This window comes from Actinomadura napierensis, assembly GCF_039529375.1.
GTDB classification, from domain to species: domain Bacteria; phylum Actinomycetota; class Actinomycetes; order Streptosporangiales; family Streptosporangiaceae; genus Spirillospora; species Spirillospora napierensis.
The window spans coordinates 1-48,057 of record NZ_BAAAMR010000069.1; the positions used below are offsets into that span (position 1 = coordinate 1).

The following is a 48,057-nucleotide window of genomic DNA, read 5'->3' on the forward strand; positions in this document are numbered from 1 at the left end:
GGCGCCCTTGACTTTGGAGGGGCGGCCCCGTACGCCAGCGCCACCCCACCACACGAACACCCTTCCTACTAACAGCCCCCTACTATCAGATGAAAACCCCTCTCGCCCCTCGCCGAACCCATCCTCCTCCCACAGGCCCATGCCAACTCAAATTTCCATACGCCAGGCACCCCAAAATCAAAGACGGCCAAACCAGATATCATTCCCCGATGGACGATGCGCTTGAAGTCGTATGCCTTCGGCATGCCGAGGCCGAGAATGTCGTGGCCGGGGCGTCGGGGGCACTTCCCGGGGCGGCGCTGACCGAGCGCGGGCGCGTGCAGGCGAACGCGGTTGCGCATGCGCTGCCGGCGATCGATCACGTCTACGCCAGCACGGCCGAGCGGGCGTGGCGGACGGCGGAGACGATCGGGCGGGTCCGTGGGGTGGGGGTCACGAAGATGGAGGGGCTCGTCGAAATGGGGATCGGCGGCCTGGAAGGTGCGGTGGATCCGGTGACGCGGGCCAGGACCGCTGAGGTGCTGCGGTCCTGGGTGGTGGACGGGAAATTGGACGAGCGGGTGGCCGACGGAGAGACCGGGCACGCGGTGGTCGAGCGGGTGGTGAATGCGTTCCGAGCGATCGCGGCCGAGCACCGTCACAGCGCCAGCGCCAGCGTCGGAGCGGTCGCTGTGGTGGGGCATGTCGCGAGCCTTACCGTGGGGCTCAGTGTTCTGTGCGGGCTCGGCTCGACGGTGTGGGGCGCGCCGCTGCCGCACGCCGTTCCGTTCCGGGTGCTGGTGGACGGCCGGGGCTGGCGTTGCGCGGCTTGGCCGGGGCTCTGGCCGGTGTAGGCCGGTACGTGGACTGGGCCAGGACCGGACGGGTATGCAGCGGAGACCGGACTTGACCTGGAGCGCGGTCCAGGTCGCAGAGTTGACGCGAGACACGACGACACGAGGGATCACCCATGCGCATCGGACTCCAGGTTCCGAGTTTCACCTTCCCCGGCGGGCCGGACCAGATCGGCCCGACGTTCGCCCGGATCGCCCGGGAGGCCGACCAGGGCGGGCTCCATTCGCTGTGGGTGATGGACCACTTCTTCCAGATCAACATGGTGGGCCCGGCGGAGGAGCCGATGCTGGAGGGCTACTCCGCGCTGGCGTACGCGGCGGCGCTGACGGAGCGGATCACGCTGGGCACGCTGGTCACCGGCGTGACGTACCGGCATCCCGGCATCCTGGTGAAGACGGTGACGACGCTGGACGTCCTGTCGGGCGGCCGGGCGTGGCTGGGCATCGGCGCGGCGTGGAACGACGAGGAGTCGCGCGGCCTCGGCGTGCGGTTCCCGCCGACGGCGGAGCGGTTCGAGCGGCTGGAGGAGACGCTCCGGATCGCGCACCAGATGTGGAAGGGCGACGAGTCGGCGTTCGAGGGCGAGCACTACACGCTGGAACGCCCGCTGAACTCGCCGCCGGCGCTGCGCCGTCCGCATCCGCCGATCCTGATCGGCGGCACGGGCGAGAAGAAGACGCTGCGGTTCGTCGCGAAGTACGCCGACGCCTGCAACATCTTCGACAGCGACGAACTGCCCCGCAAGCTGGACGTGCTCCGCGAGCACTGCGAGCGGGAGGGCCGCGACTACGCCGAGATCGAGAAGACCTCGCTGACCTTCTTCGCCGACACGCCGTCGGTCGGCGCGGCCGTCGACGCGGTCGGGCGGCTGGCCGAGCAGGGCGTCGACCAGGTGATCTTCTCGCAGGGCACCGGGCAGGACCTGACGGGCATCCTCGCCGAGGCGCTGACGCAGACGGAGAAGGTCGTCCCGGCGGGCCGCTGAGCGGCGCCCGCCCCGCCCCGCGCCCCGCGCCACGGCCCGCGCCCTCCGGCCGGGTGAGGCGCGGGCCGGGACGGGGTCAGTTCCGCGCCGGCGGCCGTAGCTGCAGCGGGACGCCGAACAGGTTGAGCGCGTTGATCAGCGAGACCAGGGCGACGAGGTCGCCGACCTCGCGGTCGTCCGGGTAGTGCTTGCGCAGCGTCTCCCACACGTCGTCGGTGACCGGTTCACGGCGGGTGGCCGCCTCGGTGTAGGCGAGTGCGGCGCGTTCGGCGTCGGTGTAGAGCGGCGATTCCCGCCACACCGTCAGGTGGTGGACGCGTTCCTCCGGTTCGCCGAGCGCCCGGAAGTCCTGGGTGTGCCGATCGACGCAGAACGCGCAGCCGTTCAGCTGTGAGGCGCGGATCTTGATGAGCTCCTGGGTCGGCCGGGCCAGCGGCCCCCGGTGGATGAGCTTGGCGATGTCCATGAACCCCCGGTGGACCTCGGGGGTCGCCTCCTGCATGAGCAAGCGCGGCATGGTGCTTCTCCCTTCGTCACCAGGGAGACGACGCGGTGCCCCACCGTGTGACAGGCGGAATCGGCTCAATCGGATGGAGCCGTATTGGCTCTTTCGCTGGGCCGATACGCGGTCCTAGGTTCGGCCGCATGGCAGCGAACAACGACAAGGCCGGTCTCTTCCGCTCGTACCACGACGGGGTGCTCCTCCTGGCGAACGCCTGGGACGCGTGCAGCGCCGTGGTGATCGAGCGGGCCGGGGCGTCCGCGATCGCCACGTCCAGCGCGGCGGTGTCGTGGGCGCTCGGCAGGCCGGACGGCCAGCGCCTCGGCCGCGACGCGATGGCGGCGGCGGTCGGCCGGATCGCCGGTGCGGTGGACGTCCCGGTGACGGCGGACATCGAGGGCGGGTACGGCCCGGACCCCGAGGACGTGGCGGCCACCGTCGAGGCCGTCGTGGCGGCGGGCGCGGCGGGGATCAATCTGGAAGACTCCCCCGGTCCGGCGGGCGAGCCGCTGGTCGCGCCGTCCGCGCAGGCCGAGCGGATCGCCGCGGCCTGCGAGGCGGCGGCGCGCGCGGGCGCGCCCGATCTGGTGGTGAACGCGCGGACCGATGTCTTCTTCCACCAGGTCGGCGACCCGGCGGGCCGGCTGGACGAGGTGATCGCGCGGGCGGAGGTGTACGCGGAGGCGGGCGCGGCCTGCCTGTTCGTCCCCGGCCTGCTGGACCTGGGCCTGCTGGAGACGCTGACCGCCGCCGTCCCGGTGCCCGTGAACGCGGGCCTGTTCTTCGCGGGCGGTCCGACGGTCGCGCAGTTGGCGAAGGCGGGCGTACGGCGGATCAGCGTGGGGACGGCTCTGGCCGGCGCGGCCTACACCGCCGTCCAGCGCGCGGCGGAGGCGTTCCTCGCGGACGGGGACCTGGACGCGACCGCCGGGAGCCTGTCCCCGCTGGACCTCGACGCGGCGATGAACCGGGCGGCCAACCGCTAGCGAAGCCGGACCGCGCGATCGCCCGTCACCATTTCAGGGTCGCGCGGGCGGCGGCGAGCTTCTCCGGGTTGAGGACGCGGCGGATCGTGATCACCCGCCCGTCCCGGATCTCCAGCGTGTCGACGGCGGCGAGGCGGCCCGCCCGGTTGCGCACCAGCAACGCCGTCTCCCCGTTGACCTCGGCGGGGACGAGCGTGAACCGGTTGCGGACGGCGACCCGCAGCAGCACGGTGACGACCCGTCCCGCACCCGCGATGATCTTGCGGGCGGCGAACAGGTGGCCGCCGCCGTCGGTGGTGTAGGTGGCGTCCGGGTCGAGCAGCGCCAGCAGGGCCGCCTCGTCGCCGCGCTCGTAGGCGGCCCGGAACTCGCGCAGCACCCGTTCCCGCTCCCCCGCGCGGGCGGGGCGGGGCGGGGACGCCGCGGCGACCTTGCGGCGGGCGCGGGACGCGAGCTGCCGGCAGGCGGCGGGACTCTTGCCGAGCACCTCCGCGATCCGCTCGTAGGGCACGTCGAACGCCTGGTGCAGGACGAACGCGACCCGCTCGGGCGGCGACAGCTCCTCCAGGACGAGCAGCATCGCGGTGCCGGCGGTCTCGTCCACCAGCACGGGCTCGGCGGCGTCGGGGCCGGTCAGCAGCGGTTCGGGCAGCCAGGGCCCGACGTAGTCGACGCGGCGGGCGTGCGCGGATCCGAGCACGTCGTAGGCGCGCCGCGCGGCGACGGTGATCAGCCAGGCGCGCAGGTCGCGGACGTCGTCGAGGGGTTCGCGGGCGGAGGCGCGCAGCCACACGTCCTGGGCGATGTCCTCGGCGTCGGCGACGCTGCCGGTGATCCGGTAGGCGGCTCCGAACACCGCCGGGCGGTGCGCGGCCCATTCGTCGTCGAGCCGGCCCAATTCAGGCGGCCGCCGGGGTGAAGACCCACTTCTTGTACGACCAGTAGCGGAACGCCGAGCTGAGCACGACGCCCGCGAGGAGGCCGAGGTTGTACGCGACACCACCGTGCAGGCCGAGGGTGTAGTACGTGAACCCGGTGCACAGGATCTGGATGGCGAGCCCGACGCCGTTCAGCGCGAAGAAGATCGCGAACTCGCGGCCGGAGCCGTCGCTGTCGCGGTGCCGGAACGTCCAGTAGCGGTTGAGCAGGTAGGAGCTCAGCGTGGACACGACGGTCGGCACGGCGACGCTGGTCACCGGGCTGCCGCCGAGCCGGGCGCGCATGAGGTTCGCGCCGAAGATCATGATGAGGGTGCCGACGAAACCGACGAGGCCGAAGCTGAGCAGTTCGCGGAAGAACGCCCGGTAGGCCGGTGCGGACGAGACCGTTCCCGCCGGTCTCGACCGCTGCATGGTACTCACTCGCCCAGACCTTACCTGAACGGTACATATAACGACGTCACAACCCCGCTGAAACGGATCACACGCCCCACCCTTCACGGACCGCCCGTCCCCGGCCGGGGCCGTGCCCGCCGCCGTCCCCGGCCGGGGCCGAGCCCGCCGGTCAGCGTTCGGCGGTGCCCGCCGCCGGGGCCAGCAGGACGATCAGCGCGGCGAGCCCGGCCGGGACGGCCAGCGCCCACGCCAGTCCCACGCCCTGGGCGACGAATCCGATGACGGGCGGGCCGCCGAGCAGGCCGAGGTAGCCGACGCCGGTCACCCGGGAGATCCCGGCGGCGGGCGGCACGCCCGGGACGTTGCCGGCGGCGCTGAACGTGACGGGCGCCACCACCGCGATGCCGATCCCGAAGACCGTGAAGCCGGACACGGCGGCCACCGGGTCCGCCGCCGCGAGCCCGAGGGCGAGACCGAGCGCCGCCACCAGCGATCCGATCCGCAGCACGGCGACGGGCCCGAAGCGGGCGACGACCCGGTCTCCGGCGAGCCGGCCCGCGGTCATCGCGACCGCGCATCCGGCGTAGCCGAGCCCGGCCGCGCCGGCCCCGGTGCCGAGGCTCTCCCGCAGGTAGATGGCGCTCCAGTCGGCCATGGCGCCCTCGCCCACGAACGAGCACAGCCCGATGACGCCCAGCATGATCAGCGGCCACCGGGCGGCCCGGACGGCTGTAGGCCGCCGCCGCGCGGACGACGCGTCCGCGTCCTCCGAGACATCCCCCGGAACGTCGATGGAACGGTCCAGCAGGTCGCGGCAGCCGACCGCCAGCAGCAGCACCAGCACCACCGCCGCGAGCGTCAGGTGCACCGCCACGGGGACGCCCGCGTGCGCCGCCGCCGACCCGACCAGCGCCGACAGCAGCGTCCCGATGCTGTAGTAGCCGTGCAGGCCGGACATCAGCGGGCGCCCGTACCCGCGTTCGACGGCGACGCCCTGGGCGTTCATCGCCACGTCCATCAGGCCGAGCGACCCGCCCATCAGCACCAGCGAGCAGATCAGCGACGCGAGGTTCCACGACAGCCCCAGCGGGACGAGCGCCAGCGCGCCCGCGGTCCCGGCGGCGATCGTCGTGGCGCGGCTGCCCCAGCGGTGCACGCTCCACCCGGCGAACCGGACGGCGGCGACGACGCCGATGGGCGCGCCGAGCAGCGCCACGCCCATCGTCCCGGCGCTCAGCCCGAGGTGCTCCTTGATCTGCGGGATGCGCGCCACCCACGCCGCGCCGAGCAGGCCGTGCGCCACGAACGCCACCGTCACCGCGAGGCGGGCGCGCGTCCGCGCCGGCGCCGCGATCTCCTCCGTCACCACCCGGCCGACTGTACGTGCCTTACACCCCGGCCCGGTACGGCCGGGCGGTGAGAAAGATCAAGAGGCCCGGATCAGGCCGCGAGGCCGGCCAGCGGCACCCCGGGGTCGGCGAGCCGCCCGGCGTCGACCGGGCGTCCGGAGCGGATCAGCGCCTGGATGTCCCCGGTCACGTCCCAGACGTTGACGTTCATCCCGCCGACGACCCGGCCCTCGTTCAGCCAGAACGCGATGAACTCGCGGGAGGCGACGTCGCCCCGGTACACGACCTGGTCGTACTCCCCCGGCGCGGCGACGCCCGACATCTCCATCCCGAGGTCGTACTGGTCGCTGAAGAAGTACGGGACGCGGTCGTACACGACGTCCCGGCCGAGCATGGCGCGCGCGGCGGCGGGCCCGCCGTTCAGCGCGTTCGCCCAGTGCTCGACGCGGATCCGGCGGCCGAGCAGCGGGTTGTAGGCGTTGGCGACGTCGCCGGCGGCGTAGATGTCGGGGTCGGAGGTGCACAGCGACTGGTCGACGAGGATCCCGTCGGAGACCTCCAGCCCGGCCCGCTCGGCGAGCCGCGCGTTCGGCCGGACGCCGATGCCGACGACGACCACGTCCGCGGGCACCTCGGCGCCGCCGGAGGTGACCACGGCCGACACCTGCCCGGCGCCCCAGAACCCGGCGACGCCCTGGTCGAGGCGCACGTCCACGCCGTGCTCGTGGTGCAGGTCGGCGAAGACGCGGCCGAGCTCGGGGCCGAGCGCGGCGTGCAGCGGCGCCGGTTCCGGCTCGATGAGCGTGACGTCGTTGCCGTACGCGCGGGCGGCGGCGGCCGCCTCCAGCCCGATCCAGCCGGCCCCGGCGACGACGACGCGCCGGCCGCCGTGCGCGAACGCCTGCTTCAGCTCCGCCGAGTCGCCCATGGTGCGCAGGTAGTGGATGCCCTGGAGCTTGGAGCCGGGGACCTCCAGGCGGCGGGGGGACGCACCGGTCGCCAGCAGCAGTTTCGTGTAGCCGATCGGCTCCTTGGTCGACAGCCGCACCTCGTGGGCCGCCCGGTCGACCGAGACGACCGAGACGCCGACGCGCAGCTCGACGTCGTGCTTGTCGTACCAGTCGGCCTCGTGCACGTGCGCCTTGTCGCGCGGCTCCTTGTCCAGCAGGAAACCCTTGGACAGCGGCGGCCGCTCGTACGGCCGCTCGATCTCCTCGCCGATCAGCAGCACGCGGCCCGCGAAGCCCTCCTCGCGGAGCGTCTCCGCCGCCTTGGCTCCGGCAAGGCCGGCACCGACGATGACGAACGTCTCCTCGGGCATGGCGACCTCCTGTAATTGACTTGTAGCTATCCCTACAGCGGCCTCAGTAACGAGACAAGGGCCATCGTTCGGCGCGTCGGGGCGGAATGCACGCGCCGGCGGGCGCGGGCGGGGCTACTGCGGGCGGCCGCCGAGGAGGCGGTGGCGGGCGATCGCCGACAGGTCGGTGAGGGAGGCGATCTGGTCGACGACGGCGCGCAGCCGGGCCGCGTCGTCGCCCGCGTCCACGAACGCCTCGCGGAAGCCCGGGTCGAGGGAGCCGGGCGCGCCGGCGAGCATCATCTCGGCCAGCTCGGTGATCAGGGTGCGCTGGCGGGCCCTGACCTCCTCGTGGCTGATCCACACGTAGTGCGCGGTGATGCCCTTGAGGAGGGCGTTCTCCAGCCGCTGCGGGCGCGGGACGATCAGCTCCGCGGCGTAGCGGGTGAGCGGCCGGTCGCCGTGGGCGTCCCGGGTGGCGGCCTCGGCGGCCAGGCAGAACCGGCCGATCAGCGTGCTGGTGAGGTTCTTCAGCGCGGCGAGGCTGCGCGGCGTGCCGTCGTAGCGGTCCGGCCAGCAGGGCTCGGCGAGCAGCGCGGCGAACCGCTCCTCCAGCTCGTTCAGGTCGGCGCCCGGGCAGTACAGCTTGGCGGCGGTGACGGCGACGAGGCGGCGCTCGGACGGGTCGGCGAGCCGCGCGAAGTCGACGTGCCCGGCGACGAGGGCGTCCTCGAGGTCGTGGACGGAGTAGGCGACGTCGTCGCTCCAGTCCATGACCTGGGCCTCGAAGCAGGTCCGGCCGGACGGCGCGCCGTCCCGCACCCAGCGGGCGACGTCCACGTCGTCGGAGTAGACGCCGAACTTCCCGTTGACGGCGTCCTGCTGCGTCCACGGGTACTTCATCGCGGCGTCGAGGGCGGCGCGGGTCAGGTTGAGGCCGACGCTGCGGCCGTGCAGGGGCGGGCCGTCCGGGGCGAACGACTTGGGCTCCAGCCGGGTCAGCACGCGCAGGCTCTGCGCGTTGCCCTCGAAGCCGCCGCAGTCGCGGGCGACGATGTCGAGCGCGGACTCGCCGTTGTGCCCGAACGGCGGGTGCCCGATGTCGTGCGACAGGCAGGCCGTCTCGACCAGGTCGGGGTCGCAGCCGAGGGACTTGCCGAGCTCCCGGCCGACCTGCGCGCATTCCAGCGAGTGGGTGAGCCGGGTGCGCAGGCTCTGCACGGTGTCGGCGGCGGCGTCCGCGCCCGGCGAGGCGACCTGGGTCTTGGCGGCGAGCCGGCGCAACGCGGCGCTGTGCAGCACGCGGGCCCGGTCGCGTTCGAACGCCGTGCGGTCACGGCGCTTGGCGGGCTCGGGCGCCCAGCGCAGCCGGTCGGTCGGCGAATATGCGGACGCTCCCGAGCGTCCGGTCCGTGATGGGTTCTGGGTCATGTCCTTCCAGAGTAAGCGGGCAAAGGGAGAGCAAGCAGGCGGAACGCGCGGGGACTTCAGCGCGTGGGCGTGCCGCTCGGCGACACGGTCGCCGACGGGTCGCCGTGGATGGTCTTGATGGTCTCGCTGGGCGTCTTCACGCTCTTGCCCAGCAGCACGTACGACAGGTACGCGCCGGTCTCCCGCACGATGTAGTGGAACTGGGTGTCGCGGGTCTGCACGCTGGGGCCGCTGCGGGTCGGCGACGCGGCCGCGGTGATCCCGCTGTCCTCCGCCATCCGCTTGGACCGCAGCCCGTGCCACGGGTCGGTGACGATCACACCGGACGTCCAGTGCCGCGCCTTGTAGGCCTTGCCGACCGCCTTCATGCTCTGCAGCGTGTCCCGGCCGACCGGCACCGCGACGACCCTGGACGCGGGCACGCCGCCCTTCTCGATCAGCCAGCGGCGTCCGGACTCGGCCTCGGTGTAGGCGTCGCCGGGCGCCTTGCCGCCGACGGTGACGATCGCGGGCGCGACCTTGTCGCGGTAGAGGTCCAGGGCGTGCTGGAGGCGCCACCGCAGCGTGGGGGACGGCACCCCGTTGTACTGCGCGGCACCGAGCACGATGATCGCGTCCGAGCGGGGCCGCTCGTCCTGCCGGGCCTGGTGCCAGACCCGCGCGCCGACGGCCAGCGGGGTCAGCACCACGACGGCGACCAGCCCGCACAGGACGGTCACCGGGATCGTGAACCAGAGCGGCCTCGGGCGCCGTCCGCGCCTCTTGCGGCCGCGCGGGCGCTCCTCGGTCTCCTCCGGCTCGTCCGGGTCGTGGTCCGGCAACTCCACTTCCAACGTCGTCATCGCTTGGGACACGTTATTGACTTCCTCTCCTCCTTGGGAGGGATTCCCACGGCTCGCGCCGTGGGTGTTTCTGCTTCGCGGCCGATTGCGGAAGGGAGGTCCCTTGCCGTCTGACATCAGCTCCGCAGACATCGCCGGGGGTGTCCCCGACTACGGCTCGACCAGCCGCAAGGATGTTCTTGGCCGCGTTGACGTCCCGGTCGTGCCGGGTGCGGCAGCCCGGACACGTCCAGCGCCGGGTGGACAGGCTCAACTCGGCCAGCAGATGCCCGCAGGCAGAGCAGGTCTTGGACGAGGGATACCACCGGTCGACCACCACCAGGGTGCGCCCGGCGCGTTCGCACTTGTACTCCAGTTGCCGCCGGAACTCGCCCCATCCGCAGTCGGAGATGGCCCGGGCGAGCCGGCGGTTGCGCACCATCCCGGAGATGTTCAGGTCTTCGATGACGATGGTGTCGGCCCGGCGGACGAGGCCGGTGGTGGTGCGGTGCAGGAAGTCGGCGCGGGCGTTGCGGACCTTGCGGTGAGCGCGGGCGACTTTGGCCTTGGCCTTGCGGCGGTTGTTGGACCCCGGTTGGCAGCGGGCCATGCGCCGCTGGTAATGGGCGAGGTTGCGCTGCTTCTTCTCCATATGCCTCGGGTTGGCGATGCGGTCCCCGTCGGACGTCACCGCGAAGTCCTTGACACCCAGATCGACACCGATCTGGTGCCTGGCCGCCTCCATGGGCTCAGGAGTGTCGGCGTCGATGGCGAAGGTGACGTACCAGCGGTCGTCGCAGTCCCGCGAGATCACCACCATCGTCGGATTCAGCGTCGCCAAGTCCACGCCGTCGAAGGACCAGACGAACGCCAGGGGCGCGGTGGTCTTGGCCAACCAGAGCTCATCATTCTTGATGCGGAACGCCGAGCGGGTGTAATGCGCGGACTGGCGGGAATTGCGGTTCTTGAAGCGCGGGTAGCGGGCCCGTCCGGCGAAGAAGCCGGCGAACGCGGCGTGCTGATGCCGCAGCGCCTGCTGCAGTGGCACCGAGGACACCTCGTTCAGAAATGCAAGGTCCTCGGTCTTCTTCCACGCCGTCAGCGCGGCATCGGTCTCCTTGTAGGAAGTACGCCTGCCGTCGGCGTGCCAGGCACGATGCCGCTCGGCGAGCGCCTTATTCCACACTAGACGCACGCACCCGAACGTACGGCCGAAGATGGCCGCCTGTTCGGGGTCGGGGTAGGCCCGGCACTTGTACGCCGTCCGCATGGCCTGGACGTTACAGTGAACAGCGGTTGCTGTGAAACTTGTGCCACGCGTAGCCGAGTTCAATTTCCAGGCCATTCTGCGCCAAGTTACTCATGACGGACACTCACATGCCTCCCCCCGACCTGAAAACCTCAGGCGAACAATGAGATGGACCACGGGCACGTGAAGTTCGCAGCTGCGGCGTGTTGCGCGCCCCACATTTCCCGGTTCCGAGCGGCCGGCCCTCGCGGGGGACGGCCGCCCGGAGCGGGATCAGCGGCTGTCGCTGCCTCCCGCGGCGGCCGCCTCGATCGCGGCGCGGCCCGCCTCCAGCCGCGCCACCGGTACCCGGAACGGCGAGCAGGACACGTAGTCGAGGCCGACCTCGTGGCAGAAGTGCACCGAGTCGGGGTCGCCGCCGTGCTCGCCGCAGATGCCGAGCTTGATGCCCGGGCGCGCCTTGCGGCCCTCCTCGGCGGCGATCCGGACGAGCCGCCCGACGCCCTCGCGGTCGAGGGTCTCGAACGGCGACACCCCGAAGATCCCGAGCTCCAGGTAGCGGGAGAAGAACGCCGCCTCGACGTCGTCGCGGGAGAAGCCCCACGTCGTCTGGGTGAGGTCGTTGGTGCCGAAGGAGAAGAACTCGGCGGCCTCGGCGATCTGCCCGGCGGTCAGCGCCGCCCGCGGCAGCTCGATCATGGTGCCGACCAGCGCCGGGACGTCCACGCCGGTGGACTCCCGCACCTCGTCCAGGATGCCGCGCGCCTCGTCGCGGACGGCCTCCAGTTCCTGCACCGCGCCGACGAGCGGGATCATGATCTCCGGGCGCGGGTCGCCGCCGGCCGCCTTGCGGGCCGCGGCGGCCTCGGCGATCGCGCGCACCTGCATGCCGAACAGCCCCGGAATCACCAAACCCAGCCGCACGCCGCGCAGCCCCAACATAGGGTTCTGCTCGTGCAGTCGGGTGACTGCTTCGAGCAGTCTCCGGTCCTTGGGGTCCGCGCCGTCGCCGGCGAGGGCCACCCTGACCGACAGCTCGGTGAGGTCGGGGAGGAACTCGTGCAGCGGCGGGTCGATGAGCCGGATGGTGACCGGCAGCCCGTCCATCGCCTCGAAGATGCCCTCGAAGTCCTGCTTCTGCAGCGGCTCCAGGGCGTCCAGCGCGGCCTGCCGCTCCTCGCCGCCGTCGGCGAGGATGAGCTCCTCGACCAGCTGCCGCCGGTCGCCGAGGAACATGTGCTCGGTGCGGCACAGGCCGATGCCCTTCGCGCCGAACCGGCGCGCCCGCGCGGCGTCCCCGGCGTTGTCGGCGTTGGCGCGGACCGCCATCGCCGCCCGCGCGTCGGCGTGCTCCATGACGCGGTTCACCGCGGCGACGAGCTCGCCGCCGTCCTCGGCGGACAGCTCGCCCTCGAAGTACCGGACGACCGGGGAGTCCTCGACCGGGACCTCGCCGAGGTAGACGTCGCCGGACGAGCCGTCGATCGAGATGACGTCGCCCTCGTTCACGGTGACGCCGCCGGGCGCGGTGAACGTCCCGGCCTTGACGTCGACGTCCAGCTCCTCGGCGCCGCACACGCAGGTCTTGCCCATGCCGCGGGCGACGACGGCGGCGTGCGAGGTCTTGCCGCCGCGGGAGGTGAGCACGCCCTTGGCGGCGACCATGCCGGACAGGTCGTCGGGGTTGGTCTCGCGGCGGACGAGGATCACGTCCTCGCCCTGGTCGGCCAGCTCGACGGCGCGCTCGGAGGTGAACACGACCTTGCCGACGGCGGCGCCGGGCGAGGCGTTCATCCCCTTGGTCAGCTTCCGGACGCCCTCGACCTTGCTCGCGAACCGGGGGAACATCAGCTGCGCGAGCTGGTCGCCGGTGACGCGGCGGGCCGCCTCGTCCACGTCGATGAGCCCCTGGTCGTGCAGCTGGCAGGCGATGCGGAACGCCGCGGCGGCGGTCCGCTTGCCGACCCGGGTCTGCAGCATCCACAGCTTCCCGCGCTCGATCGTGAACTCGATGTCGCACATGTCGCGGTAGTGGTTCTCGAGCGTCTCCATGATCTCGAGAAGCCGGTCGTAGGACGCCTTGTCGATCCGCTCCAGGTCCTTCAGCGGAACCGTGTTGCGGATGCCGGCGACGACGTCCTCGCCCTGCGCGTTCTGCAGGTAGTCGCCGTAGATGCCCTGCTGCCCGGACGCGGGGTCGCGGGTGAAGGCGACGCCCGTCCCCGAGTCCATCCCCATGTTGCCGAAGACCATCGAGCAGATGTTGACGGCGGTGCCGAGGTCGACGGGGATGCGCTCCTGGCGGCGGTAGAGGATCGCCCGGTCCGCGTTCCAGGACTCGAACACCGCCTCGGTGGCCAGGTCCATCTGCTCGCGCGGGTCGGTCGGGAACTCCCGGCCGGCCTGCTCGCGGACGATCGTCTTGAACCGCTCCACCAGCTCCTTGAAGTCGTCGGCGGTGAGGTCGGCGTCGTCCTCGGTGCCGCGGGCCCGCTTGACGTCCTCGATCGCGTCCTCGAAGAGGTCGCCGTCGACGTCCAGCACCGTCTTGCCGAACATCTGGATCAGCCGGCGGTAGGAGTCCCACGCGAACCGCTCGTCGCCCGCCTGTGCGGCCAGTCCGTGCACCGACTCGTCGTTGAGGCCGACGTTCAGGACGGTCTCCATCATCCCGGGCATGCTGAACTTGGCGCCCGAGCGCACGCTGACCAGCAGCGGGTCGTCGGGCCGGCCGAGCTTCTTGCCCATCGCCTTCTCCAGCGCGTCGAGGTGGGCGTTCACCTCCTCCGCCAGCCCGTCGGGCAGGGTCCCGTGCTCAAGGTAATGCCGGCAGGCCTCCGCGGTGATCGTGAACCCGGGAGGCACGGGCAGGCCGAGGTTGGTCATCTCGGCCAGGTTGGCGCCCTTGCCGCCCAGCAGATCCTTGAGGTCCTTGTTTCCCTCGGTGAAGTCGTACACGAACTTCGGCACGGGGAGCTCCTTCTCGCTCCGGTTCCACCCAGTGACAGTGCCGGACCCCCGCGCCGGGGAGCGCGCACCGTCGCGTCCTCCCAGGCGGCGGCGGGTCCGCTGCCCTGTTTGCCGGGACTGTACCCGCGCCTGACCCGGTCTCCCGGCACCCCATGCGCGGAGCATCGTTTCCGCAGCTCAGAGGCCCTTTAATGGTCTATTCCAAGTGGTCTGAACCACTACCGTGAACGCAACGACGCCCATGAGGCCGCACACCGCGCACCCGGCGCCGGGGAAACACCTCGCGCTCCTGGCGCACCCATTGCTCTGGAGAGGGAATGATGGATCAAGGAGGTGAGGCTGTGAGGCCGAAGGTCGCCGGCGGCCGGGCGGGAGACCCGTTCGCCCCGATCGCCGATTTCGGGTTCCTGTCCGACTGCGAGACGACCGCGCTCGTCGCGCCCAGCGGGAACATCGAGTGGATGTGCCTGCCGAAGATGGACTCGCCCAGCGTGTTCGGGTCCATCCTGGACCGGGACGCCGGATACTTCCGGGTCGGCCCCGCGGGCGTGGAGGTGCCCGCCGCGCAGCGCTACATCCCCGGCACCATGGTGATGGAGACGACCTGGTGGGTGCACGGGGGCTGGCTGGTGGTCACCGACGCCCTGCTCATGGGGCCGTGGCACCACGAGACGGAACGGTCCCACACGCACCGCCGCGCCCCCACCGACTACGACGCCGACCACGTCCTGCTGCGGATGGTCCGCTGCGTGAACGGCCAGGTCCAGGTCCGGCTCGACTGCATGCCGGTGTTCGACTACGGGCAGACCCCGGCCCGCTGGGAGCACACCGGCGCCGGGTACCACGAGGCCGTCGCGCGCGGCAACGGCGTCGGGCTCCGGCTCACCACCGACATGAACGTCGGGTTCGAGGGGTCGCTCGCCACGTCCCGGACGCTGCTGAAGCAGGGCGAGTCCCGGTTCGTCGCACTTTCGTGGAGCGAGCACGCGGCGCCCTCCTCGTGGGAGGACGCGCAGGAGCGGCTCGTCTGGACCGTCCACCACTGGCAGCACTGGCTGGACCGGGGCCGCTTCCCCGACCACCCGTGGCGCAGCCACCTGCAGCGCAGCGCGCTCACCCTGAAGGGGCTGACGTTCGCGCCGTCGGGCGCGGTCGCGGCCGCGGCGACGACGTCGCTGCCGGAGACGCCGGGCGGCGACCGGAACTGGGACTACCGCTACACCTGGATCCGCGACTCCACCATGGCGCTGTGGGCCTTCTACACCCTCGGCTACGACTGGGAGGCCAACGACTTCTTCTACTTCATCACCGACGTCGCCGAGGCCGCCGAGGGCAAGCTGCAGATCATGTACGGGCTGGACGGCCGGGAGGAGCTGCCCGAGTCCACGCTCGAGCACCTCACCGGCTACGACAACGCCCGCCCGGTGCGCATCGGCAACGAGGCGTACATGCAGGCCCAGCACGACGTGTGGGGCGCGATCATCGGGTCGATCTACCTGTTCGTGCGCAAGCGCGACCGGCTCGACGACCGGCTCTGGAAGATCGTCGTCAAGCAGGTGGAGGACGCGCTCGCCAACTGGCGCACCCCCGACTGCGGCATGTGGGAGGTGCGCGGCGAACCGCAGCACTTCACCTCCTCGAAGGTGTTCTGCTGGGTCGCGGCGGACCGCGGCGCGCGGCTGGCCCGCGTCCGCGGCGACCAGGAGCGGGCGCGACGCTGGCAGGCCGCCGCCGACGAGATCCACGCGGACGTGCTGGCGAACGCCCTGGACGACCGGGGCGTGTTCACCGCGCACTACGGTGCGGACGCGCTGGACGCGTCGGCGCTGCTGATCCCGCTGCTGGGGTTCCTGCCGGCCGACGACAAGCGCGTCCGGGAGACGGTCCTCGCCATCGCGGACGAGCTGTCGGAGGACGACCTGGTGCTGCGGTACCGGGCGACCGAGACCGACGACGGGTTCGAGTCGGAGGAGGGCACCTTCACCATCTGCTCCTTCTGGCTGGTCAGCACGCTGGTGATGATCGGCGAGCTGGACCGGGCGCGGGCGCTGTGCGAGAAGCTGCTGTCCTACGCCAGCCCGCTGCAGCTGTACGCCGAGGAGATCGACCCGCACACCGGGCGGCACCTCGGCAACTTCCCGCAGGCGTTCACCCACCTCGCGCTGATCAACGCGGTGATGCAGGTGATCAACGCGGAGGGCGAGCAGCAGCAGCCGCCGCTGGCCTGAGCCGGCGGGCGCCGTGGCCGGGAGTCCGCCGGCCACGGCGCCTCTCATCGGGTCAGCCCTCGGCCGGGGTGACGCGGTCGAGCGGCGCCGGCGCGATCGTCGGGTGCGCCTTCAGGTAGGAGACGAACGCCTCGTGGTCGGGCGGGTCGTTGCGGTGCGCGCCGGTGAACCCGGTGAACGCGGTGTAGCCGTCCGCGCCGATCAGCGTGTAGGCGAGCGCCGCGAGCCGGTACGTGCGGGACGTGTCGAGCGGCTTCCCGCCGATCAGCACGTCCTTCGGGTCGACGCGGTCGCCGACCGGCCGGGACGCGTCGTAGCTGTAGCGGACGTTCTTCGACACGGCGAACGGCGCGAACTTCGCCCCCTGCCACTGCTGTTCGAGCGCCTGGTGGATCTGCTCGCCGGTCACGGTGACGGTGAGGATCGGGTTGCCGTACCCGTAGGCGTTCCACGCCTCGCCGAAGGTCACGCGCCCGTCCGCGTCGCCGGCGCCGGTCCCCTTCGCGTACGGCAGGTCGCGCGCGACGGCGTTGGAGCCGGTGACGGGCTTGGTGGCGACGAGCGCGAGGTCGGCGCGGCCCTCGCGTGACGTCCCGGCCGTCCAGTACTGGACGTCGGCGGCGAAGTCGCCCATCGTGCTCTCGCCGTTGCCGTTCTGCGTCCGGGTGAAGTCGCCGGTCTGCCTCGCCAGCGGCTGCGCGGCCCGCTCGTTGCCGCGCGCCGTCCAGTAGTCGGCGATCTTCTGCACCGCCGGGTCGGGCGCGATGTCGCGGGTCACCGGGTGGTTGACGGCCTTCGTCTCGCCGCGGACCACCTCTCCGCGGGCGTCCAGCCGCAGGTCGATCTCGCTGATCAGCCGCCCGTGGTTGAGCCCCTCGATGACCGGGCGCGGGTTCCCGGCCGGGTCGGCGATCGTGCAGTTGAACCCGGCGTGCCAGTGCCCGGTGAAGATCGCGTCGATGTCGGGGGACGCCTGCTTCGCGAAGTCGATGACCGGGCCCCAGGGGGCGTTGCAGCCGTTGAAGCCCGCGCCGTCCGCGGACCCGCCGTCGTGGACGTTCGCCACGATCGCCTTCACGCCGCGCCGCTTCAGCTCCTTGGCGTACTTGTTCGCCGTCTCCAGCAGCGGCAGGGAGCGCAGGTCCGGCTGGTAGGAGGTGGAGCCGGCCGGGGTGTCCGGGACGGTCAGGTCGATGAACCCGACCGGGATCCTCCGGCCTCCGTCCCCGCGCACCCACTCGATGTTGTACGGCTTCAGGATCGGCTTGCCGGTCTTCGCGCCGACGATGTTGCCGGTGTAGAAGGGGAAGCCGGCGCCCTGGAATCGCTTGCCGGTGGAGTCGGTGAAGCAGCTGTCGACGTCCACCTTGCCGAAGCAGCGGCCCTTCATCATGTGGTCCTTGAGGAACCCGGCCGAGACGTCCAGCTCGTGGTTGCCCACCGCGGAGAACTGCACGCCGAGCTTGTTGAGCACCTCGATCGTCGGCTCGTCCCGGAAGGCGTCCACCTCGAACGGCCAGCCGCTGAAGTTGTCGCCGACCGAGAACAGGATCGAGTTCTTCTTCCCCGCGCGCAGCCGCTCCAGGTGCGCGGCGTTGTAGGCGGCGCCGCCCACCTTGAGGACGGTGCCGTCGGGCAGCTTGACCTGGCCGTTCGCGGCGTCGTCGTAGGGCTGCAGGTAGCCGTGCAGGTCGGTGATGGACAGCAGCTGCACGTCGACCGGGCCGGGCTGCCCGGCGTGCGCGGCCGGGACCGTACCGGCCGTGAGGGCGGCCAGGGCGGCCGCGCCCCTGGCCAGCCGTCGGGACATTCGGGACACGAGGCACCTTCCGCAGCGATCGGACTGATCGGCAGAAGATCACCAGCACCGGATGTCCGCCGGGCGAGAAGAAGATCATCACCGGGTGAACGGCCCGCACCGATTTCCTTGATCACAACTCGGCGACGACCGCCCGAAACGCGCGATTTGTGACCTTGATCCCGTACCTTCCCGCTGTGACGACACCACCGGACGCTGACGACGTCCCGGAGCCCCCCACCCCGGCCCCCTACGCCGCCGGCGGCCCCCTCAGGCACTCGGTGATGCCCGAATGAATCCTCCAGAGCAGCCTTTCGACCACAGTGCGGCCGGGACGCCGCCGCAGCCGGGGATCGATCTCGGACCCACGCCCCTGCCGGTGGCGGGGACGCCGCTTCACGAGCAGCCGGCCGTCTGGCCCACCCGGCCCGGCGAGTACGACCCGCCGCCCACGTACGGGCCACCGGGAGCGGGAGCCGGCGCACCGTACCCAGGAGGGCCGTACGGGGGCGAGCCGATGGGGTTCGCCGCTCCCCGGCGCACCAACCGGCTGGCGATCGTCACGCTGATCACCGGGCTGATCGGCCTGGTCGTCTTCGCGCTCGGGTTCGGCATCGCCGCGCTGGTGCAGGTCGGCCGGCGCAACGAGAAGGGCCGGGGCCTCGCCATCGGCGGCCTCGTCGCCGCCTTGGCGTGGACCTGCGCCGGCGTGGTCGTCTACAAGGCGGTGGTGAGCCCGTTCGCCTCCACGAAGCGGGACGCGGCGGGCCACGTCGTCAACGGCGGCAAGATCTTCGCGAAGGATCTGCGGATCGGGGACTGCCTCACCGGTCCGGTCAGCGACACCACGCGCACGGTGAAGGTCATGCCGTGCACCGTGCCGCACAGCGCCGAGGTCGTCGCGACGGCCACCCTCCCGGACAGGCCGTCCTTTCCGGGAGACGCATGGATCAACTCGACGTCGGAGCGGTTGTGCCAGGCGCGGTACGGCGAGCTGGCCAGGAGCCGGCTCAGGAAGAACCTCCAGTCCTACTTCCTCAAACCGAAGCGCGACGGCTGGGACAACGGGATCCGGAAGGTGACGTGCATGCTCCGCCTGACGGGAGGGAATGCGCTGACCTCACCGCTCGCCGCCACCGTGGAACGCGGGACGAAGCTCTACAAGGAGCTCGCGGTCCGCGACTGCCTCACAGGCGTACCAGGAGACGACACCATTTACCACACGACATCCTGCAATAGTGCGCACACTTTCCAGGTGTACAGCAAGGTCGACGTCACGCGACTTCTCCCGAAACGGAAGAGCAAGGCGTATCCGGGGCACGGCGCCCTGGAAAAGCAGGTCACCCGGTACTGCGAGAAGCGTGGAACGGCCGTTTTCGCAGCCCGCCCGCCGAAGTTCTCCATTCAGGGCGGCTACCTCTACCCGAGCGACCAGCAGTGGAACACCGGCATCAAGGTCGCTTTCTGCATCGCGAAGCGCACGAGCGGTTCCCTGAACCGATCGGTGGTCCCCGAGTGAGCACTCCCGACTCCCCCGAGACCGCACCGATGCCCCCGGACGCGAACGTCTGGGCCCCACCGGACGCGCCATTCGCCGAACCCGCGCAACCCCTGCGGCCCGCTGAGTCCCCGCAGGCTCCAGCGCCTCTCGGCCGGCCCGTTCACGCGCCGCCGTTCTTCTCCGCGCCGGCGCCGCGCCGGACGAACCGGTTCGCGATCGTCGCGCTGGTCACCGGGCTCGTCGGCCTGGTCGTGTTCGCGATCGGCTTCGCCATCGCCGCCCTCGTCCAGGCGGGACGCCGCAACGAGAAGGGCCGCGGCCTCGCCATCGGCGCCCTCGCCGCGTCCGCCGCCTGGATCATCGCCCTCACCACCACCGCGGTGGTCGTGACCACGAGCACGCACCATTCCGACGACCCCGTAGCGGACCCCGAATTCAAGAACGGCAAGCCGGGCATCGCGGGCCTGTACATCGGCGACTGCTTCACCGGTTTCGAAGAGGACCTCAACCGCACCTACGTGACCATGACGCCGTGCACGAAGCCGCACCAAGGCGAGATCGGCGGCAAGGTGACGATGCCCGCCTCTTCCTATCCCGGTGATGGCGCACTGGTGGCCGAGGCGACGAAGAAATGCAAGGAGCAGACCCGGCACCTGATGAACAGCCGCTTCGCCGCCCACCTGGAGTTCCGCCTCGACCGTCCTCGCCGGGCAGCCTGGGAGCACGGCGACCGCGACGTCACCTGCGTCCTGCTCTACACGGGCGACGAGAGGCTCGTCGACAGTCTCAGCCACCTGACGTGGGGGTTGAGGTACTCCGTGGATCTCATCGTCGGCGACTGCATCGACAAGTGGGACGACGACGGCGTTCGGACGGTGGACTGCGCGAAGGCGCACAAGTACCAGCTCTACGCCACTTATGAGCTGCGCGGGGAGACCTATCCCGGCGTCAATGCCGTCCGTAAGAAGGCAGCCGAAGGCTGCATCGTCCGAGCAGCGAAACTCTTCGGAGCCGATCCGCCGAACGGGGTGATGCCGGTGCAGACCACGCCCTCGAAGGACGATTGGGTGGAGGGCGAGCAGCGGCGTGTCCTCTGCCTGTTCGAGGCGGTGGGCGGTCCCCTCCGGCGTTCGGTGATGCCCGGATGAACCTCCAGGACGACGGCCCCGGTGCCGATTCGCCGCGACCCGAGCCCGAGGCGAACGGCTGGGCTCCGCCGGACGCGCTTCGCCCGGGCGCCCCGGTCATCGAGGACACGTACGCGCCACCGTTCGCCTATGCGCCGGCGCCGCGCCGGACGAACCGGTTCGCGATCGTCGCGCTGGTCACCGGGCTCCTCGGCCTGGTCGTCCTCGCGATTGGCTTCGCCATCGCCGCCTTCGTGCAGACCGGACGCCGCGGCGAGAAGGGCCGAGGCCTCGCCATCGGCGGCCTCGCCGCGTCCGCCGCCTGGATCATCGCCCTCACCACCGTTGCGGTCCTCGTGACCAACCGTCACTCGGACCACAGTGGAACCGCGGCGGCACCGGACGTCCGGAACGGCAAGCCGCGCGTCACGGCAATGCAGGTCGGTGACTGCTTCAACGCCTTGGAGGAGGACATCAACCGCGTCTACGTGCGGCCGGCGCCCTGCGTTGGGGCGCACGAGGGAGAGATCGGCGCCGTTGTCACGATGCCCGGCTCCGCCTATCGCGGCGACGCGGCGCTGGTGGCCGAGGCCACCGAACTGTGCGGACAGCAGACCCGCTACCTGATGAAAAACCGCTTCGCCCGCGACCTCGAAATGCACATCGACCGCCCTCGGCGGGACGCGTGGGAACACGGCGAGCACCTCGCCACCTGCGTTCTCCGGTACACCGGCAAGGAAAGGCTGATGGGCACGCTCGGCAGTCTGACATGGGGGCCGAGGGACCTCATGCAACTGGTCGCCGGCGACTGCATCCGCAAATGGAGAAGTGCCCAACTGGAGACCGTCGACTGCTCCGTGCCGCACGAAGCCCAGGTGTACGCCACCTATGACCTGCGCGGTAACACCTACCCCACTTCTCCGGCCGCCGATGACGGGATCTTCGAAGACTGCGCCGAGCGTGCGGCGGACCTGTTCGGCGCGCAGCCGCCCACGAGCCTCGTGCCGGGATACGCCTTTCCTTCGAAACACGGATGGACCCTCGGTGAACGGCGCATCATCTGCACTCTCGCCCCCCTCCACGGTCAACTCCGGCATTCGGTGATGCCCGGATGAACCTCCAGGACGACGGCCCCGGCGCCGATTCGCCGCGACCCGAGCCCGACGCGAGCGGTTGGGCTCCGCCGGACGAGCCGCGCGAGGAGACTCCGGCGCCGTCCGTCGAGTACGTGTACGCGCCACCGTTCGGATACGGACCGGCTCCGCGCCGGACGAACCGGTTCGCGATCGTCGCGCTGGTCACCGGGCTCCTCGGTCTGGTCGTCCTCGCGATCGGGTTCGCCGTCGCCGCCCTCGTGCAGACCGGACGCCGCGGCGAGAAGGGCAGAGGCCTCGCCATCGGCGGCCTCGCCGCGTCCGCGGTCTGGGCGCTGGCCGTCGTGACCGCGAGCACGCTGAGCGCCGGTACCGGCAAGGGTGCCCCGGCGGCCTCGGCCACGAAGAACGGCAAGCCGCGCGTCACGACGCTCGGCACCGGGGCCTGCTTCCTCGACTACGAAGAGGATCTCAACCGCATCTACGTGACGATCGCGGGGTGCACGCTGCCCCACGAAGGGGAGGTCGGCGCCGAGGTCACGCTGCCCGCCGTCCCCTACCCCGGCGACGCGTCGCTCGTCTCCGAGGCGACGAAGGTCTGCGAGGAGAAGACCAAGGACCTCGTGGACAACCCTTTCCGCGACCACATCGAGCTGCGCTTGGACCGGCCCCGCCGAAGCGCCTGGGAGCACGGGGACCGCCACATCACCTGCGTCCTCCACTACACCGGCAAGGAAGACCTCACGGCGCCGCTCAAATTCCTGCAGTGGGGACCCAAGTCCACTTTGGCGCTGGCTCCCGGTGACTGCATCGAGCGATGGCAGGACGATTCCCCCGAGCTCCCCGTCGTCGACTGCGGGCGGCCGCACGAGGCACAGGTCTTCGCGAACTTCCGCATGCACGGCGACGACTACCCGTCCGTCCGGACTCTCGAACAGAAGGCGTCCGACGGGTGCACCAAGCGCGCGAAGAAGGTCTTCAAATCCCACACGCCCAGGGGCGTCGAACTGTGGTACGCCTACCCGTCGAAGAAAGGGTGGAATTACGGCGACCGGCTGATCACCTGCTTGGCCAAGGGCGTGGACGGCCCGCTCCGGCATTCGGTGATGCCCCAGTGACCTCGCCCGTCCCGCCGCGGTTCGTGGTCACCGCACTGGTCGTCGGCCTGGTCGTCTCCGTCGCCTTCGTGATGTTCCATGGGCGCGGCGGCAGCGCCCCCGTGACCGGTCCGCGTGGCCAGCGGGTCACGCTCTTGCACGCGGATGACTGCTTCAACGGGTTGGAAGAGGGCGTCACCGGAATATACGTGACCAAGGCGCCGTGCCAAGGCCCGCACGAAGGGGAAGTCGGCGTCGTGACGGCTTTGGCCGGTGGGCGTTATCCCGGCGACGCGGCGCTCGTGGCAGCGGCGGGCAATGCATGCGAGAAGCGGATCGGGTTCTGGCCGGACGACCGCCGAGGCGATGCCCTGGAAGTACGCGTCGACCGTCCGCGGCCCGAAGCGTGGGAGCGCGGCGACCGCGCAGTGGCCTGTGTGCTTCGCCGTACCGGTGCGTGGTCGCCCGCCTCAGCGCCGTCCACGGGCTGGAAGGACATTGCGGAACTCCGGCCGGGCGAGTGCGTCAGGAAATGGCGGCTGGACGATGGCGAAGCATTCGTCGACTGCCGGTCCGGTTACGAGCGGCGGGTGGTCGGTGCTTTCACGCTCTCCGGAGCGGCGTGGCCGGGAAAGAGCGCGGAGACCGCAATGGCGAAGAAGGGCTGTGGGGCGTTGCGGGGAATGGTGTTCGGCGGCCGGCAGGTGAGTGAGAAGCGGCCTGGGCAGCTGCAGCCGACCCGGCGTGCTTGGGAAGAGCGTCAAAGGTCGGTCGTCTGCTTGGTCGCGGACCATGACGGCGTGGCCGGATGACGTGCCGCCGGCGGCCTGCCGGCGGCACGTCGCCGGTCAGACGACGGCGCCCGAGTCGCCCGGTGTTCGGCGCGCGGGGCGGGAGGCCGGGGCCGGGCGGTGGCGGGGTGGGCCCGCAAGGCGTTCAAAGGCGATCGCGAGCGGGGTGGCGGTGAAGACGCTGGAGTAGGTGCCGACGATGATGCCCGCGAGGAGGGCGATGGCGAAGTCGGTCAGCGTGTCGCCGCCGAGGACGGCGAGGGCGGCCAGGATGAACAGGGCGCCCATGCCGGTGTTGACGGTGCGCGGGACGGTCTGGAGGGCACCCCGGTTCGCGACCTCCGCGAAGGGGGTGCGGGGCTCGGCGGTCCGCAGTTCGCGGACGCGGTCGAACACCACGACGGAGTCGTTCACCGAGTAGCCGATGACCGTGAGCAGCGCGGCGAGGAAGACGCCGTCCACCGGCTTGCCGAGCCAGGCGAACAGGCCGGTGACGATGGCCACGTCGTGCAGCATCGCGAGCACCGACCCGGCCGCGAACGTCCACCGGAACCGGAACGACAGGTAGCCGAGCTGCACCAGCAGGGCGACGCCGAGCGCGATCATCGCCTTGGTGCGCATCTCGCCGCCGAGGCTCGGGCCGATGAGTTCGTCACGCTGCTTGGCCGCGCCGCCGCCCTGCCGTGCGAGCGCGTCCTGGATGCGCTTCTCCTGCGCGTCGGTGAGCTCGGTGGTGCGGACGGCGATGCCGTCCTTGCCGGAGGTCTGCACGGTGGCCTGCGGGAATCCGGCGCGGACGACGGCGGCGCGGGCGTCGTCGATGTCGACGGGACGGTTCGTGGTGTACTCGACGGCCCGTCCGCCGGTGAACTCGACGCCGTAGTTCAGGCCGCGCGTGACGATTCCGGCGAGCGCGACGGCGACGGCGAGGCCGGAGATCGCGAGCCAGAGCGTGCGGCGTCTCATCAGGTCGGGACGGCGGTGGTCCAGCCATCGGCGGACCCGGCCGCCGGCGGTGAGGCCGCCCGCCCTGGAACGGCCGGTGCGGGGCAGGCGCGCCAGGGCGGCGTCGGTGAGGACGCGGCTGAGCAGCATCGCCGACACCAGCGAGGCCAGCACACCGATGCACAGGGTGACGCCGAATCCCTTGACCGGCCCGGAGGCGAGGAAGAACAGCAGGCCGCCTGCGAGCAGCGTGGTGGCGGCGGAGTCGGCGATCGCCGACCACGCCTTGGTGAACCCGATGGCGAGCGCGTTGCGCGGGGTCCGGCCGGGCGCGGCGGCACGTTCCTCCCGGGCGCGTTCGAAGGCCAGGACGTTCGCGTCGATCGCCATGCCGATCGCGAGGACGAACCCGGCCAGGCCGGGCAGGGTGAGCGTCGCGCCGGCGGCGACGAGCGCGGCGTAGGAGATCAGCGCGTAGCCGGCCAGCGCGAGGGTGGCGAGCAGGCCGACGAGCCGGTAGACCGCGACGATGAACAGGCCGGTGAGCGCGACGCCGATGACGGCGGCCCAGGCGCTGGCCCGGATCGCCTCCTCGCCGAGGGTGGGGCCGACGACCCGCTGCTCGACGATCTTCACCGGGACCGGGAGGGCACCGCCCTGCACGAGGGCGGCCAGGTCCTTGGCCTCGTCCGCGCCGAAGTTCCCGGTGATCCGGGTGGAGCCGCCGGTGATCCCGGTGCCGCAGGCGACGTCCTCGCTGACCTGCGGCGACGAGATGACCCTGCCGTCCAGGACGAACGCGACGCGGCGTTCGTCGCCGGCGGCGCAGGCGGCCTCGGCGGTCGCCTTCTCCCAGGCGGCGCCGCCGCCTCCGCGGAACGTGATGCCGACGTCCCAGCCGCCGAGCCCCTCGGGGTCGAAGGACGCGCCGGCCGAGCCGATCCCGTCGCCGGTGAGGACGGCCGGCCCGATGATGACCGGCTGGCCGCTCTCGTCCGGGACCTCCTTCTCGCCGCCGCCGGCCCGGCCGTCGGCGGCGCGGACGGGGTGGGCGGTGAGCTGGGCGGTGCGGCCGAGCAGCGCCGCGGCGTGCGACGGGTCCTGCACGTCGGGCAGCTCGACGATCAGCCGGCGGTCGCCGGAGCGGGTGATGGACGCCTCGGCGACGCCGAGCGCGTCGATGCGGCGGTGCAGGACCTGGCGGGCGCGGTCGGTGGCCTCGCGGCCGGCCTTCACCGACGGCGAGTCCCGGGTCTCCAGGACGATCTGCGTCCCGCCGCGCAGGTCGAGGCCGAGCCGGGCGGGTTCGGACAATGCGAAGTACAGCGATGCGGCGAGAACGGCGAACGCCAGGACCGCCCGCACCGCGTTGGCGCGAGTCAAGGGGGAACCTCCACACGGAGCGATGGCGCCGCCGCCTGCCGGGCGCGGCGCCGCTGGACGTAACGTCAGATCCGGGTGGAGGCGGGCGGGGCGCGTCCCCGCGGCGCGCCCGTGGCCGTGACGACGGGCGCGGTGAAGGCGGGAAGGGGCCGGTCGAGCCGGACGAGCGCCGGACGGACGTCCGGTCCCGCGGCGGCGAACGCGCCCGGAGTGGCCGGCGCGGGTGCTCCGGCGTGATGCCGCGCCACTGCGGCGACCGCATGGGCCGGCCGCGGCGAGGACGCGCGTCCGGGCGAGTACTGGACGGAGCCGGCGCGCGCCGCGACGTTCGCCGCGCCACTAGTCGGTCCGGCGAGCATGCCTGGGGCGGGCGCGCCGGCGAGGCCGAGCAGGCCGAGTGCGAGGGTGAGCAGCCAGCGGACGGCGGCGGGCGATCGGCGCGGTGCGCGCATGGGCCCTCCTCACCGTCCTCCGGCCGCCGGGCCGGCGGCGGTGGTCCGGCCCAATCTAGGCCACTTCGCCACCGGGCGCGTTGGACCGCAACAAAGCGAGAAAGCACGGAGTCCGGGCGCCGTCAACCGGACGCGGGCGCCACAGCCTGCTACCGCCCCCGCCCCACCCGTCCTTACCAGCAGACACTGGCTGGTGTCCCAATCCGGCCAGGCCGGATTGGGCCTCGACCCATTGCCGAGCCCAGGAAAGGCGAATTACTTTCGCGTTGCCCACCCCGAACCGGACAGAGGAGTATCCGGTGGCACGACTCAGACAGACCGCGATCATCGGGACCGCCGCGCTGGCCGTCCTCGCCGCGGGCATCGCGCCCGCCTCGGCCGCGACCACGACCATCCGCAAGGGCTCGGCCACCGCCGACGCCTACTCGGGCAACGTGCAGGCCTCGCTGCTCGGCAACGCGACCGTGTCCACCTCGATCGGCAGCGGCTCCTGCAGCCAGTCGACGATGACGGGCTCGATCAACTCCGACGGCACCGGCCTCAGCATCGCCGGTGCCGACTTCAGCAGCTGCACCGGCACCGCCTCCGTCACCATCACCCCGCAGGCCCTGCCGTGGAACGGCGGCAGCGTCGCCTACGACTCCGGCCACACGGGCAACCGCGACGCGGCCATCACGATCGCCAACTTCAGCGTCAAGGCGGTCGTGGACCTGTTCGGCGGGATCACCTGCGTGTTCGGCGGCAGTCTCACCGCCAACGGCTACAACCCCGACAACCCGAACCGGCCCGTCACCAGCAACGCCCAGGCCCAGGTCGGCGTCAACAACGCGACGGTGAACAAGCAGTCCGGCAGCAACTTCCTCTGCCCGTCCACCGCCACCGTCACCGCCACGTACCAGCTGCAGGGCGAGACGACCGCCGGCTCCGGTACCTACGACCAGACCCTGTACGTCACGGGCTGACCCACCAGAGGGGGCGCGCTCCCGAAGAGGCTCCCGAACGACGTGCTCCCGCCCAAGGTTCGATCGCTCCCAAGGAAAGACGGGCCGCCCCCACGCAAGGGGGCGGCCCGCCGCCACGTTCACACGGCCACGATCGCGGCGACCTCGTTCGCGGCCGCGGCGGCTCAGCAGCCGAGGAGCTGCGCGGCCAGGAACGACTCGACCTGGCCGATCGCGATGCGCTCCTGGCTCATCGAGTCGCGCTCCCGGACCGTCACCGCGTCGTCCTCGAGGGTGTCGAAGTCGACCGTCACGCAGAACGGCGTGCCGATCTCGTCCTGCCGCCGGTAGCGGCGGCCGATCGCGCCCGCGTCGTCGAAGTCGACGTTCCAGTTGCGGCGCAGCTGCGCGGCGAGGTCGCGGGCCTTCGGCGACAGGTCCGCGTTGCGCGACAGCGGCAGCACCGCGACCTTGACCGGGGCGAGCCGCCGGTCGAGCCGCATCACGGTCCGCTTCTCCAGCTTGCCCTTGGCGTTGGGCGCCTCGTCCTCGGCGTAGGCGTCCATCATGAAGGTGAGCGTGCAGCGGTCGACGCCCGCCGCGGGCTCGATCACGTACGGGGTGAACCGGTCGCCGGACTCCTGGTCGAAGAACGACAGGTCCGTGCCGGACGCCTTGGAGTGCGTCGACAGGTCGTAGTCGGTGCGGTTGGCGACGCCCTCCAGCTCGCCCCACTCGCTGCCGACGAAGTCGAACTTGTACTCCACGTCGACGGTGCGCTTGGAGTAGTGCGACAGCTTCTCGGCCGGGTGCTCGTACAGCCGCAGGTTGTCCTTGCGGATGCCGAGGTCGACGTACCACTGCAGGCGCTCGTCGATCCAGTACTGGTGCCATTCCTCGTCGCTGCCCGGCTTGACGAAGAACTCCATCTCCATCTGCTCGAACTCGCGCGTCCGGAAGATGAAGTTGCCCGGCGTGATCTCGTTGCGGAACGACTTGCCGATCTGCCCGATGCCGAACGGCACCTTGCGGCGCGCGGACTGCTGGACGTTCAGGTAGTTGATGAAGATGCCCTGCGCGGTCTCCGGGCGCAGGTACGCCAGGCCCGACTCGTCCTCGACGGGGCCGAGGTAGGTCTTGAGCAGGCCGTTGAACATCTTCGGCTCGGTGAAGGAGCCCTTCACCCCGCAGTTGGGGCAGGTGATGTCGGCGAGCCCGTTCGCGGGCGCCCGGCCGTGCTTCTCCTCGTAGGCCTCCTCCAGGTGGTCGGCCCGAAAGCGCTTGTGGCAGGACTGGCACTCGGTGAGCGGGTCGACGAACGCCTGGACGTGGCCGCTGGCCTCCCAGACCTCGCGCGCCAGGATGACGCACGAGTCCAGGCCGACGACGTCGTCGCGGCCCTGCACCATGGACTTCCACCACTGGCGCTTGACGTTGTTCTTCAGCTCGACCCCGAGCGGCCCGTAGTCCCAGGAGGCGCGGAGCCCGCCGTAGATCTCGCTCGACGGGTAGACCAGGCCCCGCCGCTTGGCGAGGTTGACGATCGTGTCCAGCACATCGGAACGGCGTGCCATGAGTCTTCTCTCCATCCGGCTGGCGGTCGGCGGGTCAGTGCGAACGCCCCGGCCGCCGCGGAACGGCGGGACGGCGGCGATGGTGATCCCCGGTGATGGTGCGCTGTGAAAGAGCCGTGAGGCGCGGTCTCCCCGGCGCCTCAGAGCATTCCCCAGCTTAGGGCACCCGGCGGGGTCACCGGACGGCACCGGCGCGGCGCGCCCGTCGTGCCGGGCGTGCCGCGCCGCGGGCCGGTCGCGAGGCCGCGCCACGGGGCCTGCCGCGAGGCCGCGCCGCGGGGCCGGTCGTGGTCGGCCCGGATCAGTAGGCGCGGCCGTCGGCGAGGCTGCTGTCGATGTTCAGGGTGACGCCGCCGTGCCGTTCCTTGTGGGCGCCCCGGTACTGCTTGATGCGGCGGTGCGGCGGCCACCAGCGGTCCGGCAGGTACCTGTCGCCGTACACGCGGGCCTTGCGGTCCCAGTTGGCGAACCAGATGCCGACGGGCTTGGCGATCCCGGCGGCCGCTCCCACGTCGCGTATCCCCGAGCTCGCGTTGCCGTAGAGGCAGGGCTTGTAGTGCTTCTTCGCGACCGTCTTCACCCAGGCGCCGACGAAGCGCATCACGGCGGCCTTGCAGGTGGCGTTGTTGCTGTTGTAGGCCTCGAGGTCGAGGTAGATGGGCTTGTCGTCCGGGATGCCGAGCGCCTTGGCGCGGGCCACGGCGTCCGCCCCGGTCCTTTTGCCCTGGGACGCGGCGTTCTTCCTGGTGAACTTCTGCGGGCGGGTGCCGCACGGCGGCTGCAGGCCGACGTACGTGGGCAGGATGCGGTACCCCATCTTGTGGACCTTCTTCACCCACGCTGCGGTGAGGTTCGGCTGCGCGCACCCCCGCGCGGCGCCGCCGATGTAGATGTTGGTGACCTTGTAGGCCGATCGCCACGCCTTCATCGTGGAGATCGCCGGCGCCGTGCAGGTGTCGAAGCCCTTGCCGGACGCGTAGTCCAGCCGCTCCGGCAGCTCCGCCCCGGCGCTGCGGCGGACGGCCGGCGTCGACGTCGGCGCGCCCGGCTCGGCCGACGCGGCGGGCTTCCCTGGCTTGGCAGGCTTCCCGGGCGCGGCGGGCTTCGCTGAGGCATGGGGCTTCGCCGGGGCGGGAGGCTTCGCGGGGGCAGGAGGCTTCCCGTGTGCATGGGGCTTCCCGGTCCCACCGGTCCGCTTCGTGGTCAGTCGGGTGCCGCGCAGGACCCGCTGCAGCTCCACCGGGTCCGTCCCGTACACACCGGTGATGCTGACGCCGGCCTCGGGCAGGGCCAGGCTGGTCTCGTGCCCGATCGTGGGCCGGACGGTGAACGAGCCGAGCTTGTCGCCGTGCACGACCGTCCGGGACGCCGCCGCGCCGCGCAGCGGCTGGACGTGCACGGCCTCGGTGCGGCCGACGACGCGGGCCGGGCATTCCGGCTGCGGCCCGGGACGTCCCAGGTAGACGGCGTGCAGGTCGTAGCGGACGCAGGCGGACGGGTCCAGGTCGAGGCTGATCACCCGCCAGCCCGCCGGGACGGGGACGCGCACGCCGCGGTAGGTGACCGAGCGGGGCTTGGCGTCGCCCGCCGCCCGGCCGGGCGCGCCGTCGGGCAGCGCGGCGGCCGCGTGGGCCGCGGGCCGCGCGGGGGCCGCCGCGTTGAGGGTGCCGAGGCACGCGACGACGGCCGTCCCGGTGGCCGAGCTGAGCAGGACGACAGCGGTCTGCGAGACGACACGGCGCATCACTTCTCCCCCGAGCTACGCCGGGCGGGGCGGTGGCCGCACGGCCCGGCGGCATGATCGTGACCCGGCAAAGATGACCTTGAAAGGCGGCGCCGAAACCGGGCCCGGCCGCTTCTTGCCCCGGTATTGCCCGGTCCGTTGACCTGCGGCGGGTCAGCGCGGGAGGGCGGTGACGATCTCGTAGGCGCCGGGCTCGTCCACGGCCAGCGCGGCCAGCGGCATGAACTCCATCCGCACCTCGTAGGCGCCGAGCGCGCGGCGGTAGTGGCCGGCGCCGTCCCACTCGGTGACCACCGCCCACAGTCCGGGTTCGTCGACGGTCCTGGCGAGCCGGCCCGACCGGAATCCGGGGCTGCGCGACAGCGCCGCCAGCACCGCGGACATGCGTTCGGCGAAGCCGTCGGCGTCCGCCGCGGGCACGCGGTACCGGGTTATCGCGATCATCCGCCCATCCTCGCAGTACGTTGGGCCCGTGGAGACACGGAGCGGACATGACCGGCCGGCGGGCGGCGTGCGGGCGGCGGTCGAGCGGTGGAGCGCGGCGCCGGTGGTGTTCCTGCACCGGCTGCCGCGCTGGGTGCTGCTCGTCGCGGTGTTCGCGCTGCTGGTGATCGGCATGGCGGGGACGGGCTGGGTGGCGGCGGCCGGGGTGCTGGTGCTGGCGGCGGCGCTGGCCTGGTTCGCGTTCCTGAACTGGCCGGAGCTGGAGGCGCAGGGAAGGATCCTGCGCGTCGTGGCTTTGGTGGTGCTCGTCGGGTTCGCCCTGGGACGGGGCATTGGGCGGTTTTGACAACCGTTTTCATCTTCGTCCATAATCGTGAGGTGCTCCGACCCCGCAACCCGCTCCGCGCCGTTCCGGCGTCCGTTCCCGCCGCGGCCCTCGCCGCCGCCGGGCTCGGCGCCGCGCTGGCGGGCTGCGGCAGCGCCGTCGCGGACGTCCCGCCGGGCAGGACGTCCGTGGTCGCGTCCTTCTACCCCGCCGCCTGGCTCGCCGAGCGGGTCGGCGGCGGCGACGTGTACGTCCGGACGCTGACCAGGCCCGGCGCCGAGCCGCACGACCTGGAGCTGACGGCCCGGCAGGTCGCGCAGGTCGAGAAGGCCGACCTCGCCGTCTACGTCAAGGGCGTGCAGCCCGCCGTGGACGACGCCGTCGGCAAGCACGCCAAGGGCAGGTCGCTGGACGCCGCCGGCCTGGTGAGGACGCTGCCGCCGCCGTCCGACGACGAGAGCGAGATCGAGGAGCACGACGGCGACCGTGGCCACGCCGACGTCGGCTACGACCCGCACGTCTGGCTTGACCCCGTCCGGATGGCCACCATCGCCACCGCCCTCGGCGACCGGCTCGCCAAGGCCGACACCGCGCACGCCGCCGCCTACAAGCAGCGCGCCCAGACCGTCGCCGTGCAGCTCACCGGCCTCGACCGGCGGTTCCGCGACGGCCTGGAGAACTGCGCCCGCCGCGACATCGTCACCGCGCACGCCGCCTTCGGCTACCTCGCCCAGCGGTACGGCCTGCGCCAGGTGTCGATCGCGGGCATCGACCCCTCCATGGAGCCCTCGCCGAAGCGGCTCGCCGGGCTGACCCGCGAGGTCCGCGCGGCCGGCGCCACGACGATCTTCACCGAGCGGCTCGTCAGCTCGAAGGTCGCCGACTCCCTGGCCCGCGAGGCGGGCGTGCGGACCGCCGTGCTCGACCCGGTCGAGGGCGTCGGGCCGGGCTCGTCCGACGACTACCTGACCGTCATGGACCGGAACCTGCGGACGCTGCGTCCCGCCCTGGGGTGCTCATGACCGGCGAAGAGGCCCGCATGACCGCCGGCGACGGGGCGGCTCCGCCGTTCCGGATGACCGGCGGCGTGGTCCGGCGGGACGGCCGCGAGGTGCTGTCCGGCGTCGACCTGCGGGTCGCGGCCGGCGACGTGCTGGCGGTCATGGGGCCGAACGGCGCGGGCAAGTCCACGCTGGTCAAGGCGCTGCTCGGGCTGGTCCCGCTGGCCGCCGGCCGGACCGAGATCTACGGCGAGCCGCCCGCCCGGTTCCGCGGCTGGCAGCGCATCGGGTACGTCCCGCAGCGGCTGCCGATGGGCGGCGGCGTCCCGTCGACCGTCCGGGAGATCGTTTCGTCCGGACGGGTCGCGCGGCGGTCGCGCTGGCGGCCCGTCCTGTTCACCGACCGGGCCGCCGACCGCGCCGCCGTCGACCGCGCGCTGGAGGCCGTCGGCCTCACCGGCCGCGCCCGGGACTCGGCGCACCTGCTGTCCGGCGGGCAGCAGCAGCGGGTGCTGATCGCCCGCGCGCTGGCGGGCGAGCCGGACGTGTTCGTGATGGACGAGCCGACCGCGGGCGTGGACGCGGGGAGCCAGGCGGCGCTCGCGGCGACGCTGCGCGGGCTGGCCGAGGCGGGCCGGACGGTGGTGCTGGTGGCGCACGAGCTGGGCCCGATGGAGCCGCTCATCACCCGCACCGTCGAACTGGAGTACGGCCGCATCGTCCGCGAGACGGCGAGCGACGCATCGAACGACACGGTGGGCGGCGGCACGAGGGGGAGCGCGACGTGACGGAGATGCTGCAGTTCGACTTCATGCGCATCGCGCTGGTGATGGCGGTGCTGATCGGGCTGACGGCCCCGGCGGTGGGGACGTTCATCGTGCAGCGGCGGCTGTCGCTGCTCGGCGACGGCGTCGGGCACATCGCGCTGACCGGCATCGGGCTCGGGCTGCTGACCGGCTCCTCCCCCGTCCTGGGCGCGCTGGTGGTGGCGGTGCTCGGCGCGGTGGCGATCGAGGTGCTGCGCGCGCGCAGCCGCAGCGGCGCCGACGTGGCGCTGGCGCTGCTGTTCTACGGCGGGCTGGCCGGCGGCGTGATCCTCACCAACGTCCAGGGCGGCGGGACGAGCCTGCAGTCGTACCTGTTCGGGTCGATCAGCAGCGTCTCGGCGTCCGACCTGTACGTGGTCGCGGCGCTCGCGCTCGTCGTGCTCGGGATCGTCGCGGTGTTCGGCCGGGAGCTGTTCCTGCTGTGCCAGGACGAGGAGGTGGCGCGGGCGGCGGGGCTGCCCGTCCGGTTCCTCAGCGTGCTGATCGCGGTGACCGCCGCGGTGACCGTGGTGATCGCGATGCGGGCGATCGGGCTGCTGCTGGTCAGCGCGCTGATGATCGTGCCGGTGGCGGCGGCGCAGCAGGTCACCCGGGGGTTCCGGAGCACGATGCTGCTGGCGATGGGGGTCGGTGTACTGTCGGCCGTGTCGGGGCTCGCCGGCTCCTTCGAGTACGATCTTCCCCCGGGACCCTCGATCGTGCTGCTGGCGCTCGCGCTCTTCGCGGTGGCGGCCGCCGGGGGGACCGTGGTGCGGCGCAGGCGCGCGAGGGCCCTTCCCGCCGGGGACGCCGTCCCGGGCCCGGGGCCGGGCGAGCGGCTGCGGGTGGACGCCGAGGCGGAGGTGATCAGGGGATGACGACGGCCCGCCAGGACGCGGTGCGGCAGGTGCTGGCCGGCTGCGAGGGCTTCCGCAGCGCCCAGGACATCTTCGCCGACCTCCGCGCGGACGGCTCCAAGATCGGCCTGACGACGGTGTACCGGGCGCTGCAGGCGCTCAGCGACTCCGGCGAGGTCGACGTGCTGCGCACCGACGAGGGCGAGGCGGTGTACCGCGCCTGCCGGACCGAGGAGCACCACCACCACCTGGTCTGCCGCGCCTGCGGCCGGACGGTCGAGGTGGAGGGCCCGGCCGTGGAGCGCTGGGCCGACGCGATCGCCGCCGAGCACGGCTTCGCCGACATCACGCACACCGTCGAGGTCTTCGGCACCTGCCCGGACTGCCGGCCCCGATCCGGCTGACGCCACGGCCAAGGACCTGTACGGCGCCAACAGGACCCAGTACAACGCCGTCGCCGCCGGCTGGTCGGCCGTCAACGTGAACTAGGCATCTCGTGGAATCCCTCCGCATCGTCGCGCGATGCGGGGGCTTCCGCGTCCACCGCGGCCGGTGTGGGGGAGAATCGGGGCATGGCTACGACACGCACCGCAAACGCGCATTGGGAAGGGCCGCTGCTCAGCGGTCAGGGCAATGTCTCGCTCGACTCGTCCAAGGTCGGCACCTTCGACGTGACGTGGGCTTCCCGCAGCGAGGAGCCGAACGGCCGGACCAGCCCTGAGGAACTGATCGCCGCCGCCCACTCCACCTGCTACTCGATGGCCCTGTCGCACGGCCTGGCCGGCGCCGGGAACCCGCCGGAGAAGGTGGACACCAAGGCGGAGGTCACCTTCCAGCCCGGCGAGGGCATCACCGGCATCCACCTGACCGTCCGGGCGAGCGTGCCCGGGCTGTCCGCGGACGCCTTCGAGAAGGCCGCGCAGGACGCCAAGGCGAACTGCCCGGTCAGCCAGGCCCTCACCGGCACCAAGATCACCCTGGACGCCGCGCTCGTCTGAGCCGGGCCCGCGTCAGCCGGTCGCGGCGGTGGGCTCCACCGGGTTGGGGAGCGCGCCGCCGTACCGGCGGTCGCGGGAGGCGTACACCTCGCACGCGTGCCACAGGTGCCGGCGGTCGAAGTCCGGCCACAGCGTGTCGAGGAAGACCATCTCCGCGTACGCCGACTGCCACAGCAGGAAGTTGGACGTGCGCTGCTCCCCCGACGAGCGCAGGAACAGGTCCACGTCCGGGATGCCCGGCTCGTCGAGGTACCGGGCGAACACCTTCTCGTTGATCTTGTCGGGGTTGAGCCGGCCGGCGCGCACGTCCCGGGCGATCGCCGCCGCGGCGTCCGCGATCTCGGCACGGCCGCCGTAGTTCACGCAGAACTGCAGGGTGAGCACGTCGTTCTCGCGCGTCATCTCCTCGGCCGTCTCCAGCTCCTTGACGACGCTGCGCCACAGCCGCGGGCGGCGGCCCGCCCAGCGCACCCGCACCCCCATCGAGTGCAGCTGGTCGCGGCGGCGGCGGATCACGTCCCGGTTGAAGCCCATGAGGAAGCGGACCTCGTCCGGCGAGCGCTTCCAGTTCTCGGTGGAGAAGGCGTACGCCGACAGGTACGGCACGCCCAGCTCGATCGCGCCCATGATCACGTCGAAGAGCGAGTCCTCGCCGCGCTTGTGCCCCTCGGTGCGCGGCAGCCCGCGCTCCTTGGCCCAGCGGCCGTTGCCGTCCATGACGATGGCGACGTGCCGGGGCACCAGGTCCGCGGGGATCGGCGGCGGCGTCGCGCCGTTCCGATGCGGTTCCGGGGGCGATACGGCCCTTCTCACACTCTCTCCCTGTTGGTGTCGTCGCCGGCGGCCGTGAAGTCGCGGTCGGCGCGGTCCGCCCGGTCCTCGCGCTCGACGTGCCGCAGCGAGCGGATCCCGTGTTCCAGATGCCACTGCAGGTAGGCGGCGACGAGGCCGCTGCTCTCCACCCGGTGGCGGGGCTCGCTGGCGTCGGCGTACTCCCAGTCGCCGCGCAGCAGCGCCAGCATCAGCGCGAACGTCGGCGGCGCCGGCGTCGCGGCACCGGGCTGCCGGCAGTTCGCGCAGATCGCGCCGCCCGCCGCGATGGCGAACCCGCGCAGCCCGCCGCGGGTGCCGCACCGGCAGCACTCGTCCAGCGCCGGGGCCCACCCGGCGACCGACAGCGAGCGCAGCAGGAAGGCGTCCAGCACCAGCCGCGGGTCGTGGCCGCGCTCGGCGAGCGTGCGCAGCCCGCCGACCAGCAGCAGGAACTGCCGCAGCGCGGGCTCGCCCTCCTCGCCGGCCAGCTTGTCCGCGGTCTCCAGCATCGCCGTCCCCGCCGTGTAGCGGGGGTAGTCGCTCACCAGCGCCTCGCCGTACGGCCGCAGCGTCTCGGCCTGGGTGATCAGGTCGAGCGAGCGGCGCTCGTACAGCTGCAGGTCGACGTGCGTGAACGGCTCCAGCCGCGCGCCGAAGCGGGACCTGGTCTTGCGCACCCCCTTGGCCGCGGCGCGGATCCGGCCGCTGCGCCGGGTCAGCACCGTCACGATGCGGTCGGCCTCGCCCAGCTTCTGGGTGCGCAGGACGATGCCTTCGTCGCGGTAGAGGGTCACCCGTTCATTCTCGCGCACACGCCCGGGTGCCTCGTCGCGCCGCCCGGCATCTCCGCAGGATCTTCACAAGTCTCCCACCCGCACCGCGCGTCCCGGATCCGGTCACGCTTCGTGACCGGTTTCGGCCGTGCGGTGACGGCGAAAGATATGGCCGCCGCCACGGCGACCTGGCAGCGTTGGGGCATGAGATGCCACATCGTGCCGCCGCACATGCTGGAACGCATCGCACGGGACGCCACCGACCCCGCGATGCGCGACCGGGCCCGCCGTACGCTGGCCCTCACCTCCGCCCACGCCACCGAACGCCGGCTCGCCTCCCCCTCCGCCCCCGCCCCGTCCGCCGCCACCGCCCCGAACCGGATGATCGCCGACGCCGGGCACAAGGAGGAACTCCCCGGCACGACCGTCCGCGCCGAGGGCGCCGCCGCCACCGGCGACACCTCCTGCGACCAGGCCTACGACTGGCTGGGCGCCACCTTCGCCTTCTACCAGACCGCCTACGGGCGCGACTCGATCGACGGCGCCGGCCTGAAGATGATCTCGACGATCCACTACGGCGAGCGGTACGACAACGCCTTCTGGAACGGCGAGCAGATGGTGTACGGCGACGGGGACGGGACGATCTTCACCGACTTCACCGGCCCGCTCGACGTCACCGGCCACGAGCTGACGCACGGCGTCACGCAGTACACCGCCAACCTCGACTACTCGGGCCAGTCCGGGGCGCTCAACGAGTCGGTCTCCGACGTGTTCGGCTCGCTGATCAAGCAGATGCACCTCGGCCAGACCGCCGACCAGGCCGACTGGCTCATCGGCCAGGGCCTGCTCGCGTCCGGCGTGCACGGCGTCGCGCTGCGCTCGATGAAGGAGCCCGGCACCGCCTACGACGACCCGCAGCTCGGCAAGGACCCGCAGCCCGCCGACATGAGCGGCTACGTCCACACCTACGAGGACAACGGCGGCGTCCACATCAATTCGGGCATCCCGAACCGCGCCTTCTACCTCGCCGCCACCGCGATCGGCGGGAACGCCTGGGAGAAGGCCGGGCGCGTCTGGTACGAGACCCTCACCGGAGGGTCGCTGGCGAGCGCCGTCGACTTCGCGGGCTTCGCCGCCGCGACCGTCCAGACCGCAACCGGCCTCTACGGCGCCGACGCCGCCGAGACCACCGCGGTGAGCAACGCCTGGAAAGGGGTAGGCGTCACACAGTGAGGCAGGCCGAAGCGACGGCGCGGCCGGGGGGACCGTGCGAGACGGTGACAGTGCGGGACGGTGACGGTGCGGTGAAGGTGACAGTCGTCCGCAGCGGAGGGTTCGCCGGGATCCGGCGGCGGGGCGAGGCCGACAGTGCGACCGATCCGATGCTGGCGCGGCTGGTCGGCCGGGTCGACCTGGCGGCGGTGCCGCCGCCCGGCCGGATCCCCGACCAGTTCGTGTACGACATCGACATCGACGGCCGGCACGCCACGGTCGGCGAGGCCCAGCTGAACGGCCCGCTCCGCGAGCTCGTCCACCACGTCCTCGGCCGCGCCCGGTGACCCCGCACCCTGCCCCCGGCCTCGCCGCCGGGGGCGGGGCGGGCACGCGGGAACGCGGGTGCCTCCCAACACCCGCGCTCCCGGTCCCCCGGGTCAGGGGTTCCTGGTGATGGTGAACGTGGTCGTGGTGTTGCGGATGTCCTCGGCGTTGTCGTGCAGGGTCAGGTGGTTGAAGGTGGCCGAGCCGACCGCCGGGCCCTGACCGGGTTCGGGCATCTCGTTGACCCAGATCCCGAATCCGGACTTGGCGTCGAACTCGTCACCGCTCTTGCGGGCGCCGGAGACGGTGACGTCCGTGAGGACCGTGTCGGCGATCGGCTTGAGCGGCTGCCCTCCGGAGTACTTGGTCTGGAACATGATTCCCGAGTAGGTCGGGTCGACGATGTCGACGTCGTTGATGCGGATGCCCTGGAAGGGGAACTCCCCCGAGTACAGCCAGAGGGCGGGGAAGGTCTGGTTGCCCCAGAAGTGGCCGCCGGCCCGTATCAGCGAGATGTTCTCGAAGGTCGTCTGCGGGGTCGACTCGAAGCCGAGGGCCGGAATGCCGCCGAACTGCAGCGTCCCGACCGTGATTCCGGAGTAGACGAGCGTGTCGGCGATGTGGATGTTGCGGAAGGCGTTGCCGCCGCCTCCGTAGACCGCGAGTCCTGCGGCGCGCCAGGTCAGCAGTGAAGTGAGGTCCTCGAAGACGTTGCCGGTCTCCTGCTCGTTGTGGTTGTCGGTGGCGGGGAACAGCGCGAAGCTGTCGTCGCCGGTGGTGCGGGTCTCGACGTTCGTGACGTGGTTTCCGGAGCTGCCGTTGGTGAGGTTGATGCCGTCCGCCCACGTGTCGCGGATCCGCGAGTTCTCGATCGTGGAATGGTCGACGTTCGTCCCCCAGAAAAGGCAGACGACGTGCTCGGCCCAGACGTCGTCGATCGTCATGTCGCTGACGTTCGAGAAGTCGAACACCTTTCCCGGGCCGTCGATGCGGGACGTGTAGTTGCCGAAGAACCCGAATCCGGAGAACGTCGAGCCGTCGGCGGTCGCGTCCGCGCGGAATCCGGCGTCGGTGTTCTGCTGGTTCGGCGGGGTGCGGAAGCGGGTGAACCACGGGCCCGCTCCGACGACCTTGACGGCCTTTCCGTAGACCTGGAACTTCTGCGCGGTGTCGTAGGTGCCCGGCGGCAGGTAGACGCCGACGAGGGACGAGTCCTGCCGTACCTTGTCCAGGGCGTTCTGGACGTCCTGGTGGGTGAATCCGGCGGGCTCGGCGTACTTGCCCGGGTCGGGGTTCGGCTTGGCCGCGGCCAGCTCGGTGTTGACGAAGTCGATGGCGTAGGTGGTGGTGTTGGCGGCGTCCTTCTGCAGCTTGATCTTGCTGCCGGCCGGGAGCGTCCGGCCGAGCATCAGGTTCGCCTCGTCGTAGATGTGGCGGGGCGGCCCGGCACCGGGCGAGTCGCTTGGGCTCGCCTCGTTCCCGTACACCCAGGTGTACCGGGACGTGAGGTCGATGGTCTTGAGGAACGTCCCGTCGACGTAGATGTCGAGCGTGGAGTCGATGCCGCCGCCGCCCGCGGCGTCCGGGATGGAGTACCGGGTCACGAGGGTGTTGGTGGGCGCCTTGGTGGTGAACTCGACGCTGCTTCCGGTGGAGTTCAGCGTCACCGCGCGGCGGCCGGACGCCTCACCGGCGAGGTCGCCGATCTTGCGGTTGGGGCCGGTGATGGCGGCGCCGCCGCCGAGCACGCCGTCCTCGGCCTCGTACGTGTCGAACGGCAGGTGCGCGCCGCGCCCGACGAAGAGGGCCTGCGCGGAGGTGTTGTTCTCGCGCTTGACCGGCACCTCGTTGGCGTCGTCCTCGATCGCGGTCCTGATCGTGTACCGGCCGTTCGCCGCCGCCCAGGTGCCGAGGTCGACGGGCGCGCCTGCGGCGCCGGGCGCGAGCGAGCCGCTGAAGGAGCCGGTGAGCGTCTTCACCGCCGTGTCGCCGTCCAGGATCGTCAGCGTGATGCCGTGGGAGCCGCCTGCGGTGGCCTGGGTGCCGGCGTTGCGCAACGTCGCCGAGAACCTGACGGCGTCGCCGGCCTGCGGGTTGCCCGGGCTCCAGGTGACGGCCTGCGCCACCAGGTCGGAGCTCAACACCGGCGCGATCTTCAGCGTGGTGCTCGCGGTGTTGTTGGTCTCGTTCAGCTCGACCTCGTCGTCGGCGGCGTCGGCCGTGGCGGCGATCGTGTAGCCGCCGGCGTCGTGCGTCCCGATCGAGGCGGACACGGTGGTGGACGCGCCGGCCGCCAGCTCTCCGACCTGCGCGGACGCGGCCTCGGTTCCACCGACCAGGAAGTCGAGCGAGCTCGGGCCGGCGGTGCCCGTCCCGATGTTCTTCACGGTCGCGTGGAGCGTGACGTCGTTGGTCTCATCCGGGGCGGCGGGGTCCCAGGACAGGTTCGTGACGGTCAGGTCCGGGGCGGGCGCCGGGGTGCCGATGACCTGGAACTCGGCGGCCTGGCCGCCCGGCGCGCCGGAGTTGGCGGTGAACGCCAGCCGTACCTCGGCGGCCGTCGCGGTGACCGGGATCGTCACGGTGTTCCCGGTGGCGGGGTCGAAGGCGTATTTCGCGGACGGCTTGATGGTGCTGAACGAGCCCGTGTGGCCGCCGCGTCCGAGCACCTCGATCGTCTGGGTGCGGGCGGCCCAGGCCGCATCGGGGTTCAGCTTCACCACGACGAAGGTAAGGTCGGCCTTCGCGCCGAGGTCGACGGTGAGCGTCGCCGGGTAGGCGCCGGAGCCTGACTCCCAGTACGTGGCGACGTCGTTGTCGTTGGCGTTGCCCTCAGCGAACGAGTAGGCGTGCGAGGACGCGGTGATCGGCTTGCCCGCGGCGAGGTTGGTGCCGCCGCCCTGGCCCTGCCGGGTCACCACGTTGCTGTCGGGCGAGACATTGCCCGCCGCGTCCCGCGCCCGCACGAAGTAGGAGACGGTCGCCGTCGCCGGCTGGTCGTCGGTGTAGGTGAGGACGTTCCCGGCGACGCTCGCGCGCTTCTCGCCGTTGGCGTAGACGTCGTATCCCGTGACGCCGACGGCGTCGGACGCGGCACTCCAGGTCAGCTTGATCTTCCCGGCGGACGGCTCGGTGTACGCCAGCCCGGACGGCGCGGTCGGCGGGGTCTGGTCGCCGGTGGAGGGCCCGTAGATCTCCAGTTCCGACAGCTGCCCGGCGGGCCAGCCGGTGTTGGCGGTGATGCGGACGCGCAGGTAGCGGGTGAGCTTGGCGGCGTAGGTCAGCGTCACCGTGTTGTTCGCGGCGGGGTCGAAGGTCCGCCCGGCGGAGCCGGCGAGATCGGTGTAGGCCGTCCCGTCCGTGCTGCCCTGCACGGAGAGCGTCTGGGTGCGGGCGCCCCAGTTGGCGGCCGGGAGCTTCAGGACGACCTTGTTCGTGTCGACGGACGCGCCGAGGTCGACCTGGATCCACTGCGGAAAGGCGTTGTTGGCGCTCTCCCAGTAGCTGGCCGGGTCGCCGTCGTTGACGTTGGCGGGGGTGTACCGGCCGTTGGAACTGCTGGCGGACACGGTCTTGCCCGCCGCCAGGTTCGTCTCGGCCGCGGCGGCGGGCGGGGGCGGGGGGGGGGGCGCCGCCGCCGGGCCCGTGAGCACGGCGGCGGCCAGCACGGTGGCCAGGGCGGCCGCCACCAGCGTGCGGAGGGACTTCTGTCTCATCGCGGTTCTGCTCCCTGTTCGGTGAATGCGGGGGTGGGACACCTGCCTGGGAGGAGCGGCAGAAGTTCGCGGGGCGGACCGGCGCGTCCGCGACGGCTCAGCGCAGCCAGACGGCGGTGTCGGGCGGCAGCAGGCCGTCCGGCAGCGGCCCGCTCGCCAGCAGCACCTCGCCGGTGACCGGCACCGGCTCGGCGCCGAGGTTGACCGTGCAGGTCAGCCCGGAGTCGCGGGTGAAGGAGAGGACGGCGTCCGAGGACGGGAGCCAGGTGAGGGCGCCGTCGCCCAGGTGTTCGCGGCGCAGTTCCAGGGCCTTCCGGTAGAGGTTGAGCATCGAGCCGGGGTCGGGTTCCTGCGCCTCGACGGTCAGGTCCTTCCAGTCGGCGGGTTGCGGCAGCCAGGGGTCGCCGCCGAACCCGAACGGCGGCCGGCCGCCCGACCACGGCAGCGGGACGCGGCAGCCGTCGCGGCCGGGGTCGGTGTGGCCCGAGCGACTCCAGATCGGGTCCTGGCGCAGGTCGTCGGGGAGGTCCTCGACCTCGGGGAGGCCGAGCTCCTCGCCCTGGTAGATGTAGACGGCGCCGGGCAGTGCCATCGCCAGCAGCGCCGCCGCCCGTGCCCGGCGAACCCCGAGGGCCCGGTCGGTGGGCGCGCCGTGCCGGCGGTCCTGCAGGTCGAACGAGGTGTCGGCGCGGCCGTAGCGGGTGACGGGCCGGACGACGTCGTGGTTCGACAGCACCCAGGTCGGGGACGCGCCGAGCGGGACGTGCGTGGCGAGCGTCGTGTCGATCACCTCGCGCAGCGCGCGCGGCTCGAACGCGCAGTTCAGGAAGTCGAAGTTGAACGCGGTGTGCATCTCGTCGGGGCGCAGGTAGCGGGCGAAGCGCTCCTGGTCGGGCAGCCACACCTCGCCGACCAGCATCCGGCCCGGGTACTCGTCGGTGACCTTCCGCCAGCCCCGGTAGATGTCGTGGACGCCGTCGCGGTCGGTGTAGGGGTCGCCGCCGTCCGGTTCGGCGTCGGGGTCCTTGACCAGCAGCGCCGCCGAGTCGATGCGGATGCCGTCCACGCCGCGCTCGTACCAGAACCGCAGCACGTCGTGGAACTCCTGGACGACGTCGGGGCTGTTCCAGTTCCAGTCCGGCTGCTCGGGGGCGAACAGGTGCAGGTACCACTCGCCGTCCGGGACGCGGGTCCAGGCGGGCCCGCCGAAGATCGACTGCCAGTCGTTGGGCGGCCCGTCGCCGCGTCCGGGGCGGAACCAGAAGCGCTCCCGTGCGGGCGAGCCCGGCCCGGCGGCCAGCGCCTCCTGGAACCAGGCCGCCCGGTCGGAGGCGTGGTTGGGCACCACGTCCAGGATGATCCGCAGCCCCGCGCCGTGCGCCGCGCCGATGAACGCCTCGGCCTCGGCGAGCGTCCCGAACACCGCCTCGACGTCGCGGTAGTCGGCGACGTCGTAGCCGCCGTCCGCCATCGGGGACGGGTACCACGGATTGAGCCACAGCGCGTCGACGCCGAGCCCGGCGAGGTAGGGCAGCCGGTCGCGCAGGCCGGCGAGGTCGCCGACGCCGTCGCCGTTCCCGTCGGCGAAGCTGCGCGGGTACACCTGGTAGATCACCGCGCCACGCCACCATGCTTCGGGCATGCGAACACTCCTTGATCGTTAAAAGAGGGGACCGTCAAGACAGGGACGGGGTCAGCCCTTCAGGCCGCCCGCCGTGAGACCGGCCATGATGTGCCGCTGGAAGACGAAGAAGACGACGATGGTGGGCACGCTGGCGATCACCAGCGAGCCGATCAGCACGTTCTGCGGCACCTGCACCGCCAGCGACGAGATCGCCACGCTGATCGTCTTGCGGTGCGAGTCGGGCAGCACCAGCAGCGGCCAGACGAAGTCGCGCCACACGTTCACGATCGTGAAGATCGACACGACGCCGAGGATGGGCCGCGAGACCGGCAGGACCACCGACCACAGGATCCGCGCGGGTGAGGCGCCGTCCACCTCGGCGGCCTGGAGCAGCTCGGTGGGGATCGAGTCGAAGAACCGCTTGAGCAGGAAGATGTTGAAGGCGTTCGCGGCGGCCGGCAGCCAGATCGCCCACGGCGTGTTCAGCAGGTTGAGGTGGAGGAGCGGCAGGTCCTTCACGGTGAGGTAGGCGGGCAGCAGGATCACCATCGGCGGGACCATCAGCGTCGCCAGCATCAGCCCGAGCACCGCCCGGCCGAACATCGGCCGCAGCTTCGACAGCGCGTACGCGGCGGTGACGTCCACGCCCATCGTGAACAGCCAGGCCCCGACCGCGTAGACCAGCGTGTTGCGCAGGTACAGGCCGAGGTCGAGCTGCCGCCATGCCTCCCGGTAGCCGGACAGGTCGAGGTGGTGCGGGAACACGTCCGGCGGGACGTCGGCGAGCTCGTCCGGCGACTTCATCGCGCCGGTGACCATCCAGTACAGCGGGAACACGAACACGAACGTGAAGACGACGACGATCGAGACGAGGGTCGTCCAGTAGACCGCCTTGCCGCGCCGGGTGCCGAGCGTGTGCGGCGAGACCAGGGTGCGCGTCTCCGCCATCGGTTACCTCGCCTCCTCGCGCGAGACGCGCAGGTAGATGGCGGAGAACACCATCAGGACGAGCATCAGCATCAGGCCGAGCGCGCCGCCGCCGCCGAAATTGGTGAAGTTGAACGCGTACTGGTACATCAGGTAGGCCACGGTGACGGTCGAGCCCTCGGGGCCGCCGCCGGTCAGCAGGTACGGCTCGATGAACACCTGCATCGTCGCGATGATCTGCAGCAGCAGCATCACCAGCAGGATGAGCCGGGTCTGCGGGATGGTGATGTGGCGGATCCGGCGGAACAGCCCGGCCCCGTCCAGCTCCGCCGCCTCGTACAGCTCGCCGGGGATGGTCTGCAGCGCGGCCAGGTAGATCAGCGTCCCGCTGCCGAGGTTCATCCACGTCGACACGATCACCAGCGAGACCAGCGCGGTGCTCGTCGAGTCGAGCCAGCTCAGCCCCGGCAGGTGCACGGCGTGCAGCATCTGGTTGAACAGCCCCGGCCCGGGGTCGTAGAACCACTTGAACAGCAGCACCGCGACGGCGGGCGGCAGCATCACCGGCAGGTACACCACGAACCGCAGGTAGGCGCGGGCGTGCTTCAGCTCGTTCAGGACGATGGCGATGGCGAACGGGACGACGTACCCGACGACCAGCGCGAGCAGCGTGAACTCCGCCGTGTTGACCCACGCGTCCACGAACCCGGGGTCGGCGAGCACGGTGCGGAAGTTGTCGAGCCCGACCCAGCGGGCCTCCCCGACGAAGTTGGTCTTCTGGAAGCTGAGCAGCACCTCGCGGACGATCGGGTACCAGGAGAAGAACGCGAAGCAGATCAGCGCCCCGCACAGGAACCCGTACGCGGTCAGGTTGCGCTTCACGGCGCGCCGGGCGCGGGTGGGGTGCCGCCGCGCGTGCGCGGCGGGGCGGACGAGCGTCCGCGCTGTGGTCATCGGTGCCTCCGGGCGTTGGGCGGCGGGTCCGGGGCGCCGGCGCGGCGGGCCGGCGCCCCGGGGGCGGGCGTCAGCTCCCCGACCGCGCCAGCGCGGCGTCGGCCTTCTTCTGCGCGTCCGCGAGCAGCTGGTCGATGTTCGCGTCACGCCTGGTCAGCACGGCCTGGACGACCGAGTCGAGAATCGTGTAGAGCTGCTGGGCCTGCGGCGGCTCCAGCTTCCCGGGGACCTTGGCGTAGGCGTCCTCGTACGGCTTGAAGTTCGCGACGGGCAGGTTCGCGGAGTCCGCGCGCAGCTGCCGGTCCTTCTCCCCCATCGCGTTCTGGCCGAACAGCTTCGGCTGCGGGATGCCGACGGGACGGCCGTCCTTGGCGGCCCGCGCGTAGTTCAGCTGGCCCTGGCCGGGGGTGAGCATGGCGTAGTCCAGCCACATCAACCCGGCCTTGATCTTCTCCGGGGACGCCTTCGGGCTGAACAGGTAGCCGTCGCCGCCCATCAGCGTGCCGGTGGAGCCGGGGATCGGCGCCATGCCGTAGTCCTCGTACCGGCCCTTGAACTGGTCGACCAGCGCGGTCGCGTTGTCGGGGGCGCCGAGGTACATGCCGAGCTTGCCGGCGGCCATCATCCGCTGCACGTCGGCGTCGACGAGCAGCTGCTTGCTGCCCATCGAGTCGTCGGTCCAGCGCATGTCCTTGAGGTTCTGCAGGACGGCCCTGCCCTGCGGGCCGTTGAACGCCGACTTCTTGCCGTCGGCGGTCACCATGTCGCCGCCCTGGCTGTAGACGGAGGTGGTGAAGTGCCAGCCGCCCTGGTTCTTGGCGCTGAACTCGGCGTAGCCGACGGTGCCGTCACCGAGGGCGCTGATCTTCTTGGCGGCCTCGCGGACCTCCGCCCAGGTCGTGGGCGGCCGGTCGGGGTCGAGGCCCGCCTTCTTGAACAGCGGACGGCTGTAGAACAAGCCCATCGAATAGTTCTGCCGGGGCAGGCCGTAGACCTTGCCGCCGTCCTTGAAGACCTTCTCGACCGCCGGGTCGACGCTCGGGTACTGCTTGGACTGGCCGACGTAGGGGGTGATGTCGGCCGCCTGGCCGTTGGCGATGACGCCGCGCACGTCGGTGAAGTAGACGTAGTAGACGTCCTCCATCTGCCCGCCCGCCAGCTTCGCCTGGAAGGTGTTCGGGTCGATGCAGGGGAAGGCGTCCTTGCCGTCGATCGTGATGTTCGGGTGCAGCTTCTCGAACGCGGCGACGTCCTCGAGCCACTCCCTGCGCTGCGCGGCCTGGCTCTTGGCCGGCATGCAGCCGACCGTGATCGACACCTTCGTGCCGGCGTCCAGGGGCGCGGTGTCCTTGCCACCGGAGCCGTCCCCGCCGCAGCCGGCGACGGTGGCGCCGAGGGCCGCGGCGAGCGCGGTGGCGAGAATCCGGGATCTCATGGGGGTTCCCTCCTGGGCCGTTGGGTCGGCCGATTGCGAGGAACATACAGAGACCAACATCACAGTGCAATAGCTGAATGAATATTCGCAAGAAGGCGACAACATGGCCCGGACCTCGACGTAAGCCGGTGCCGCACGACGAAAGCCGCCCTGCATGAGGGCGGCTTTCGGACGGTCCGGTACGGGGTGTGCGGCGTCAGCCGCGCGGGTTCCGGTGCGGTGCCGTGGACGCGCGGACGACCAGCTCCGGCTCGTAGAGCAGCTCCTCAGCGGCGACCGGGCCGCCCTCCACCTGGCTCACCAGCAGCGCCACGGCGGCGCGGCCGATCGCCTCGATCGGCTGCCGGACGGTGGTGAGCGGCGGATTCACGCAGTTCATGAACGCCGAGTCGTCGTAACCGACGACGGAGACGTCGTCCGGAACCGCCATCCCGAGCCGCCGCACCGCGCGGATGACGCCGAGGGCGAGCGGGTCGCTGGCGCAGATCACGCCGGTCACGCCGTCGCGGATCAGCCGTCCGGTGACGGCCTGGCCGCCCTCCAGCGAGAACATGCTCCGCCGCACCCGCGCGCCGGGCAGTTCCAGGCCGGCGCGCTCGGCGGCGGCGCGGACGGCGGCGAGCTTGCGGCTGGACGGCACGTGGTCCTCGGGGCCGAGGACCACGCCGATGCGCTCGTGCCCGAGCGACACCAGGTGCGCGAACGCCTGCTCGGCGGCGACGGCGTCGTCGGTGGACACCTGCGGGAAGTTGAGCTTCTCGCTGGCCGCGTTGACCAGCACCACGGGCAGCCGCACGTCCAGCAGCCGGTGGTAGTGCCCGTGCGGGGCGTCCGCCTCGGCGTACAGCCCGCCCGCGAAGATCACTCCGGACGCCTGCTGCTGCAGCAGCATCTCCACGTAGTCGGCCTCCGACAGGCCGCCCGGCGTCAGGGTGCACAGCACCGGCGTGAAGCCGCGCTGCGCGAGCGCGCCGCCGACGACCTCGGCCAGCGCGGGGAAGATCGGGTTGCCGAGCTCCGGCAGCACCAGCCCGACCAGCCGGGCCCGCTCGCCGCGCAACTGCGTCGGGCGCTCGTAGCCCAGCACGTCCAGGGCCGTCAGCACGGCGGCGCGGGTCGCGTCGGAGACGCCCGGCTTGTCGTTCAGCACGCGGCTGACGGTGGCCTCGCTGACCCCGACCTTCTTGGCCACCTCAGCCAGTCGACGTGTCATACCGCAACTATACGACGCAATTCTGCAAACTGCTTGCGTTCCTTGCATCCATCGAAGCGGCCGAACGCGGGAGCCGGCTGAACACAGGAACGGAGGGCCAGACCTCAGCCACAGGCCACGGGCAGGCACGCGGAGCGAGCGCAGCGAGCGGAGCGGGCCTGCCCGCCGGGCCGGGGGGGCGGTGCTCGGGCGCCGC

General features: G+C 71.8%; 41 protein-coding genes. 18 read left to right on the forward strand and 23 right to left on the reverse strand.

Features of this window, described 5'->3' with window-relative positions:
* The first annotated feature begins 209 nt into the window (after positions 1 to 209).
* Together ABD296_RS31730 and ABD296_RS31735 are read left to right on the forward strand one after the other, a co-directional pair.
* Entirely contained in the window at positions 210 to 833 is a 624-nt protein-coding gene (locus tag ABD296_RS31730) for a histidine phosphatase family protein (protein WP_344275552.1), read from the forward strand.
* Between the two features lie 116 nt (positions 834 to 949).
* A complete protein-coding gene (locus ABD296_RS31735) occupies positions 950 to 1,819 on the forward strand; it encodes an LLM class F420-dependent oxidoreductase (RefSeq protein ID WP_344275555.1) in 870 nt (289 codons plus the stop codon).
* Positions 1,820 to 1,895: 76 nt separating this feature from the next.
* Here ABD296_RS31735 and ABD296_RS31740 read toward each other — a convergent pair whose 3' ends face one another.
* The gene (locus ABD296_RS31740; RefSeq protein WP_344275558.1) at positions 1,896 to 2,336 is read right to left on the reverse strand and encodes a carboxymuconolactone decarboxylase family protein; all 441 of its coding nucleotides are present in this window, start codon (positions 2,334 to 2,336) and stop codon (positions 1,896 to 1,898) included.
* A 128-nt stretch (positions 2,337 to 2,464) separates the two neighbouring features.
* Between ABD296_RS31740 and ABD296_RS31745 the strand changes: the two genes are divergently transcribed.
* Positions 2,465 to 3,307, forward strand: a complete 843-nt coding sequence (locus ABD296_RS31745) for an isocitrate lyase/PEP mutase family protein (protein ID WP_344275561.1) — start codon at positions 2,465 to 2,467, stop codon at positions 3,305 to 3,307.
* Between the two features lie 25 nt (positions 3,308 to 3,332).
* On the opposite strand, the gene sigJ is transcribed toward ABD296_RS31745, so the two are convergent.
* The 8 genes from sigJ to ppdK form a co-directional block, all read right to left on the reverse strand.
* A complete protein-coding gene (sigJ, locus tag ABD296_RS31750; RefSeq protein WP_344275564.1) occupies positions 3,333 to 4,205 on the reverse strand; it encodes an RNA polymerase sigma factor SigJ in 873 nt (290 codons plus the stop codon).
* Between the two features lies 1 nt (position 4,206).
* Positions 4,207 to 4,659 (reverse strand): GtrA family protein, encoded by a 453-nt coding sequence (locus ABD296_RS31755; protein ID WP_344275683.1) that lies wholly within the window; start codon positions 4,657 to 4,659, stop codon positions 4,207 to 4,209.
* A gap of 151 nt (positions 4,660 to 4,810) precedes the next feature.
* Positions 4,811 to 6,010, reverse strand: coding sequence for an MFS transporter (locus tag ABD296_RS31760; RefSeq protein ID WP_344275567.1), 1,200 nt, complete (start codon positions 6,008 to 6,010; stop codon positions 4,811 to 4,813).
* Positions 6,011 to 6,081: 71 nt separating this feature from the next.
* A complete protein-coding gene (locus ABD296_RS31765; RefSeq protein WP_344275570.1) occupies positions 6,082 to 7,311 on the reverse strand; it encodes an NAD(P)/FAD-dependent oxidoreductase in 1,230 nt (409 codons plus the stop codon).
* Between the two features lie 114 nt (positions 7,312 to 7,425).
* Positions 7,426 to 8,721: a deoxyguanosinetriphosphate triphosphohydrolase gene (locus ABD296_RS31770; protein WP_344275573.1), complete on the reverse strand. Its 1,296-nt coding sequence runs from the start codon at positions 8,719 to 8,721 to the stop codon at positions 7,426 to 7,428.
* A gap of 56 nt (positions 8,722 to 8,777) precedes the next feature.
* A complete protein-coding gene (locus tag ABD296_RS31775; protein ID WP_344275576.1) occupies positions 8,778 to 9,563 on the reverse strand; it encodes a YdcF family protein in 786 nt (261 codons plus the stop codon).
* Between the two features lie 13 nt (positions 9,564 to 9,576).
* Positions 9,577 to 10,812 carry an RNA-guided endonuclease InsQ/TnpB family protein gene (locus ABD296_RS31780; protein ID WP_344275579.1) on the reverse strand — a complete coding sequence of 412 codons (1,236 nt, stop codon included), beginning with the start codon at positions 10,810 to 10,812 and terminating at the stop codon, positions 9,577 to 9,579.
* 252 nt (positions 10,813 to 11,064) lie between these two features.
* The gene (gene ppdK, locus ABD296_RS31785; RefSeq protein ID WP_344275582.1) at positions 11,065 to 13,761 is read right to left on the reverse strand and encodes a pyruvate, phosphate dikinase; all 2,697 of its coding nucleotides are present in this window, start codon (positions 13,759 to 13,761) and stop codon (positions 11,065 to 11,067) included.
* 341 nt (positions 13,762 to 14,102) lie between these two features.
* Between ppdK and ABD296_RS31790 the strand changes: the two genes are divergently transcribed.
* Positions 14,103 to 15,989, forward strand: a complete 1,887-nt coding sequence (locus tag ABD296_RS31790) for a glycoside hydrolase family 15 protein (RefSeq protein ID WP_344275585.1) — start codon at positions 14,103 to 14,105, stop codon at positions 15,987 to 15,989.
* Between the two features lie 52 nt (positions 15,990 to 16,041).
* On the opposite strand, the gene ABD296_RS31795 is transcribed toward ABD296_RS31790, so the two are convergent.
* Positions 16,042 to 17,799 carry a bifunctional metallophosphatase/5'-nucleotidase gene (locus ABD296_RS31795; RefSeq protein ID WP_344275588.1) on the reverse strand — a complete coding sequence of 586 codons (1,758 nt, stop codon included), beginning with the start codon at positions 17,797 to 17,799 and terminating at the stop codon, positions 16,042 to 16,044.
* Between the two features lie 280 nt (positions 17,800 to 18,079).
* Between ABD296_RS31795 and ABD296_RS31800 the strand changes: the two genes are divergently transcribed.
* From ABD296_RS31800 to ABD296_RS31820, 5 genes are read left to right on the forward strand one after another with little or no spacing between them, the layout of a single operon-like run.
* The gene (locus ABD296_RS31800) at positions 18,080 to 19,306 is read left to right on the forward strand and encodes a DUF4190 domain-containing protein (protein ID WP_344275590.1); all 1,227 of its coding nucleotides are present in this window, start codon (positions 18,080 to 18,082) and stop codon (positions 19,304 to 19,306) included.
* Positions 19,303 to 20,436: a septum formation family protein gene (locus ABD296_RS31805; RefSeq protein ID WP_344275593.1), complete on the forward strand. Its 1,134-nt coding sequence runs from the start codon at positions 19,303 to 19,305 to the stop codon at positions 20,434 to 20,436. Before ABD296_RS31800 ends, ABD296_RS31805 begins: the two co-directional genes overlap by 4 nt.
* The gene (locus tag ABD296_RS31810) at positions 20,433 to 21,530 is read left to right on the forward strand and encodes a DUF4190 domain-containing protein (RefSeq protein WP_344275596.1); all 1,098 of its coding nucleotides are present in this window, start codon (positions 20,433 to 20,435) and stop codon (positions 21,528 to 21,530) included. Before ABD296_RS31805 ends, ABD296_RS31810 begins: the two co-directional genes overlap by 4 nt.
* Complete coding sequence (locus ABD296_RS31815) at positions 21,527 to 22,627, forward strand: DUF4190 domain-containing protein (protein WP_344275599.1); 1,101 nt, start codon at positions 21,527 to 21,529, stop codon at positions 22,625 to 22,627. The genes ABD296_RS31810 and ABD296_RS31815 overlap by 4 nt, the downstream gene beginning before the upstream one ends.
* Positions 22,624 to 23,418 (forward strand): septum formation family protein, encoded by a 795-nt coding sequence (locus ABD296_RS31820; protein ID WP_344275602.1) that lies wholly within the window; start codon positions 22,624 to 22,626, stop codon positions 23,416 to 23,418. Before ABD296_RS31815 ends, ABD296_RS31820 begins: the two co-directional genes overlap by 4 nt.
* Before the next feature lie 36 nt (positions 23,419 to 23,454).
* On the opposite strand, the gene secD is transcribed toward ABD296_RS31820, so the two are convergent.
* Together secD and ABD296_RS31830 are read right to left on the reverse strand one after the other, a co-directional pair.
* A complete protein-coding gene (secD, locus tag ABD296_RS31825) occupies positions 23,455 to 25,725 on the reverse strand; it encodes a protein translocase subunit SecD (RefSeq protein ID WP_344275605.1) in 2,271 nt (756 codons plus the stop codon).
* 65 nt (positions 25,726 to 25,790) lie between these two features.
* Positions 25,791 to 26,177 carry a hypothetical protein gene (locus ABD296_RS31830; RefSeq protein ID WP_344275608.1) on the reverse strand — a complete coding sequence of 129 codons (387 nt, stop codon included), beginning with the start codon at positions 26,175 to 26,177 and terminating at the stop codon, positions 25,791 to 25,793.
* 299 nt (positions 26,178 to 26,476) lie between these two features.
* Here ABD296_RS31830 and ABD296_RS31835 point away from each other — a divergent pair, with 299 nt between their 5' ends.
* Positions 26,477 to 27,139: a hypothetical protein gene (locus ABD296_RS31835; protein WP_344275611.1), complete on the forward strand. Its 663-nt coding sequence runs from the start codon at positions 26,477 to 26,479 to the stop codon at positions 27,137 to 27,139.
* Positions 27,140 to 27,303: 164 nt separating this feature from the next.
* On the opposite strand, the gene ABD296_RS31840 is transcribed toward ABD296_RS31835, so the two are convergent.
* From ABD296_RS31840 to ABD296_RS31850, 3 genes are all read right to left on the reverse strand, one after another.
* Positions 27,304 to 28,692, reverse strand: a complete 1,389-nt coding sequence (locus tag ABD296_RS31840; protein ID WP_344275614.1) for a glycine--tRNA ligase — start codon at positions 28,690 to 28,692, stop codon at positions 27,304 to 27,306.
* A gap of 301 nt (positions 28,693 to 28,993) precedes the next feature.
* The gene (locus tag ABD296_RS31845; RefSeq protein ID WP_344275617.1) at positions 28,994 to 30,436 is read right to left on the reverse strand and encodes a DUF1906 domain-containing protein; all 1,443 of its coding nucleotides are present in this window, start codon (positions 30,434 to 30,436) and stop codon (positions 28,994 to 28,996) included.
* A gap of 153 nt (positions 30,437 to 30,589) precedes the next feature.
* Positions 30,590 to 30,880: an antibiotic biosynthesis monooxygenase family protein gene (locus ABD296_RS31850; RefSeq protein ID WP_344275620.1), complete on the reverse strand. Its 291-nt coding sequence runs from the start codon at positions 30,878 to 30,880 to the stop codon at positions 30,590 to 30,592.
* A 28-nt stretch (positions 30,881 to 30,908) separates the two neighbouring features.
* Between ABD296_RS31850 and ABD296_RS31855 the strand changes: the two genes are divergently transcribed.
* The 6 genes from ABD296_RS31855 to ABD296_RS31880 all read left to right on the forward strand — a co-directional run bounded on the left by ABD296_RS31855 (position 30,909) and on the right by ABD296_RS31880 (position 34,867).
* On the forward strand, positions 30,909 to 31,226 hold the full coding sequence (locus ABD296_RS31855; protein WP_344275623.1) for a DUF6703 family protein: 318 nt from the start codon (positions 30,909 to 30,911) through the stop codon (positions 31,224 to 31,226).
* 32 nt (positions 31,227 to 31,258) lie between these two features.
* Positions 31,259 to 32,227, forward strand: coding sequence for a metal ABC transporter substrate-binding protein (locus ABD296_RS31860; RefSeq protein ID WP_344275626.1), 969 nt, complete (start codon positions 31,259 to 31,261; stop codon positions 32,225 to 32,227).
* A complete protein-coding gene (locus ABD296_RS31865) occupies positions 32,224 to 32,994 on the forward strand; it encodes a metal ABC transporter ATP-binding protein (RefSeq protein ID WP_407061535.1) in 771 nt (256 codons plus the stop codon). The genes ABD296_RS31860 and ABD296_RS31865 overlap by 4 nt, the downstream gene beginning before the upstream one ends.
* Positions 32,991 to 33,890, forward strand: a complete 900-nt coding sequence (locus ABD296_RS31870) for a metal ABC transporter permease (RefSeq protein WP_344275629.1) — start codon at positions 32,991 to 32,993, stop codon at positions 33,888 to 33,890. Before ABD296_RS31865 ends, ABD296_RS31870 begins: the two co-directional genes overlap by 4 nt.
* Complete coding sequence (locus ABD296_RS31875; RefSeq protein WP_344275632.1) at positions 33,887 to 34,273, forward strand: Fur family transcriptional regulator; 387 nt, start codon at positions 33,887 to 33,889, stop codon at positions 34,271 to 34,273. Before ABD296_RS31870 ends, ABD296_RS31875 begins: the two co-directional genes overlap by 4 nt.
* A 168-nt stretch (positions 34,274 to 34,441) precedes the next feature.
* On the forward strand, positions 34,442 to 34,867 hold the full coding sequence (locus ABD296_RS31880; protein ID WP_344275635.1) for an OsmC family protein: 426 nt from the start codon (positions 34,442 to 34,444) through the stop codon (positions 34,865 to 34,867).
* Positions 34,868 to 34,879: 12 nt separating this feature from the next.
* Here ABD296_RS31880 and ABD296_RS31885 read toward each other — a convergent pair whose 3' ends face one another.
* Positions 34,880 to 35,680 (reverse strand): isoprenyl transferase, encoded by an 801-nt coding sequence (locus ABD296_RS31885; RefSeq protein WP_344275638.1) that lies wholly within the window; start codon positions 35,678 to 35,680, stop codon positions 34,880 to 34,882.
* Positions 35,677 to 36,474, reverse strand: a complete 798-nt coding sequence (gene recO, locus ABD296_RS31890; protein ID WP_344275641.1) for a DNA repair protein RecO — start codon at positions 36,472 to 36,474, stop codon at positions 35,677 to 35,679. Before recO ends, ABD296_RS31885 begins: the two co-directional genes overlap by 4 nt.
* Before the next feature lie 183 nt (positions 36,475 to 36,657).
* On the opposite strand from recO, the gene ABD296_RS31895 reads away from it, so the two are divergent.
* Together ABD296_RS31895 and ABD296_RS31900 are read left to right on the forward strand one after the other, a co-directional pair.
* Positions 36,658 to 37,686: a M4 family metallopeptidase gene (locus tag ABD296_RS31895; protein ID WP_344275644.1), complete on the forward strand. Its 1,029-nt coding sequence runs from the start codon at positions 36,658 to 36,660 to the stop codon at positions 37,684 to 37,686.
* Positions 37,687 to 37,757: 71 nt separating this feature from the next.
* On the forward strand, positions 37,758 to 38,012 hold the full coding sequence (locus ABD296_RS31900; protein ID WP_344275647.1) for a protealysin inhibitor emfourin: 255 nt from the start codon (positions 37,758 to 37,760) through the stop codon (positions 38,010 to 38,012).
* 93 nt (positions 38,013 to 38,105) lie between these two features.
* Here the strand turns inward: ABD296_RS31900 and ABD296_RS31905 are convergent, their stop codons facing one another.
* From ABD296_RS31905 to ABD296_RS31930, 6 genes are all read right to left on the reverse strand, one after another.
* Positions 38,106 to 41,708: a discoidin domain-containing protein gene (locus tag ABD296_RS31905; RefSeq protein ID WP_344275649.1), complete on the reverse strand. Its 3,603-nt coding sequence runs from the start codon at positions 41,706 to 41,708 to the stop codon at positions 38,106 to 38,108.
* A 97-nt stretch (positions 41,709 to 41,805) separates the two neighbouring features.
* Positions 41,806 to 43,350: a glycoside hydrolase family 13 protein gene (locus ABD296_RS31910; RefSeq protein ID WP_344275652.1), complete on the reverse strand. Its 1,545-nt coding sequence runs from the start codon at positions 43,348 to 43,350 to the stop codon at positions 41,806 to 41,808.
* A gap of 51 nt (positions 43,351 to 43,401) precedes the next feature.
* Positions 43,402 to 44,280 (reverse strand): carbohydrate ABC transporter permease, encoded by an 879-nt coding sequence (locus ABD296_RS31915; RefSeq protein ID WP_344275655.1) that lies wholly within the window; start codon positions 44,278 to 44,280, stop codon positions 43,402 to 43,404.
* A 3-nt stretch (positions 44,281 to 44,283) separates the two neighbouring features.
* Positions 44,284 to 45,213 (reverse strand): carbohydrate ABC transporter permease, encoded by a 930-nt coding sequence (locus tag ABD296_RS31920; protein WP_344275658.1) that lies wholly within the window; start codon positions 45,211 to 45,213, stop codon positions 44,284 to 44,286.
* Positions 45,214 to 45,283: 70 nt separating this feature from the next.
* Positions 45,284 to 46,648 carry an extracellular solute-binding protein gene (locus tag ABD296_RS31925; RefSeq protein WP_344275661.1) on the reverse strand — a complete coding sequence of 455 codons (1,365 nt, stop codon included), beginning with the start codon at positions 46,646 to 46,648 and terminating at the stop codon, positions 45,284 to 45,286.
* A 196-nt stretch (positions 46,649 to 46,844) separates the two neighbouring features.
* Positions 46,845 to 47,861 carry a LacI family DNA-binding transcriptional regulator gene (locus ABD296_RS31930; protein ID WP_344275664.1) on the reverse strand — a complete coding sequence of 339 codons (1,017 nt, stop codon included), beginning with the start codon at positions 47,859 to 47,861 and terminating at the stop codon, positions 46,845 to 46,847.
* Positions 47,862 to 48,057: the final 196 nt, after the last annotated feature.

Excerpts from the sequence above, each read along its gene's own strand:
- ABD296_RS31730 (WP_344275552.1), top strand. The coding sequence starts at position 210 with ATGGACGATGCGCTTGAAGTCGTATGCCTTCGGCATGCCGAGGCCGAG.
- ABD296_RS31735 (WP_344275555.1), top strand. The coding sequence starts at position 950 with ATGCGCATCGGACTCCAGGTTCCGAGTTTCACCTTCCCCGGCGGGCCG.
- ABD296_RS31740 (WP_344275558.1), bottom strand. The coding sequence starts at position 2,336 with ATGCCGCGCTTGCTCATGCAGGAGGCGACCCCCGAGGTCCACCGGGGG.
- ABD296_RS31745 (WP_344275561.1), top strand. The coding sequence starts at position 2,465 with ATGGCAGCGAACAACGACAAGGCCGGTCTCTTCCGCTCGTACCACGAC.
- ABD296_RS31755 (WP_344275683.1), bottom strand. The coding sequence starts at position 4,659 with ATGCAGCGGTCGAGACCGGCGGGAACGGTCTCGTCCGCACCGGCCTAC.
- ABD296_RS31765 (WP_344275570.1), bottom strand. The coding sequence starts at position 7,311 with ATGCCCGAGGAGACGTTCGTCATCGTCGGTGCCGGCCTTGCCGGAGCC.
- ABD296_RS31770 (WP_344275573.1), bottom strand. The coding sequence starts at position 8,721 with ATGACCCAGAACCCATCACGGACCGGACGCTCGGGAGCGTCCGCATAT.
- ABD296_RS31775 (WP_344275576.1), bottom strand. The coding sequence starts at position 9,563 with ATGACGACGTTGGAAGTGGAGTTGCCGGACCACGACCCGGACGAGCCG.
- ABD296_RS31780 (WP_344275579.1), bottom strand. The coding sequence starts at position 10,812 with ATGCGGACGGCGTACAAGTGCCGGGCCTACCCCGACCCCGAACAGGCG.
- ABD296_RS31795 (WP_344275588.1), bottom strand. The coding sequence starts at position 17,799 with ATGTCCCGACGGCTGGCCAGGGGCGCGGCCGCCCTGGCCGCCCTCACG.
- ABD296_RS31800 (WP_344275590.1), top strand. The coding sequence starts at position 18,080 with ATGAATCCTCCAGAGCAGCCTTTCGACCACAGTGCGGCCGGGACGCCG.
- ABD296_RS31810 (WP_344275596.1), top strand. The coding sequence starts at position 20,433 with ATGAACCTCCAGGACGACGGCCCCGGTGCCGATTCGCCGCGACCCGAG.
- ABD296_RS31815 (WP_344275599.1), top strand. The coding sequence starts at position 21,527 with ATGAACCTCCAGGACGACGGCCCCGGCGCCGATTCGCCGCGACCCGAG.
- ABD296_RS31830 (WP_344275608.1), bottom strand. The coding sequence starts at position 26,177 with ATGCGCGCACCGCGCCGATCGCCCGCCGCCGTCCGCTGGCTGCTCACC.
- ABD296_RS31840 (WP_344275614.1), bottom strand. The coding sequence starts at position 28,692 with ATGGCACGCCGTTCCGATGTGCTGGACACGATCGTCAACCTCGCCAAG.
- ABD296_RS31845 (WP_344275617.1), bottom strand. The coding sequence starts at position 30,436 with ATGCGCCGTGTCGTCTCGCAGACCGCTGTCGTCCTGCTCAGCTCGGCC.
- ABD296_RS31850 (WP_344275620.1), bottom strand. The coding sequence starts at position 30,880 with ATGATCGCGATAACCCGGTACCGCGTGCCCGCGGCGGACGCCGACGGC.
- ABD296_RS31865 (WP_407061535.1), top strand. The coding sequence starts at position 32,224 with ATGACCGGCGAAGAGGCCCGCATGACCGCCGGCGACGGGGCGGCTCCG.
- ABD296_RS31875 (WP_344275632.1), top strand. The coding sequence starts at position 33,887 with ATGACGACGGCCCGCCAGGACGCGGTGCGGCAGGTGCTGGCCGGCTGC.
- ABD296_RS31880 (WP_344275635.1), top strand. The coding sequence starts at position 34,442 with ATGGCTACGACACGCACCGCAAACGCGCATTGGGAAGGGCCGCTGCTC.
- ABD296_RS31895 (WP_344275644.1), top strand. The coding sequence starts at position 36,658 with ATGAGATGCCACATCGTGCCGCCGCACATGCTGGAACGCATCGCACGG.
- ABD296_RS31905 (WP_344275649.1), bottom strand. The coding sequence starts at position 41,708 with ATGAGACAGAAGTCCCTCCGCACGCTGGTGGCGGCCGCCCTGGCCACC.
- ABD296_RS31910 (WP_344275652.1), bottom strand. The coding sequence starts at position 43,350 with ATGCCCGAAGCATGGTGGCGTGGCGCGGTGATCTACCAGGTGTACCCG.
- ABD296_RS31915 (WP_344275655.1), bottom strand. The coding sequence starts at position 44,280 with ATGGCGGAGACGCGCACCCTGGTCTCGCCGCACACGCTCGGCACCCGG.
- ABD296_RS31920 (WP_344275658.1), bottom strand. The coding sequence starts at position 45,213 with ATGACCACAGCGCGGACGCTCGTCCGCCCCGCCGCGCACGCGCGGCGG.
- ABD296_RS31925 (WP_344275661.1), bottom strand. The coding sequence starts at position 46,648 with ATGAGATCCCGGATTCTCGCCACCGCGCTCGCCGCGGCCCTCGGCGCC.
- ABD296_RS31930 (WP_344275664.1), bottom strand. The coding sequence starts at position 47,861 with ATGACACGTCGACTGGCTGAGGTGGCCAAGAAGGTCGGGGTCAGCGAG.